We start from the raw sequence: 56530 nt of genomic DNA, 5'->3' as shown, positions 1-56530 counted from the left end.
AGTATTAATATTATACGATTCTGTATTTATACAATAGAGGGGGACTATATGAATACAAAATATGAAATTATAATTAATTATATTCGCGGTGAAATAGAGAATGGCAATTTTAAAGCTAAACTGCCATCCATAAGAGCGCTATCTATAAAATTTAATTGTAGTAATTCTACTGTTATACGAGCTTATTCAGAATTAGAGAAAGAAAATTTAATTTATGCTTTACCTAAAAGTGGATATTTTGTAGTTGATAAACCCTTATCAGATTTTTGGATTAGTGATAGTACCTTAATAAACTTTTCCTCTGGTGAACCAGAAGAAAGACTTTTACCTTATGAAGAGTTTTCAAAAAGTATGCAATGTTCCATTGACAGGTATAAACAAAGTTTATTTTCCTATAGCTCTCCTGCTGGCTTCTTACCCTTAAGAGAGACCTTGAAGGACAAATTTAAAAACAATTTCCAAAAGAACCTCCCTTTAGAAAATATATATATTTCATCTGGAGCTCAACAAGCCATTACTTTGCTTTCAATGATGCCCTTTCCAAATAACAAAAATAAAATTTTAGTGGAGCAACCTTCCTATAACATATTTCTAGGTTGGATAAAAATTAGAAATTACGATGTTATAGGTATAGAAAGAGGTATCAATGGTATTGATTTAGACGAGCTAGAAAATTTATTTAAGAATGAAGATATTAAATTCTTTTATACTATGCCTAGGTTGCAGAATCCATTAGGGCTTAATTATTCTGAAGAGCAAAAGTCCCAAATTGCTAAACTAGCAGATAAATATAATGTATATATCATTGAAGATGACTATTTAAGCGATTTGAACGAGGATCATATAAAGCCTTTATTTAATTATGACATAAGTAATAAGGTTATTTATATAAAAAGCTTTTCAAAAATATTAATGCCTGGAATAAGAATTGCTGCAATGGTATTACCTAGTGAAATAGTCTCTAGTTATGATAAATATAAAGTATATCATGAATTAATGCCTGTTTTACCAACGCAAGGAGCTCTTAACGATTTTATATTAAATAATAGCTATAGCAATTATTTAAATAGAATAAAAAAGTACTATAAAAAGAGAATGTCAGTGTTAAATTCTCAATTAGAAATCTTAAAAGAATATGATATACAGTATACCTTTCCGTCCAATGGATTATTTGGATTCATAAAATTTAATAATAATATGAAAATAGATGTTTTAATTAATTCTTTAAATTCTAAGGAAGTCCAAGTAAGGAATGGCATGTTCTTCTATATAGATAGCATAAGCAAGTGCCCTTGTATTAGATTAAGCATTACTAAAGTTAACGAAGAAAAAATATTAAAAGGATCTAATATTCTAATCAATGAGATTCAGAAAATGCTTAAAAATCAATATCCTCTTAAAAATACTATACTAGAAATATAAAAGATTGGTGTTCCAATCTTTTATTATTTTTATTCATAATCCTAATTATGTTATAATAAAAAAATAACATCTGCTTGAGGAGGTTATACCTTGAATAAAAAGATATTAATTGTTGAAGATGAAATTAGAATGAGAATTCTTATAAGGGACTATTTTATTAAAGAAGGCTTTATTATTTATGAGGCTTCTGATGGAGAAGAAGGTCTTAGAATTTTTGAAGAAACCGCCTTAGATATCCTCATACTAGATATAATGCTTCCTCGCATGGATGGATTTTCCCTGTGTAGAAAAATAAGAGAGCTATCTTCACTGCCTATAGTGCTTCTTACTGCAAAATCCGAGGAGGAAGATAAACTTTTAGGCTACGAGCTGGGAGCAGATGATTATATTACAAAACCTTTTAGTCCAAAAGTTTTAGTTGCTAAAGTAAAGGCATTATTAAAGAGAACTGAAGGCTCTAAATATAGCTCTGAACATATTATTGATATTGATGGACTGTACATTAACAGATTATCTCACGAGGTTAAAGTTAATAATGACATGATATATTTATCCCCTAAGGAATATGAATTACTATTATATTTAATTGAAAATAAAGGAATAGTTTTAAACCGGGAAAAAATATTAGATACTGTTTGGGGATATGATTTTGACGGAGACTTAAGGGCCGTAGATACTAATGTAAAAAGACTTAGAGAAAAACTAAAAGATAAATCTGAACTCATCGCAACAGTAAGGGGAATTGGCTATAGATTTGAGGTGAAATAATGAAAAAAACTATAGTAAAAAAATTATTTATAATTACATCAATATTTTTATTATCTTTAATTGTAGGAACTATGTTATTTCAGTCTCTATTCTTTCAAAATTTTTATTTAAATAGAAAAATGAAAAATTTAGAGAAGGATGTAGTATCCTTTAGACTAGCTTATTCCTTTGATATATCTAACAACTATGCCCTTTTTAACAGTATGCAGTTATTTGAACAAAAAAATAACGCTAAAATAGCTATTTATTCCGATAAGGGAGAAGTTAAGTTTCTAGCCAATCCTGATAAACAAATAGATCCTAAGATTTTAAAAACTTTAAATTCTATTTATTTACAAATCATGCAGGATTCAAATTATGCTGAAAATATTTTTAAGTCCAATGAAATTCTAACTACAGTGATAAATGATAAAGAGTTTACAACAAAAAATATAGTATGTGTAGCTCCTATTTCCATAAATTCAAAATATGATAATTTAATAATTGCTATATCCCCTTTTCAAACCATAGAAGAGGCTTCATCAGTTATAAGAGAATTCTATGTATACATATTCATTGCAGCTTTCTTTATAATTTTTATATTATCCTTTATTTACTCTAATATGCTATCAAAACCTTTAATAAAGTTAAATACCACCGCAAAAAAAATGTCTAACATGGATTTCTCTGAAAAATGCAGTGTAACCAGCGAAGATGAAATAGGAAATTTAGCTCAAACCTTAAACTTTCTTTCAGACAATCTTCATTCCGCCTTAACAGAATTAAAGATATCTAATGAAAAACTAAAAGATGATATTGAAAAAGAAAGAAAGCTTGAAAAGATGAGAAAAGAGTTTATTGCTGGAGTATCGCATGAATTGAAAACTCCTATAAGCATCATTGAAGGTTATGCAGAAGGACTTAAAGATAATATTGTAGAGGGAGAAGCTAAAGACTTTTATATAGATGTTATTATTGATGAAACTAAAAAAATGACCTCTCTGGTTTATGATATGCTAGATTTATCTCAAATGGAATCAGGAAATTACAAGCTAAACAAAGAAGTTTTAGACATTATGGAACTAATTAAATTAATAGTAAAAAAACATATAAATTTCGTAAAAGATAAAGAAATAGATATTCACATCGCTTTGCAAGAAAAATTTCTGGTGGTTGGTGATAAATTAAGATTAGAGCAGGTTATAACAAATTATTTAACCAACGCCATAAGATACACTCCTCAAAAAGGATTTATTAAAATTTACTCAATAGTAAAAAATGATAATATTTATATTTACTTCCAAAATTCTGGTAGTTTTATTCCTGAGAAGGATTTAAATAATATATGGGATAAATTTTATAAAATCGACAAGTCTAGAAACAGGGATATGGGCGGTACAGGACTAGGTCTAGCCATAGTAAAAAATATATTAACTTTGCATAATAGTGATTTTGGTGTAAGAAATGTAGAAGATGGAGTAGAATTTTATTTTAGCTTAAAAAAGTGTTCAGAGGTGTAAGCCACTGAACACTTTTAAAGCTTTTTCAATATTGCAAATAACAGTTTCCAAGGTCTTTATTCTAGCATAATACTTATTCTTAGATTCTACTATAGTCCAAGGGGCATACTCTGTGTTGGTCTTATAAAACATCTCGCTTAAGGCTCTTTCATACTGATCCCATTTTTCTCTATTTCTCCAATCCTCTTCAGTTATTTTCCACTGTTTTTCCTCAGTATTTTGTCTTTCTATAAATCTTTCTAGTTGAGTTTCTTTATCTATATGGATCCAGAATTTTATTATAACCACCCCAAAGTTGGATAATTGCTTTTCCATAGAATTTATTTCTTCATAAGCTCTTTTCCATTCATCTTCTGTACAGAAACCTTCAATTCTCTCTACTAATACTCTTCCATACCAGCTCCTATCAAAGATGGCTACATGCCCTGCTTTAGGCATTCTTTTCCAAAAACGCCAAAGGTAGTGATGATCCTTTTCTTCATTACTTGGAGCGCTAATAGGTATTACTTCATATCCCCTAGGATCCATAAGTCTCACAATGCGTTTTATATTACCACCTTTTCCGGCTGCATCCCAGCCTTCATATACAATAACTACCGGAATACGCCTTCTATATATTTCATGCTCAATGTCCCTCATTCGCCCTTGTAATCCTTTAAGTTTTCCCTTATATTCCTCTTTAGATAGGGCTTTATTTAAATCAATATTTTTCAGAACTTTATCATAGTCATCAGCATCTTTTGAATTTTCATCCTTAGGTAATACTTTTTTATTAACGCCATTAGATTTAACTCTATTTATCTCAGCTTCTAAAGCTTGAATTAGTTTGCTGAATATATTACATAGTGCACATTTTTTATGTTCTGAGGGTATAATATGCCAAGGAGCATAACTTTTATCCGTATGTTTTATCATATCTTCTACAGCTTCTACATATTTTTCATATTGAAGATTGTGTTTCCAATCTGCTTCAGTAACCCTCCAAGCCGTTGATGGATTATTCTCTAATTCTTTAAATCTTTTCCTTTGTTCCTTTTTACTAATATGTAAAAAGAATTTAATTATTATATTCCCATCATCACTTAATACCTTCTCGAAATTATTTATGTCTTCAAAATAGTTTTTCAGAACGGCTCCCTCTATATTTTCATCAACTCTATCTACCATAACTTTTTTATACCAGCTTTTATCGAAGATAGATATTCTACCTTTTTCAGGAGTTCTGCTCCAAAACCTCCATAAAAAAGGTCTGAACAATTCCTCTTCCGTGAGCCTATTAGTAGTATAAACATTAAAGCCTCTAGGATCCAAAGGTAATATTAACTCATTAATAAAGGTTCCTTTTCCCGAAGCTCCCCACCCCTCAAATACAATAATAACTGGTATATTTAACTTAATAAGTTCTCTCTGTAAACTGACTAACTTCTTACTATATAATCCCATATGTTCCTTATAAATTTCTTTATCTATATCATTACTTAAGCCTATATTCCTTAGCATATTATAACCTCCTTTCTCATATATTACTTTAAATTATATTTTTAGATTATACTACAAAGATATTATAAAAAAAAGTGTGTATAATTCTTAAATATTAATTTGTTTATATTTATGTAAAAAAGTACTTGAATTTTTAAAATAACTATTATATAATAATAATTGTCAAATGATCCATGGTAATTATGGAAAAATAATTTAATTTAATAGAGGAGGATTTAATTATGAAAAAATTTGTCTGTACAATTTGTGGATATGTATACGAAGGAGAGGCTGCACCAGCAAAATGCCCTCAATGTAATGCTCCTGCTGAGAAATTCATAGAAAAAGTTGAAGGTGAAATGGCTTGGGCAGATGAACATAGAATCGGAGTTGCTAAAGATGTTGATCCAGAAGTTATAGAAGGCTTAAAAGCTAATTTTATGGGAGAATGTACTGAAGTTGGAATGTATTTAGCTATGAGCAGACAAGCTGATAGAGAAGGATTCCCAGAAGTTGCTGAAGCATATAAGAGAATAGCTTTTGAAGAAGCAGAACACGCTGCTAAGTTTGCAGAGCTTTTAGGTGAAGTAGTAGCTGCTGATACTAAAACAAATCTTAAAATGAGAGTTGAAGCTGAACACGGTGCTTGCCAAGGTAAGAAAGATTTAGCTACTTTAGCTAAAAAATTAAATCTTGACGCTATACATGACACTGTTCATGAAATGTGTAAGGATGAAGCAAGACACGGAGCTGCTTTCAAAGGATTATTAGATAGATATTTTAAATAATAAAATAAAAAATAAAGCTTTTGTTTATCAAAAGCTTTATTTTTTATATGCTATAATTTTTTCTATATCCCTTACATGCTTTTCTTCTTCTTTGATTATATAATTTAATCCTAAATAAGCATTACTTAAAGAATCCTTCTCTTCTTTTACAAGATTCCCCTGAATACTTAATAAAAGTGCTAAACTATCTTTTTCAAAATTCAAAGCAAAATCTAAAATTTCATGGATATTATTATCGCTTATCTCTCTTGGAGTATTCTTAAAGGCTATTATCATTTTAGATATTTTGTCATAAGAATCTATTCTAATTTCTATATTCTCCTTTTTTAAGTATTCTTCTTTAAGCTTATTATAATATTCAAAATGTTTATTTTCCTCCTTACTTAATGCCTTTGCTAATATTTTAAAGCTTGATAAAGTTCCTGCTTCACATTCAGCAATTCTCTTATAAAAATCCCTTGCCATAGCTTCTATGTCCATGAATCCCTCTATAATATCTATTAAAGTATACATATTTTCCTCCTTAAAAAATTAAATATTCTTAAGTAATTAGAACTCTTTCAAAGCTAATTAGGTCCAACCTCCGTCAACTTTAATTATCTGTCCTGTAATATAGTTTGAGCAATCACTGCATAAGAAGGCAACTAAATTCCCTACTTCTTCTGCTTCCCCCACTCTATTTAATGGAATTTCCTCTTTTATTGTCTCTTTTTCTATATCTGAAATCCATTTATTCATTTCAGTATTAATAATACCTGGTGCTACCCCATTAACCCTGATATTAGATGGTCCTAGCTCCTTAGCTAAAGCCTTTGTAAAAGCATCAATAGCTCCCTTAGTAGCAGAGTAAATAACTTCGCAAGAGGCACCTTCTTCTCCCCAAACAGAGGATATATTAATTATAGACCCCGATTTTTGATTAATAAAATAAGGTACTACTGCATGAGTTGTATTAACATATCCTTTTAAATTAACATCTATCAAAGTATCTATTTCATCTTCATTCATATCCATAAACAATCCTACATGAGAAACCCCAGCATTATTTACTAATATGTCAATTTTACCAAAGGTAGTAATAGATTTAAGTATTAATTCTTTAGCATCCTTATATTTTGACATATCACCTTTTACTATAATTCCATATCCGCCAAGAGCTTTTACATCTTCTAAAGTCTCCTTTGCAGCACTTTCATTATTGTTAAAATTAATAACCACATTTGCCCCAGCTTTAGCTAACTCTATAACTATACTCCTACCAATTCCTCTTGAAGCTCCTGTAACAATAGCAACTTTTCCCTTTAAATTCAATTGTTCTTCTCCCTTCTAAACACGCTTCTTTTATTATATATATAAGCTATAATACTCGACCCTATAATCATTACATATCCTACAATACTTAATATATCAGGTATTTCACTCCATATCAATTGACCTATAATTGCAGAAAAAATGATATTTACATAGTCGTATATAGCTATCTCACTAGCAGGTGCATATTTATATCCAATAGTCAAGGCAAATTGACCAATAGAAGCAAAAATCCCTGCTGCTACAAGTATCATTATCTGTTTTAAGGTTAAGGGCTTATATACCATTAGCATAAATGGAAGAGTACTCACTATAGAAAAGAAGGAAAAGTAAAATACTATAGTGTAATATTTTTCTCTACTCCCAAGAAATCTTACTATTGTGTACGCCCCGCCTGCAAAAATAGCTGAAGCTAAGCCTATTAACGCTGGCAGTACAGAAATACTAAAACTAGGTTTTATTATAAGTAAGCCACCTATAAAGGCTGTAAACAGACCAACTATTTGAACTGATCTAATTTTTTCCTTAAGAAATATTACAGCAAATATGGTTACGAAAAAAGGACTTAATTTATTTAGCATGGCTGAATCCGATAAAACCATATGATCTATAGCATAAAAATAACATATAACTCCCAAAGTGCCTAAAAAAGCTCTCCAAAATAGATACTTTTGATTTTCTCTCTTACCAAAAAAACTGTTTTTATGATAAATTATCATAAAGAATGCAACTATGCAACTTACTAAATTTCTAAAGAAACTCTTCTCTATAGAAGGTATATTTCCTGACAGCTTTACAAAAGCTCCCATTACGGCAAAGCTTAAAGAAGAAATAAGTATAAACATAATCCCCTTTGACTTATTATCCACTACCCTACATCCTTTCTATTATAAAATTAGTGTTATTACCTGAATTAATTAATTTACAAATATACATTCTATGCTATAATCAATAATGAAAGCTATTAAATATTTATTATCCATACCATATTTATATTGATATAGTAAGTCTATACATTATTCCATTAATATTATATATGTTTAATAAGTAATTCGCTATATTTATGCAAGATAAAATTATTAAACATGCTAATTCAATGTGACGAATCATATAGGTATATTTAGTTCAGGCTCCCTTTGTAAGAGATAATTTGCAAAATCATAAATTGTCTTTATGATAATATTATTGATATGCTTTGCAAAAATTTAAAATCATAATTAAGAGGTGATGAAATGCTTAAAGAATTTAAAGAATTTGCTATGAAAGGAAATGTTCTTGACCTAGCCATTGGTGTTATAATTGGAGGTGCTTTTGGAAAAATAGTAACCTCTTTGGTTAATGACGTTATCATGCCCCTATTAGGCCTTGTTATTGGCGGCATTAATTTTACTTATTTATCTTTTACTCTAAAAGCCGCTGAGGGTGATAAAAAAGCCGTAATATTAAACTGTGGGCAATTTATTCAAAATATCATTGACTTTTTAATAATCTCTTTTTCAATTTTTATGGTGGTAAAGCTCTTAAATAAATTTAAAAGAAAACAAGAAGTAATAGAGGAAAAGAAAGAAGCTGCACCTTCAAAAGAAGAATTATTGCTTACTGAAATCAGAGACCTTTTAAAAGAAGCAAGTAAATAAGGTACATAATAAAAAGACCGTGAAGGTTTAAATGTTGCATTAAGACAATTTTTGAAAACATGATAGCAGCTTATTAGCAAAGGATGGAAAGTTATTTTTCCATCCTTTGTTTTTTAGTTATGATATGTGGTTTATATTGAAAAATCAACCAAGATATACGCATATAGATTCCCCCTCCCCAAAGAAGAATTTTTTTAAGCGTTAACCTGTACGGAAATATCCTACTGTATATTCATCAAAATCTTCGAGTAAGTTTGATCTTATAATACGCGTTAAGGTAAGCATCGAGTACTTAAGAGCAATAGTATCACAGCATAAATATATAAGCATATAAGAAATGAGTGCTGAAAATACTTGTATTTTTATAGCATTTTCATTGTAGCCAATGAGTTTTTTTATTTTAAGGTTTTGCTTAATCCATTTGAAGAATAATTCTATTTCCCATCTATGCTTATAGATCTTTATTATGTCTGAAGCTGGTAAATCAAAAATATTAGTTATAAAGGTCACTGCCTCTCCTTCTTCATTAAAAGTCATGATTTCTCTATAACTTTTAGTAGTAAGATTCTTAGAATAGCTTGTACCCATAATAACTTCAGTATCATATATATCTTTAGAAAGATCTGATGATATCATTCGTTCCTCCATGACTATGGAATGCTTAGTAGCTCTTGTAACAAATTTTATTTCTTTCTTACTAAGCTCATCGTACCATTTATAGTCGTAATAACCTCTATCAAAAACATAGATGCAGCTGTTATGCTCAAAGAGGCCATCAATACATTTTCTATCATTTACCTTACCTTTAACTATGTTAATTTTCTCTGGAAATTCACCATTGAATAAAGTGCTTATCTTTATACCCGCTCTACTATTGTCCATTTGGAAATGTGGAGCAAGCTTTAGAGCAACTAAGATTACTGATGAATCAATAATTTTGATAGGAGGAATGTCCTTCATAAGCCTAACGGCTCCGCGTCTTCTTTTAGCCTTATCTACCAAATGATAAAATATATCTTCAAAAATTCTATAATCTCTCGCAGAATTTTTCCTGGAAAACTGGGAGACACTTGGTACATTAATAAGATTTTTAAGCTTTTTATTTGAAGAAATCTCACTTTCAGCTTCTCTAAGACTTTTGCAACCACGTATATTTAAATAAATCATTGAGTTTATATGAGAGCGTGTATCAAAATGCTGGCTTCTATAATCACCATTGTATTTTTTTATAGTATGCTTAACAAAACTTCCACCGATTTCCGCTATTAATTTATGAAAAACTAGTTTATTATTTTTATTAGATAACATAATAAACCTCCTTGTGAATGGTTGCTTGTCACTTCCATTTAACCACAAGGAGGTTTTCTCTTTCATTATTAAATTTCTACCAATTAAAATGTGTCAATATAAAATTATTTCTTTAATGCAACAGTAGAACCGTGAAGGTCTTTTTATTATCCATTTTTCTATCTTATTATAGCTGTGCAATGGCTCTCACTGGAGCGCCATCAGAATTTTTATATTTTAAAGGCAAGCATATAAAATCAAAAATGTTCTTATTAATTCTATTCAGATTAGCTAAGTTCTCTATAGGAAGCATATTTTGATTAAATAGAATTTTATGGATGTTAAAGTCTTTAGAATCATATCTATCCACAGATATTGTATCCATCCCCACCGCTCTTAACTTAAAATTACTTAAATATTTAGCGGCATCCTTAGTTAAAGCAGGATAATTCATAAGATACTTAGGAGTACCCCAAAACTTACTCCATCCAGTATTTATTAATAAAAAATTTACTTCATTTAAATAGACTTCTATAGTTTTTAAATGCTCAATATCAATAACTTCACTACTTACATTTAAAATAGTAGCCTTGCCTAAAAAATACTCCAGGTTAAAATTTTCTAAACTTAATGCATCCTTAATCATATGAGAAGGAGCATCTACATGGGTAGCAGTATGAGACACCATATGGATGCTGCTAACTTTAAAACCTTCCTTTTCCACATTGGTAAGCTCACTTATATAGGGAATTTCTATCTTATCATATACAGATACATTTTCATCAATTAAATGTGTTAAATCAATTATATCCATAGTTACCCATCCTTTTTCAATACTATATTTCCAAAAACTTCAATGATTATCTTTATAATATTAAAATTTTAGAAATTATTCAAGATTAATCATAAAAAATAACTACTCAGGTATATTAGTTTCTGAATAGTTATTTCTAATACATTATAAAATTATCGCTCTTCTCTAAAATAGGCTAAGCCTAAAGCTTTTGGTGCTGCGTTCTTTTTAGACTTCCTAATAGAAGTTACCACTAATACAATTATGGTAACTAAATATGGAAGCATATCCAAGAAATATTTTGAAATAAAAGGATTCTGTATTCTAAAGCCTAATATATCTAATCCTCCAAAAAGATAAGCCCCCACTATAGCCTTATATGGATTCCATGCTGCAAATATCACTAGAGCCACGGCAATCCATCCCTTACCTGCCGTAATATTTTCTTGCCAAGCTGGTACATAAACGATGGATAAATAAGCTCCTCCTAATCCACATAAAGCTCCTCCTAATAATATATGCACATATTTATATAAGGTAACATTTATGCTGCTGGCATCTGCTGAGGCAGGATTTTCCCCTACAGCTCTTAGATTTAAGCCTTTGTTTGTATTAAAAATATATACTCCTAAAAGTATAGCTAATATATAGGAAAAGTATATAAATAAGTCATGCTGAAATAATATTCTTCCCAAGAATGGGATATCTCCAAGCAAAGGTATTTTAACTGGAGAGAAGAAGGTTTTAATACTCTCAGGAACAATTTGTCCCACTACCTTTTGCCCCATAAGGCTTGATACTCCGCCTCCAAAAATAGTTAAGGTAAGTCCTGTTACTACTTGATTAGCCTTAAGTGTCACAGTTAAAAAAGCATATATGAGAGCTCCAAAAGCACCGGCTATCATAGCAGCAAGTAAAGCTACTAATGGATTAGAAGTATTATAGGCCGCTATAAATCCAGTAACGGCTCCGAGGAGCATCATACCCTCAACTCCTAAATTTAGATTTCCCGCCTTCTCAGTAACTATTTCCCCTAATGTAGCTAACAGTAAAGGAGTACCAGCTACTACTGTTGCAGATAAAAATGCTACTATATCCATTACGCCACCTCTTCCTCAAGTTTTTTTGAAAATATTAATTTATACTTTAAAAATAATTCGCTGCCTAGCACAGAAAATAAAATTAAAGCTTGTATCACAAGGGCAGCAGAATTAGGTATTCCAAAAGCAGTCTGAATAAAATTACCGCCTTCTAATAAGGCTGCAAATAAAATAGAAACTACCAATATTACAGGAGCACTTAGATTAGCAAGCCAAGCTACTATAATTGCTGTATATCCAATGCCTCCTGTAACCTCTACAGAAAGAGTCTGACTTACGGCGGAAGCTTGAATAAATCCTGTTAATCCACACAAAGCTCCACTTATGAATATAGCAAGAAGTGAAACTTTTCTTATATTAATTCCTGCGTATCTTGCAGTATTTTCGCTTTCACCGATAACGCTTATTTCATAGCCTAATTTAGTATGATTCATAAAAATATATAATAAAACTATTACTATTAAAGCCAAAATCCATCCTATGTGAATTTTAAAAACTTCAGGTAATATTGCATTGTCAGAAAAGTTGGGTATCTTGGGAAAATTCATAGCTTTTTTATCTCTCCAAGGGCCATACTGAAGATAAGTAATAAATTTTAGGGCTATATAATTAAGCATTAAAGTTATTATGGTTTCATTAGTATTAAACGTAAGCTTTAGTATGGCTGATATCAATGCCCAAAGCCCTGCAAAAGCAACAGCAGCTAGTAGCATCATAAGCAATAAAATAGGCTTAGGTGTATTTGAAAATTTTAAAGCTATTAAAGCTGCTCCAAAAGCTCCCATGAAAATTTGTCCTTCTGCTCCTATATTCCAAAACTGCATTTTAAAAGCTACAGCTATGCCCGCTGCAGTAATAGCTAAAGGTATTGACTTTACAATAGTCTCTCTAATTCTATATGGAGAACCAAAGGCTCCTTTTCCTAAGGAAAAAATTACTTCAAGGGGGTTGTAACCCATAGCACCTAAAAATATGCCTGAGGCCACTAAAGCTATTAAAATAGAGAGGATTCTAATGGTTATATTTTCTCTTTTGCCTATTTCTGATCTTTTTATTAGCTTAACCAACTTTTATCGCCTCCATCGCTTCAATTTTATTAGCCCCAGTCATCATAAGACCTATTTTGTCCCTACTAGCTTCATTCACATTTAGCATTCCGCTAACTTCCCCAGAACAGAGTACCATTATCCTATCACATAATTCCATTAATACATCTAGATCTTCACCTACAAAAAGTATTGCTGTACCCTTTTTCTTTTCCTCATTTATCAAATCATAAATGGTATAACAGGTATTTATATCTAGTCCTCTTACCGGATAAGCCATAACCAAGAGCTTAGGCTTTGAATTTAATTCTCTTCCTAAAAGTATCTTTTGAATGTTCCCCCCAGATAAATAACGTATGGGATAATTTACTCCTGGGGTTTTTATGCTAAGCTTCTTTATAAGTTCCTTAGCTTCATTAACTACTGGTTTTCTACTAATAAAAATCCCCTTTTGGTCATTATATTTTTTAAGCAGCAAATTATCTACCATATCCATAGAAGCCACTAATCCCATGCCCAACCTATCTTCAGGTATAAAGCTCATACTTATACCTCTTTTTATAAATTCTCTTGGATTTTTTCCTTCTAAATGCTCTCCATTAAAAATAATTTCACCCTTCTTTATTTTTGCAATACCAGCTATAGCTTCACATAACTCCTTTTGTCCACAGCCTGCAATACCAGCAATACCTAATACTTCTCCTTCTTTTATATCAAAGGATATATCTTTTATTGCTTCAGCTTTTCCCTCGTTAAGCACAGTTAAATTATTAACTTCTAATATCTTATTATTCTTAGTGCTAATTATCCTTTTTATATGCAAATCCACAGAATGACCTACCATAAGCTCCGTTAACTCTTGAGGGCTTGTATCATCTTTAAGCAAAGTAGTAATAGTCTCTCCCTTTCTAAGCACAGTTATTCTATCACTTATTTCCATAACCTCATCCATTTTATGAGAGATAAATATTACCGCAGCACCTTGTTCCTTCATTTTCCTTATGATTTTAAATAATTTTTTAGTTTCTTGTGGAGTAAACACCGCTGTAGGCTCATCCAATATCAATACCTTAGCCCCTCTAAAAAGTACCTTTAGTATTTCTAAGTTTTGCTTTTCTCCTACAGACATATCTGAAACATATTTATCTAACTCTATATCCAAACCATATTTTTCGCAAATCTCTATAATAGATTTATCTAAATCCTTTTTTCTCTTAAGCGTAGACTTTGCATAACCCACCAATATATTTTCACGAGCAGTCATTGCTTCAATTAATTTAAAGTGTTGATATATAGTGCCTATTCCTCTTTTTACTGCATCTTTAGGAGAGGTAAATTTAACTTCTTTTTCCTCTATTGATATATCACCACTATCTGGAACATATATACCTGATAATATGTTTATTAAAGTGCTTTTGCCTGCTCCATTCTCCCCTAAAAGTGCATGGACCTCTCCAGAATAAATATCTAAATTTACATTATTACTAGCTAATACCTTACCAAACTTTTTGCTTATTGATTTTAGTGATATATAAGGACTTTTACTATTCATATGCTCCTCCAACCCTAGAAAAATTTTTATAAAATATTAGAAAATAGAACTGAAGATATGCTCTTCAGTTCCCTTAAGTCAGCTGAAATAAAATTATTATATATTGTTTAAAGTACAAGTTTACTTTTCTGGAATTGTTCCTTCAACACCTTCAACGAACCAATTCATATTCCACATTTCATCATCAGTCATTACCTTACCAGCTTCAACTTTTATATTGCCCTTTTGATCCTTAAGCGGACCTTGGAATATTTTGCTTTTTCCACTTTTAATCTCTTCTTTAGCTTTTTCTATAGCATCCTTAGCTTCTGAAGGAGCTACTGCTGTTAATGGAGCAAGGTCTACAATATTTGCATCCATTCCACCCCAATATTTTTCTGATTTCCACGTTCCATCCATAATTGCTTTAACTTGGCTTACATAGTAAGGTCCCCAGTTCCAAACTGCTGAAGTCATGTTCGCTTTTGGAGCTGTTTTACTCATATCTGTGTTATATCCTATAGAAAAAACTCCTCTTGATTCAGCTGCTTGTTGTGGTCCTGCAGTATCTTGATGTTGTGCAATTACATCCGCGCCGCTATCTATTAGAGCTAACGCCGCATCTTTTTCTTTGGCAGGATCATACCAAGTGTTTGTCCAGTTTACTTTCACTTTAGCTTGCGGATTTACTGATCTTACCCCAAGAGTAAAGGCATTAGCTGCTCTTATTACTTCTGGAATAGGGAATGCCCCAACGAATCCTATTACATTGCTTTTAGTTTTTAAGCCAGCTACTATACCGGATAAGTATCTCATTTGATACATTCTTCCGAAGTATTGTCCCATATTTGGTGCTAATTCATAGCCAGAACAGTGTAAAAATTTAACCTCAGGATGTTTTTTTGCTTCTGCTAACATTCCTTCCTGAAAACCAAAGCTCGTTCCAACAATCACATTAGCCCCTTGATCTATCATTTGTTGTACAACCTTTTGTACTTCCGCTTTATCCTCTTTTACGGATTCTTTGAACATAGTCTCTACTTTTAATTCTTTTTCTAGGTACTGCCTTCCTTGGTCATGAGAATATGTAAATCCACCATCACCTACTGGTCCTACATAAATAAATCCTACCTTAGTTTTACTATCTTTTTTCTCATTGTTCTTTGATGCTGTAGATGCACTAGTACAGCCTGTTAATATTAAGGCTGAAGTTAAAACTGTAGAAATTAAAGCTTTAATAACTTTGTTCATAATAATCCTCCTAACATTTAGTAAAATATAATAAATTTATTGTTAAATCTTGAATTATAAAAATATAACCTGGTTATCCTTCATCTCTTTTACAATAGCTAAAGATTCTATCCTTACTCCTTGCTTCTCTATTACCTCTCTTCCACATTGAAAGCCCTTTTCTATTACAATGCCTACTCCCACCACATTAGCTAAGGCCTGTTTAACTATATCTATGAGGCCTAAGGCTGCTCTGCCGTTAGCAAGAAAATCATCTATTATTAATACCTTGTCCTTTTCATCTATATAATTTTTGTTAACCTTAATATTATAGGTTCTTTGCTTTGTAAAAGAGTGTACCTCTGCTTCATAATTATCTATATCCATATTGCTTCCCAATGCTTTTTTAGCAAATACCACAGGAACATTATTAAAATATTGTGCTGCTATACAGGCAATACCAATGCCAGAAGCTTCAATGGTTAATATCTTAGTAACTTCCTCATTTTCAAATCTTTTTTTAAACTCTTTTCCCATTTCATTAAAAAGTCTTACATCCATTTGATGGTTCAAAAAGCTGTCTACTTTTAAAATATCATTACCTATAACTTGTCCACATTCTAATATCTTTTGTTTTAGCAACTCCATTAACTACATCTCCTTAAAATAATCTACAATACAAAAAATTCCTAGGCGTAAACACCTAGGAATATACAATTCATGCTAATGGCAAGTACAATGCCAAAAAAACATAAAGAATCGTATACTCGTAGTCAGGCAGTTTACGGCATCCTGGTAGAAACGCTTGAACCTTATCATCAAGCATATACGAGCGAACATTTTTATACTTATTTTAAAAATAATTCGTATTTTATTAATGGTATAGTAATTATTATATCTCACCTCTAAAAAAAAGCAATATATTTTTTAACAATTTTTTAAAATTTATTTTACAAAAAATATTTATGAAATAATATTTTAATATAATTTCATTTTTAAAACTTCTCACTTAAGCTTTTAAGTGATTGTCCATCAACTCTAAATGTGGTCCATTCATCCATGGGTATTGCCCCCATACTTTTATAAAATTCTATGGAAGGCTCATTCCAATCCAAGCACCACCACTCAAGTCTACCGCAATTCCTTTCTAAAGCTAGTTTTGCTAGAAAAGCAAGCATTAGTTTACCTATACCCTTGCCCCTTATTTCTGGCTTTACAAAAAGATCCTCTAAGTACAATCCTGGTTGTCCTAAAAAAGTTGAAAAATTATGAAAAAACAAAGCGAAAGCTACAGGGCTTTCATCATATTCGCCTATTATTACTTCTGCATATTTATGTTGAAATAAATTTTTTATTAAAATATCTTTTGTGGCTACCACTTCATCTTCTAATTTTTCGTACTTTGCTAGTCTCTTTATAAATTCCAAAATTAATGCTGCATCTTTTTCCTCCGCAAATCTTATGGTAAAGTTATTAAGTTTTGTACTAATTAATTCTGTCATTGTCTATCTCCTTTCCAAATAATCAAACTTTTCTTTTACATTCTTTTGAATCTTAAACACTGTTTTTGACAAAAATTTCCTGGGCAATAATTTAGAGCTATATATGCTAATCTTATTAAAAACTCCAGGAATCAATACTGTACTTTTACTATTCAAGGATTTATATAAAAATACAGCTACCTCTTTTGCTTCCATAGCGTTTTTTATATCCACTTTTCCCGCTCTATTAGAAAACTCTGTTTTAGTAGCTCCAGGACATAATATCTTTATATCCACACCCTTGTCCTTAAATTCAAACGCCAAGGCTTCAGAAAAAGATAAAACATAAGCTTTAGTTGCATAGTATACCGATATCAATGGACCAGGCTGGTAAGCACCTGTGGAAGCTACATTAATGATTTTTCCACCTCCGTTATTTATCATATACTTAGCAAAAATCTTGGTCATATAGGTAAGAGCCATAATATTGAGATTTATCATTTCTAAATCTTTACTAAAATCATAATCTAAAAAGTAATCCGTTTTACCTATGCCAGCATTATTAATTAAAATGTCAATTTTCATATCCCATGCTTCTATTTTTTCCTTAAGTTCTTCAATGATTTTTATGTCGCTTAAATCTCCAGAGAAAATCTTCACATCAATACCATAGGAACTAAGCTCCTTTTTTATTTGGAGTAAAGCCTCATTTCTTCTAGCTGTTAAAACTAGGTTATAATCATTTTTACCAAATAGCATAGCTATTTCTTTTCCAATGCCGCTGGAAGCTCCAGTAATTAGAACGTAATTTCTTTTACTCATTGTATCTATATAACTCTCCTTTATAATAAATAAGTAGGTTAGAAAACCTACTTATTTACATTAATCCTTTAGTTTTCTGTATAACAAATGGCTGCCAGTATCTTTTTCAAGTTTTATATTATCATAAACCTCTGTTTCAACTTCAGCTTTAAATCTTTTACCATCCTCTGTATGATCTTCTTTAGAAAAATCCTCTTTTACTACATCCTTATACTCAAAAGGCTTACCACTAGGTATTTTATTTATTTTATCTAAGTCTACATGACTTTTTGAACTCATAATCATTCCTCCTTTTTTATATTATGTGTAAAAGGCGAAATTTTAATGATATTTAATTTAAAACTAACTATATTTTTAAACTAATTTGGGTATCATAAAAACAATAGGTTTCTTAAATTTAGCTTTTAGCATAAAAACGCTAATTATTTAAAAAGTTCACCATTAAAATATTATCATAACTTTACTATATGTACAATTTTTACTTGCTAAAAAATTTACCTTAAAACTTCCTAGGTTGGCTAAATTACTATTTTATGCTAACAATACTCCATTGTCGTATTATTAATTTTTTGTCGAATATCGTATAATTATATTGTGTTATAAATTTAGCAATGCTCATTAAAAGTGAGGAGGATAATCATGAACACAAAAGAAAACGTTACCAAAAAGTTATCATTAATATCATTAATTCTAATGATTTTTACTTCAGTATTTGGTTTTGCCAATATGCCTAGATCCTTTTATCTTATGGGGTATGCTGCAATACCTTGGTACATCCTTTCAGGAGTAACATTTTTTATACCCTTCGCTTTTATGATGGCGGAATTCGGTTCAGCATTTAAAAATGAAAAAGGCGGTATTTATTCTTGGATGGAAAAGTCCATTGGACCCAAATATGCTTTTATAGGAACCTTCATGTGGTATGCCTCCTATGTAATTTGGATGGTTAATATATGTAATGCAATATGGATACCTTTTTCCAATGCATTTTTCGGTAAAGATACCACGGCTACTTGGACATTATTTGGACTTAACTCCACTCAAAGTTTAGGGATTTTAGGTGTTTGTTGGATTCTTTTGGTTACTTTTACTGCTTCAAAGGGTTTAGAAAAAATAGCGAAGGTAACCTCTATAGGGGGAACCGCTGTGGCCCTATTAAATATAGTTTTATTAATTGGCGCTGTGATAGTTTTAGCCCTTAATAAAGGACAAGTAGCTCAGCCAATTATATCATCGGCCTTTACTCAATCTCCAAATCCTAAATATGGAAGTCCTCTTGCTATTTTATCCTTTTTGGTATTCGCAATCTTTGCTTATGGTGGTATAGAGGTAGTAGGTGGATTAGTTGACCAAACAGAAAATCCTGAAAAGAATTTTCCTAAAGGTCTTACCATAGCAGCCATTATAATAGCTATAGGTTACTCCTTAGGTATATTCCTTTGTGGAATTTTCACTAATTGGAAAACGGTATTATCTGGTAGCGGAGTTCATATGGGAAACGTGGCCTATGTAGTAATGAATAACTTGGGCTATCAATTAGGTCACGGATTAGGATTAAGTGAAACCATATCTTTATCCATGGGTGCTTGGGTAGCCAGATTTGTAGGATTATCTATGTTCTTAGCTCTTACTGGAGCATTCTTTACCTTATCCTATGCCCCTTTAAAACAGTTGATAGAGGGTACTCCTTCAAAATTGTGGCCTGGAAAAATGTCTGTAATTAAAAATGGTATGCCACTGAACGCCATGTGGATTCAATGTATAGTGGTAATTGTATTTGTATTATTAGTAACCTTTGGAGGAGAAGGTGCATCTCAATTCTTCTCTAAGCTAGTCCTAATGACCAATGTAGCTATGACATTGCCTTATATGTTTATTTCCGGAGCTTTTGCATCCTTTAAAAAGAAAACAGACATTAAAAAGCCTTTCCAAATCTTTAAAAGCTATAAGAGTTCATTAGCTGCTACCATAATTGTAACCTTAACTGTTGGTTTTGCAAATTTCTTTACCATAATTGAACCAGCTACCAGTGGGGATATATACTCTACAATATGGATGATAGCAGGACCTATTTTCTTTACAATAGTAGCATTAATTATGCATTTAAGATTTGAAAAACAAAAAAGTTAAATAAGTCAAAATAAGCTACTTAAATACATTATAGGGAAGCAATTTTAATTACAATTCATAGATCTGTAAAAAACATTGCTTCCCTATTTCTACCCTAATATAATTTTTTAGTAAACATCAAACATAAATCATCATCTAATATGGATTTCTCACCATAGCTCATGGTTTTATCCTGATAACATAGGCCCTTACCGTCTGGTAAATAATCTCTTTTTATATATAAATTATGAGCAAATCCATATCCTTCATACAATCCTACTCCTAGTCCGGCGTAATTTGATTTCTCTCCAATTCTTCTTTCTGCTTCATCCATAAGTGCTGAAGCAATGCCCTTTCTTCTAAAGGCTATCAAGACATTTAAATCTTTAATCTCTGGAATACGATTTTTATTAAAAAAATCATAGTTTGAGCTCCATTGAATGGTAACATAGCCTGAAAACTCTCCATTGTATTCAGCTAGTATAACCTCTCTTTTTCCTTCCTTCATCTCTAAAAAATACTCTTTATATTGTTCTGAAGGCTTATTCCAGCCTTGCCTTTTAAAAGCTTCTGATATAACATCAAAATCTCTTTCTTCAATGGTTCTTAATGTTATTTGATTACCCATATTTCCTCCTAAAACTATTTAAACTATATTATCATAAACATTTTCAATCCAATTACTACTATGGCAATATCAGCAAATATATGTACTATCCAGGAATTTATAAAATTCTTCGATTTTAGATCTAACCAGTTAAACACAAAACCAATTGAAATAAGCCCTAAAAGCGCTAAGGATACTTGCCAAGAATTAAACCAAGTTTTAAATATGGCAATATGATATATTCCGAAAAGTAAAGAGGAATAAAAATAAGCCATGCGCTTAAAGCCTAAATTATACAAGTTTAAAAATATATATCCCCTAAAGAAGAATTCTTCTAAAAAAGAATTACCTAAGGTTATGTATAGTGCCACAAAAATAAAGTTTGTTGTGGTTATTTTTGACTTACTCTGTAATTCCTGTGCAATACCTTGTAAATCAATATAGCCTCCAATAATCCAATAAGTAATTATAATCACCAAAAATGATATTATTCCAAATAATATCCCTAGCCTAACCTGCTTTATATCTACCTTTTTTAGGTTCATAGCTCTTTTGATTTTTGTTTTTTTAATGAGGGTAAAATATATACAAGGTATTAAAATAAATAGTAATATCTTAACCGCGGTCTTAATAATATAATTTACCATTAATATTTGTTCAACAAAATATAATAAAACACAAGCTATTAGAGAAGTTATAATTATATATTTTTTATTCATTCTTTCACTCCTAATTAAGATTAAACTCAATATTTAAAAGGAGACCATGTTACAAAAACTCGTCCGTAGAAGGATGGTATTGATACTCATCTAAATCTACAGTAGAATCATCAATAAAACTAATATTCTCCTCTATTAAAAGATCCTTTTGAAGCATGTTAGCAGAGCTATCTTTTATGGCTACTTTCCCTTGGGAGTTTATGACTCTATGCCAAGGAAGGTTATACTTATGACTTAAGCTATGCAATATTCTAACCACCTGCCTGGCAGCTCTTGGACTTCCGCATAAAAAGGCTATTTGTCCATAAGTCATAACCTTCCCCTTTGGTATGTTTCCTATGATTTTAACTACTCTTTCAGTAAAGGGCTGCATTTTTCATTACCTCTCTTTTGTACAAATATCTTATATATATTTATTTTATATCATCCTCAGACAATATAAGCGTTGATTTCTTATCACTATTCTCAAACTTAATAATCGCTGTATAAAGCCTATACTTTTTATCATAGGATACATGAACTTCTTCAACTATTTTATCACTATATGGACCCTCCTTCGTGAGATATAGAATTACCTTATTGCATACTTCCTCTTCCCTTCTTTTTTTATCCAAACTATTTTTATAAAATACTATTACTACTATAGAAAGAATAGTTAAAAATATTATGAAGCTGCTAATTATAATTTTTCTTTTTTTCATTGCCTCACCTCATGACCTTTTTAAATTTTTGGGTCTTACTCTATGCTTTCTTTTAGGATTATATTGTTCGCAATATATCCTTTTTCATTTATGACCTCTATAAACTTGTTATAATTTTCTTTATTTTTGTTTAATATCTTCTTCAAGATAAAATCTAACTTCTGTATAAAACTATTTTTCTTCTTTATTTATAATTCTTTTTATATTATCTTTATGTCTAAAGATAATTAATATAGCAGCCATCGCAGTGGAAACTACTATAGGTAAAGGGCTTTTCATAATAATGCTTGCTATAAATATAGTTATACCCAGCACCATAGATCTAATAGAAACAATAGATGTAAATAGTTTTAAAAGAAAATACACTGCTACTCCCGTTAAAGTTGGAACAGGTATTAATAATATGAAAGCACCAAGAGTTGTATTTACCCCCTTACCTCCTCTAAATCCAAGAAAAGGAGTATAGTTATGTCCTAATATTACAGCTAATGCAAGCAAAGAAAGATAGATATCTTTAGAAATTAGCAATGTTATGTTTCTAAATATAACTATACCTAAAATTATTGGTATAATACCTTTTAAAATATCTCCTATTTGTGTAAGTATAGATGCTTTAGTTCCAGCTATTCTTTTTACATTAGTGGATCCTATATTGCCACTGCCCTTAGTTCTTATATCTATACCATATAGCTTTTTAGTAATTAAGTATCCCGTTGGGACTGATCCGCATAGAAAAGCTAATATAATACTAACTATAATAATCATTTTTATCACCCTTGCTAATTTTTTTGTATATAAATATAATAGATGTTATTATATAATAATTGCAAATTCTATTTTTAAAATTTCTTAGATAATATCCAGTTAACAGCATCTAAAATGTTATTTGCTACATAGTTAGCTGTAACATCTTGCCAAGTATGTCTATATTCATTAAGACTGCCTTCTCCTACTCCTGTTCGCACTAATATCCCTTTAGCTCCTATATTCTTAGCTAAAATCATGTCTGTACACCCCATATCTCCAACAACATAGCTCTTAGATAAATCTATATCATAATCCTTTTGAGCTTGTTTCACAAGGCCTGGTAAGGGCTTTTTACAGTCACATCCATCACCTCTTCCATGAGGGCAGCAGTAAATTCCATCAACTTTTGCTCCCCTAAGCTCTAATTCATGAATTAACTCTTTGACACAGTTTTCGTATTGCTCCATGGTTAAGTATCCTTTAGCTATATGACTTTGATTAGTAATTATGAATACCAGTAAGCTATTCTTATTTAGCAACTTAATAGCCTTAATGGAAAAATCATAAAAAGAGAAGTTAAGAATATCTCCTAAGGGTTCTCCGCCTAAGGTTCCCTGTAAATCTATGAAAATAGCTTGTCTACTCATATCTATTCCTCTCCGCAAACTGCTATATCTTTTAAAATTTTATGGATTTAAGTCTATAGTAGAAAGTCTATAGAAAATATCATTATCATTAAGGACCTTCTTAATAGCTTTTAAATCCTCTTTATTGGCATTGTGGAAGCAACAATCTGAGCCATAATCCCTTATGCCAAAACTAGATCTTTCACTTTTTAGCGACTCTATAACACTTAATTCAAACCATTTAAATCTTCCAGATTTATTCAGATAATCTTCCTTAACAAGTGTTATAACTTTTTCTGTCAGTTCACCCTTGTACCATTGTTGACCATTATCACTATTCTCCACTTCAATACATTTCATATTATTCAGTATTTCTTCAATAATAGCCTGTTCATATTTCCAGCATCCAAAAACTACATATTTGCTTCTCTTTAAGCTTCTTTCTATTAAAGCCTTATAAACTTCTTTATTTACAATATTATTTCCATGAGAATCTAGCTTATCAAAAAATATACGCACATGACCTTGCTGGGTTGCATACTGCTTTAGATTATCATCACTTTCAAGAATCTGCTCAATATTTCTAATATTATATTGATTACATAAGATAGTATCTTTAGCTGGTATATTAAGCCTATAAAGGTCTTCTATTAATTTATTTCTATCAAATTCAATGGTCTTAAAACATATTTCATTATCTTCAAGGTTTATTACTGCAAAACTTGATAGATTATCTTTATAACAACAAAGACTACCTGGATCAACTATGGTTAAAGGATAAACTTCTCTGCAAAATTGTAATTCCTGAAGATGGGAGCCTCTATAAAAAATATAATGAAACTTAGAGATATAATTAAAATCCACTTTTTCAATGCTCTTATGTCTTATAAAAAGTCTTATTAACGCACTTTCTTCGTTAACTCCCCCTCCACCATAGCCATTATCATCATGTATCATCAGTATTTTTTTACCTTGAATATTAAGTTCCTTTAATTTAGGTAATTCCTTTAATTTTTCTAGCCTTATTTCTCCTAAGATTTCCTTAGCCCAATTATATATGGATCTTCCATCACTATCTAATTCATCAAAGGATCTTTCTTCATTTAGTAAACTATTTTCATCATCACCTATAATGTTTATAAATCTTCTATCTTCCATGATAAGATCAAAAACTTCACAGGGGTTTGGTCCTCTCATAGCAAAATCTCCTAGATTCAATACCATTTCAATCCCTTCTTGATCTAGGTATCCAATAAAGCTCTTTAAAGCATGGATATTAGCATGAATATCCGAAATCACAGCTATTTTTTTACCTCTCATTAAATCACCCCATGTTACCATCATAATGTAAAATATTAAAACCTCTTATTTAAAAGCCTTCTTAAAAACTCAATATTATCTTTATAGTAATCTGGTGCCTGCCAATAAGCCCAGCTACAATTCCCTACCAAGAATTTTAATAGTTCTATATTTAATTCCTTATAAAAAGCTTCTTCTATGGGTAAATAACTTGAATAGGCTTTAATAAAATTCCTCTCAAAATCCTTGTTATCTAAAAAATATCTATAATATAGAGCTACAAGGTCATTTTTAATATTTCCAGGCATGCTCATCTCAAAATCGATTATAGCACTAATGTCATATTGTCCATTCACCTGTTTTACTAAAATATTTCTCCCATCAAAATCATTATGTATCAATGTAGGAAGGATATGCTTGTCTAAATCATTATAACTATGTCTTATTAGCTGTATAGCCTGTAGCAATAAATTTTCATCTGGTAATTTTTGTTTCAATATCTCCTCAAAGCATTGTTCCATATTTTCAACTAAATACTTAGAATAATCCTTTAAATTCTTATTTGGACTATTCCAATCTCCAAAAAAATCGAAAGTTTTATAGGAATGTATTTTTCCTAATTCTGTACCCATTTGATAAAACAGCTTTAACTGCTGATCATAGGGTATTTTATCTTTAATGCGGTCAAATACTTCTCCTTCAATAAACTCACAAATTATCCATTCATCCTCATTTTCTAAGGTACCATAACTAACAACCCTAGGAAGCTTAACTGTACTATTCTCTAATAGCTTTAAGCTATTCAGTTCTCTATCTCTCTTATTCTTTTTATAATAGAGTTTGAATATTAAAGATTGCTCATTAAGAATATCCACCTTATAAACCAAGTGCCTCTTTAAATGATGATTCCCCACTGGAGTTATCTTAATAATTCTTTTATTTAAAACTTTATTCAAAATAATATTCAGTTCTTTTTCGCTATAATTTAGCATAACCCTACTCCTATTTTAACTGTTATATAATTAATGAAAGCTTATAAAATTATTTAATTTCTAGCTTAGAACAAATTTCCTTTAACCAGCTTGAAAATTCTTCTTTTTCTTCATACTGCGGAAAATGCGCTGACTTTTCAAATACTATAAAATCTTTCACTGGTGCAGCTATAGATTCTAGATAGCTTTTAGCAGTACCAATTGATGTGAGGTAGTCATATCTACCAGAAATAAAGTAGCAGGGTATGTCTAGAGTTTTAACTTCTTTTGTCAACTGAGTATTTTTAACTTCATTCCAAAGCTTCTTATCCGCCATAGATAATCCTTTAATATATTTAATGCCATCTAGAAAATTATACTCTGCATTAAACAGCACTCCCTTTAACATATCCATACCTTCATTAATAAGCCTAGCAGCTCCACCATATTTTCTTACATACTCCCTTGGAAAAGACTCCTCTTTGCTTTCAACTATACTCCTATAATCTTCTATCTTGTTTATGTCTTTATCATTGCCTTTTAACTTAGCCTGTGAAAGGCAATATTCCAAAGCTTCAAGCTCTCCTTTCCAGAAATCACCTACTTGTCCAATACCTATATACGCATAATATCTCTCTGGAGCCAGAGCAGCCGCCTTTACCCCTATTATAGTACCAAAAGAATGTCCCGCCAGTATAACCTTTTCAACTTTGAGCTCATTAGGAACATAATCTGTTATTTCAATTAAATCAGTTACGAGGGTGTCTATGGAAAGCTCTGGATAACTCTGAAAAAAGCTAAAGGACTTCCCCATACCCCTTTGATCATAGTTTATTACAGTAAAATTCTCCTCAAGTAAGCTTTGATACTTTCTAGCATAGGGTGTCTCTGGGCAACCTGGACCTCCATGTATAAATATAATCACTGGGTTCTTTCTATCCTTGCCACGAATCAAAATCTGTTGCTTAGAGCCATTTATTTTAATAGTTTTATATTCTGATATACTATTTAATCCATTTATTTTAGGAGTCCAAGTAGGATGAATGGCCCACAATAGTATAATACCAATTAATCCAATACATGCTATCTTAAACTTATTATATTTCTTATTCATTATATAAATCCTCTTTTTATTAAATTGAAATTTCTAATACCTTTAGTCCATTTTCTACCTCTCCGGTATCCTTAAATCCTATAGAAAACCAAAAGGGTTCACCATTTATTTTGTCCGCAGTGAGCCAAACATCTTTTACTTCACAATTAAGTCTATTCCAAAGCAAGGCAGGTATTATCTTTCAATACAATTACCTTATCATTATAAGGAACAAGCGTTTCAAAAATATCCTTCTTTGATTTTTCAAAGCCATTGCTCCATTTATACATAAGAAAAAGCATTTTTAAAGTTGGTACATAATTAGATTTTTCCATCTTTAAGTTCTGACAAATCCAACGCTTTGCAATACGATATTTTCTTTTAAATGGTGGTGTATCCAATAAAATAATTGTATCTGCTTTTTCAAATCCATTGTTAAAGCATTGACGATAAACACCTTCAATAATCCATTTATCAGAGCATGTAATTTTGTTAAATTCAAAATCTCTTTCTTTGGCATCTCTTTTTACGTCACCACTGGGTAATCTCAAATGAACTACATTATCTAATTCATACCACGGAATATTTAATTGTTTTGATAGTTTCCTTGCCATTGTGGTCTTTCCACTCGCCACGGACCCTATGATATATATTTTATTGCGTAACATATTATCCATTTTGACATCTCACACTTTCTAAAATAAATACTACAGTTCAAAAATATTATATCTTATTTAATTCGATATGCTAAATATATATTGTTCAGCACCAAATCTCTCAACTGACTGTTCTAATTTCATACCAATCTTTTTTAATAGCTTACAAGATGCTTTATTTGCAGATTGTGTTTCAGCTACTATTCTTGTTAACTTTAATTCTTCAAAAGCATAATTTATAATTCTTTTAATGATTTCTTCCCCATAACCATCCCCCCACCATTTTGGCATAAATTGATAAGATACTTCTGTATTTATGCCGTCATGGTGTCTATCAAGAGAAACTAAACCTATGAACTCATCATTTACATGGTATCGTACCACCCAATAAAACGAATTCTTATCATATGTTATGATTTGAGAAAAAATGTGATCATAAGCTTTCTTATCTACAACTCCACCAAGAAATTCTCTTACATCTTTATTAAAATATAGTTTTTTTATATCTTCATAATCCTCTTTTTTTATATCACTTATTTTACACCTACTAGTTTTTAACATAAAATACCCCTTAACTCTTTTCCTTTATAACTATGCAAATCTTATAAAAAGCAAAGTCCTAACATCTTTTTATCAACCTCATCAAAATACCCAATATCTGTTTTTAAATTCTAAATCCTTCTAAGACTTTCTCCAAAAAATATAAATTAGCTTAAATTGAGATTATACTCATTTCGTATATAACTTATGCTCCGTCCGTTCTGATAATAAATGCGTATTCGCACTCATTTTCTCCCCAAGAAGCAATAATCCTAAAACCTCTAATATCAATTTTATTTTCCTCATGCTTTGAACTCAAAAAAGACGCTGGATGCTTCTTAATTTCAAAAGAGTATTTACCTTTCTTTAGCTCAACCGGAATATTTGCTATCCCCATGTTAGAATACATCCGATTCCCATTTTTATCAATTAAAATATCTAACACTGCGAGTTTCGTTGGAGGGTGATTATTAAAACTGATCATAGCATTTTTTCCAATCTCAATATGTGGAATATCAGCGTCAGAATCTTTTTTCAAGATGGCTTTAAAAGTGTCTTCTCTGTCATATATAGCACCATCCCATTGGTTTTTTGCAACAATGTATTTCATTTCTCTATCTCCAATAGTTATTGTTATTTTAGGTGGTTCTTTAGGTGATTTTCCTGAGGTGCATACAATGAACAAAAGGATGATTAGTATTATAAAGATGATAGCAACTTTTATTTTTTTCATAATAAGCAGTTCCTTTCATTTTTATTATAAAGATTAGCTGATAAATATTTGATTAAGCCACCAAAGTGCTGCTTTATTGGTGTCACATTTTAGGCAATAAACATCACCATTGGAACACTAGATTCTTACCATAGGTTCAAAAAACTAAAACTTCATATGGCGCTCTCGTATTAATATCTATTCTTTTGATATTATAATTATTAAACAATATATTTGCATCCCATAATTAGCGTATTATCTGTATATATAGATAAATAAATATTTAGATTACTTCTTTCATACTTTCTTTGCATAGCTCTGGTAGGTTAGCTTCTACTAGAACCTTTGACAGTATAGGCACTACTGCATTCCCACACCTTGCTTTTTGCTGTGTTGTTGGGTATGTCTTCCCAGTGTAATCAAGATTTATAATGTAACTCTTAGGAAAACCCATCCCATTGAATAATTCTCTAGCTGTAAGCATTCTTAATCCTATATCTGCTATCTTATAATCTTTTCCTCTAACTACTACTAATCCAAATCTATCTTTAGTGGTAATTGTATGGATAGGACCATTTAAGCTCTGTCCGGTATCGCAACCATAGTATTTAGTTAAAAAGGCAAATACGTTATCTTTCATGGGTAACTGTATGTCCTGCAACTTAACTGCAACTACCCCAAATCTATTTTGTGTAGGTATTGTTGCTATTGGTTCTCTTAAACTACTGCATCTAGTTTCTTTTCCCTGGTGTGTGTAGTAGTGACTTAAGAAGTACGCTGTATCATTAACTATATAAGGTTCATCTTCAATGACATACTTCTGGATACCTCTTGCTATTCTAACAAGGCTATTATCTGCTAATGGCTTTTTCCTATTAAAAATACTAGGTATTGGTATGCTCCAATCAATTATGCTACTAGCTGGCGCATATGGCAGCTTCCCTTCTCCATGAGTAGATTCTGGCCATTTAATTACTTTACCATCATTCCTCATTATCATTACTAATCTTCTACGTGTAGTAGGTGCTCCATAGTCACAAGCTGATAATTCCTTATATTTAACTACATATCCAAGTTCATTTAGCCTGCGTATAAACCTTCTAAAGTATCTACCTTTTCTTTTAGGATCTGGAACAAGTTGTTGTTCTTTTATAGGAAAATGCTCACCTTTAGCTGCTATAGTTCCATCTTTCTTAAGTACTCTTCTAGTTTTTTTATCTCTTTTAGCTATTAGTGGACACCATTCTTGGAACTCTTCTACATTTTCCAGCATCATTACTCTTGGAGAAACTTGACCTCCACATTTATTAACTATCCATGCAAGCCCTCTTACCTTCTTTTCAACAGGTTTACCGCCTTTAGCTTTGCTGTGATGTTTGCAATCTGGAGAAAACCAAACTAATCCTACTGAATGCCCTTGTATAGCCTGTCTAATATCTATTTCCCACACAGATTCACAATAGTGCTTAATTGTTGGATGATTAGTTTTATGCATCCTAATAGCTTCTATATCATGATTAATTGCTATATCTACACTCCTGCCAATAGCCATTTCTATTCCTGTACTAGCACCATCCCCGCCAGCAAAGTTATCTACAACTATTTTATTAAACATACTTGTTTGCTGGTTCATACAATCACCTCATTTATGGTAAAATTTCTCACTGATAATAGATTTGAATTACGACGTAAAAATACCGTAAAATCCTTTTCTGAATAATACGGTATTTTAATAAAATATTCGGTTTTTATTGCTGATTCGTCTATTTTGAACATTGCGAAGTAAAATAACTTCTAATTATGCTTATTAGTGGAAACTGTATCAATTAAACTCAAAAACAAATTCACATGGTTTTTCACCTCGACTGTTAATCGGAGACGAAATAATTTTCTTTGTTTTCAATTTAACATCTAACATTAATTGTAAATGGCGGCGAAATGACCCAGCACAACATAAACAGTATGATAAAGGCATGTCACGGTCATCAGAATTGCTTTTTGATAGAGCAAGGTCTGAAACTTTCACATCTTTACAAACGGTGGCTGAACAAACGCACGAATACTTATCATTGTTTTTGTAAACCATTACCGCATTCAAAGTACCGTCATTATTTAAGGCGATACTTTCGGAAGCAAAAATCTTACTATTGAGATGGAGTATTTTTTCGTTTAAAGATTTGCCAGTCAATTCTTTACCGATTTTTTCACATTTTTTTAGATATTCTTTGCCGCCCAAACAGGCACAAGAATCCAAACTTTCATACATCATATCAGCATCAAGTAAAGTTTCCATCCGTGTAATGACTTCTACTAAATCTTCGTTTCCAATAATTTTCTTTATAAGTTTTTTGTCAATATTATTTTGCTCTAATCGCTTTTTAATTCCATAAACTCTTGCCACTTTAATTTGCCCCCTCCATTATATAAATAATCTGCAGTTTGACTTATTTTACAATTCCGATATAGCTTAAGGATAATTATAGCACATATTACATATAATCTCATTATAATCATACATAGACTTATACCTTAATTTATTTTATAAATACCGTATTATTCAGTTTTCAAAGAACATTATTCGCATTTTCAATCTCAAATGTTATGTCGCATTTTCTTCATAATGTAAATTAACTTCACTTAACTTTTCCTTTATACTCATCTTTATTATCCCAATCTAACTTTTGACTGCATTTCCTGCAATTTCCCACGTCACAAAGAAACATTTTGCAACTTGAACAAAAGTATGCAATCCCAAATTCTTTATCATACTTCCAAAGAACACTTTTCGCCATTCTTTCTTACCCCTTGTTACCCCTAATATTTGAAATGTGTCTAATAGTTTTTAGTGAAAAATTCAATTCTATTATTTGTGTCAAATATATGGTAAAATTAAACATGCGTGATGTTTAATTCAAATATCTCTGGAGCCGTGAAAATCGTATATTGAACGCTACAATTAACTAGTTAAATGCAATTACTATAATTGGGAGGATGATTATTAGATGACGGAAATATCGAATCAACAAATTATAATTGACATAGAGCCGCTAAGAGCAGCGGACCGTAACCGTTGGAACATTTTGGCTCGAAGTTACAAAACCTTTTACAATACTGAGCTCTCCGACTCCGAATACGATGAAGTTTGGAACCACTTGCTGAACTCCGATGAAATCTTCGGTTTTGGTGCATATCTTCAAGGAAACTTGATTGGTATCACTCACTACCTGTTCCATCGCACTATCTGGATGGAAAAAGTCTGTTACATACAAGACCTCTTTGTCGATGAAGTTGCCCGTGGGCGTGGGGTAGCTCGCGCACTCATTGAGCAAGTAGCTCAAGCTGCACGCGAGCATAATGCTTCTAAACTCTATTGGCAAACTCACCAAGACAATACCAACGCTCGTGTTCTCTATGACAAGATTGCACATCACAAAGGTTTCATTCGCTATGACTATTCGCTTGAATAAAGTAAGCATGACCGTCATATCATCACATCCGGCTTCCAAGGAAGCCGGATTAGGCATATACCCCAACGTAAATACAACCCCTACATGCTCCCACTCTTTCCCTTGTGTTCTAAAACTATATATTGTTCCATATTTATTTTTGATTGCGACTATTCTCATAGTTATTTTTCATATAAAAATTTATTTCTTTCTTAGCTTTTTCAGCATCTTTCTCGGAAACATCATCACCAAACTTTAAAAAATCACCCTGTTCATTAAATATCATTTCAACCATAGTTCCATCGTTAATAACTTCTTCAGTTATATTAAATTTAAATATATGCATATCGCAATTACTTTCTAAATCTAAATCATAGCAAAGTTTTTTCAAAGTAGATATTATCTGCTCTTCACCATTCCAGCAATCAATTCTTATGCCATCTGCTTCTCCTATATATTCCGTTATCAATGGTCTCCAATAATCAATACTTGCAATTAATCCTGTACTAAAATAAATTCCATAATTCATTGTTCTCCACTCCATAAATGCTGTAGTAGCTCCTAAGCCTCTACTTATTAAAGTCATTTAATAATATAACTAAAAATTATATTTATTTTACGGATGAATACTTTAGAGCATTTTCTTTAAAAAATATTGCACTATTCCATTTGGATAATTATCTAGTTCTACGAAAACTGTATAGCCGCATGCTTTATAAAACTCTGGAGACTGATAGCTAAAGGTACAAGTATGAGAGAATACACAACCATTATCTTTTGCTATTTTCTCTGCTTGATTTATAAGTGCCTTCCCTAGCCCTTTTCCTCTATATGACTCCTCTATCCACATTACATCAATATACATACAAAAATTAAATGTATCACATAATATGGCTCCAATAGGTATATTATTTTCTTTTAAATATATATTTATATCAATATTGGGCTTTCTAAGCAAGCCATATGTTTTTCTAACATTATGCTGAAAAAGCCCTTTGTAAACTGCATTTGTATCTTCTTCAGTATGAGTGGTGGTCATGCTGACACCTTCCGGTAATTATTTATTTAAAGCAAAGCTTCCTGTGTCAATTCTCGTATTATCATTCTCTCACCCCATCATAATACAATCAGTTATTTAATGTTGTTTTTTATAAAATCTATACTTTTTTGTATTGATGATATAGCTTGTTCATTGTTTAATATGTTATTTCTTTTCTTATTATCAAAATCTAGCTCTATTGTCAGTATCCCCTCATAATTATCTTTCTTTAATTGAACAATAAAGTCTTTTAAAGGTAAAGTTCCTTCACCTAAAATTTTATGTTCAATACCCTTATCAAAATCACTTAAATGAATATTTTTGATAAAATCTTTAAACGTATTAAATGTCTCAATGATAGGAAAACCGCCAAAAGCACAATGGGTTGTATCAAAGGTTAAGCCTATATTGTTATTGCTTATAAACTTAAATAATTCATCGAATCTTCTCAAAAAACTTCCCTGATCACTATAAGGTAAATTTTCTGTTGTTACACGAATATCTTTAGTTTCGCAGTAATCAATCATATTCTGCTTATGAAGTTCATCCAATGTCTTAATTCTATCATCAAAATATTCTCCATTAACCATGTGGGAAACTATCACTTTTGAATCAAAGATTTTAGAAAGTTCAATGCTTTTATCAATCCAATAAACTTCACTCTCTTTTCTTGGAAAAGCAATAAACTCTAATGGGGTATGTATACTTAATATATTAAGATCTCTTTTTATAATTTCTTTTTCAAGTTCAGAAGTGTTAACGTCAATGAATTTCTGATTAAGAAATAACTCAATGTTATTACAGGATGTACTTGCGATAATGTCTAAAATCTCCCTATAGTCTTTGGTGTAATATAGTCCTGTTGAAACTGAAATTTCCATGTAATTATTTCTCCTTTTAATAACTTATAATTAAATCATTATATTTTATAACATACTATCATTATTAATTAAGGAATATTATACCATATCCTGCTACAATTGACTATAAGTTAGTATAAGTAATAAGTAGTATATGAAAATAGATTAAGATCAAAAATAGAGGAAATTAGCAAGGAGCCAGTTAGTTAAGGAGTGAATATAATAAATAGTATGATAGCACTATTATCTTACACATAAATTCTCATATTAGCGTCGTTAAATATAATCCAGTAATATTAAAGAAAGGAGGTTAGAAATGGATTTTAATAATTTTATTTCAGTAGACTACCTAAAGACCTTTATGGGAACCGTAGTTGTTACCATGTTGATGGTTCAATTTTTCAAAGAGCTTCCATGGATAAAAAAGATTCCCACCAAATATTTTACTTTTATAGTAGCTTTTTTTAATATTTTAATATGCAGCTTACTAACCAATAGTTTTACTATAACAGGTGTATATCTAATGTTTATTAATGCTATGCTTGTAACCTTTACCTCCACCGGTGGTTATGACTTTGCCATAAGTAAAATAAGGCCAAAGGCTCCAACGGAAATAAACTCTAATGTAGTTACAGAGTTTAAAGAGTAATTAAAAAGGTAGCTCTTAGGATAACCCTAGGCTCTACCTTTTTCTTTTCTTACAAGCATAAAATATACTATTTTAATATATGAAAAAGTAAAATTTAAGATTGACTTGCAGATAATTGAAATATTATTAAATTAAAAATATAATTTATAGGTCTTTTTATTTGCCACTTTGTTTATGAAAATTGCGAATCATCATACCTTCACTCTTAAACATGCCTAATAACTTATAAAAAGGCATTAGTTCCTCATCACAAAGCAAATCAATCATGTATAAATCCTTTAAGGTATTTAGCATTAGCTTGACTAATCGAGAGCCAATACCTCTGTGCTGACAATTAGGCAGCACCTCTAAAAAAGGAATATATGCACTTAAAACATTATCAGATATAGCAGTTATAAAGCCTATTACTTCACCAGTAGAATCTTCTATAGCCAGCCAAAGATAATCACTATTTCTTAACAAATCCATATGCTTTTTCGTACTGGGAGGGTTTGGCCATCCCACGAAAAATCCTTGCAAATTTTCTTCATTTATATTATCTAAAGAATTAACATATTTAATCATTGGCGCCTCCTTATATTTAAGTAATTTTTATATCAACGAGATCTCCTCATTGCAAACAAAAGTAACTATTAACTGAAATAGCTCAAAATCCACTAAATCCTTGTTTTCATCTATATATCCAACAAAATCAATATACTTATTAAACCCTTTTGTACTCTTGTCTTTTAATAGTAATGGGGTAGTGAATACCACTTGAGAAAAATCATGAGAATTTAATAATTCTTTAGTATAGAAAAGAGGAATTACTAATGCATTATCTAAGGTTTCATAGGTTATATAAACTGCTTTTTTACCCTGAGGCATTCCTTCTTTTACGGAGTCCATAATGGGTTCATGTTCTTTCTTACATTCAATAATATCCTCTATGAATATTTTTTCTGTAAATTCTCCCCAAATTTCAGAATCACTCTTAACAACTTCGTTGAATCTTCCAAAAGGCAGTTGAAGATTTATTCGAGGTAAAAAATATTTTGTATAATCCTTATATACAAATTTTAGACTCTCTATTTCTCTATTTAATATTGAATTATACTTAGCCCTAGGTGGGAATATTAGATTCATAATGATCACGGGCTGATTCTTTAAATGTTCTGGGAGAATTACACTTTCTCTGAATTTATGAAAAAAAGCTTTTTCTCGCCTCTCCTTTTCGAGTTCATATTTTTCCCGAGATTTCTCAGAATCGTTGGCATCAGCTAATTCTAAAGATTTTAAGGTGGCTAATGATGATGCTAATGCATTTTTCAGCTCTTCATTTTTAAAAAGATTATTTATTTCTTTTCCTAATGATGGTTGGATTTCCCACATGTGCTCTTGAATACCTTCTAGCAACTCATTAATAGGAATGTCTTTATCTACAACTTTCTCATCCATATCTTCTAAGATAATTTTACTTCTTACCTCTTCCTCAAAGTTTTCAGGTTCATATCTAAAGGAAGTACCACAGGAATGTACTTTTAACCCGTTAATTTCAATATGATACTTAGCATTTTGTAAAGGATCTTTTGCATTTGAGTTTCCTCTTATATCTCTTTCCCATCTTTCTCCTATTGACCCTTTATAATGTTCTCCAAAGCTTCTAGCAAAATCTCTTGGTACTAAAACCTCTAGCATGTATTTAGTTTCTAATACATATACTGCTGAAACATAAAGTTTATTTTCTAAAAAAAGCTTATTAATATCTCTATACTTTACATTTTTAAATCTATGTTCCCCTACATTCATTTTTCTTTTTCTCCCTTTTATATTGCAATCCTCTCTCCTATATTTTGATTATAAGTTATATTTTTACACATAGCTATATAAAAATTGCCTTTTGTAAAGCAAAAGACAAAAAAGTATGAATTATTAAAGATTTATTTTAAAATAATTCATCTAATAATATATAGTATCTTACTTTTTCAAGATTTACTTCCTCTATACCATAGGTTGATAAAAATATTTCTTCTAGTTTTTCATCATTGAAATTATGCTTAAGGGTTCTCAAAGCCAATGCAATATCTTGATATCTGTCTGCTACTCCAGCTCTACCCATATCTATAAATCCACTTATTTCTTTATTAAAAATCATGATATTAGGCAAACAATAATCTCCGTGAGTAAAAACTAGATCCTCATCTTTGGGTTTAGTTTTAATTAAAATATCATATAGCTCTTCGACCTTTTTTCCTCTATAGCTCTCTTCAAAATCCTCTTCATCTACCTCTCCATTTACTATCCTTTCATGGGCTATTGCTAATTTATTATCTAAGGTACTAATATAAGGACAATCTTTTATATCTAAAGAATGAACGGTCTTAAGCCCTTGAGCCGTAAGTTTAGCAATGTATTCTGGTGGTAACCCAAGTTCTTCATCAGCTCCGTTCCTCCCACCTATCTCAGAGATAAATAAAATTTCTTTTGTATCATCTTTTGAATAATAAAGGACTTTAGGCACTGGAAGTCTATTTTCTAGCCAATTATAAATATCTCTTTCATAGCTAAGACTTTCACTACTATTATGATGCATAATTTTCAAATAACCATTTCCGCCTAAACTAGTATTTCTAATTCTATATACTTTAGAATCGGACATCCCCATAGTATCCTTTTCCCATATTCCTTCATTAATAATTGCCCTTAATTCACTGGGCAAATCATTAAGAATTTCTTTTTTATTAAATTCCATCAGTGTTCACCTCAATTTTTCTTATATCAGTGTTTTAGTCCTTCCATTCACTAGAAAGCATTGCATAGTGATAAGAATCCTTCCAAATAGGAGCCCCCTCAGCTGTTCTTTTAAAAAAAGCATTTTGAACCATACTAAGGAATAAATTCATTTTCCATATAGTCAATAACTTTTCTCGTATAACTTGCTGAAGGATGACTTTATAACATCATGATCTAGAATAATAGAATTTATATGCCTTGATATCTCCTTAGCAAGAGTTGATTTCCCTGAACCTTGCGCTCCAGACATTTGTAAAAGAAACATGTATATCTCACCTTTAAACCTTTCTCTATAAATTCGTTTCTTACATGATTAAAAATCTTTCTTGATAAATTTAATATAATCTACTATTAATTCTTTACTGCCTATCTTTGAAAGCTTACTCCAATTCTTTATTATTGATACTACAGTACATATTTCAAAATAAGAATTAATACCTTTTTTCATAATACTTTCCTCTCACATTTTGTTGCTTAAGATCTTTTAGCTTAATTACCTGTTAGTTTCATTAACTCGTTCAAGCCATTCATTCATGAGAGAGTTAAATAAGACCTCTTGCTCTATCTGTAAATTATGTCCTGCTCTATCCAATACAGCAAAGGTTGCTCTTGAAAAGTTTTCTAGAATACTCCATGCATCCTTATATCCAACACAAGAGTCTTGTCTTCCTAATAACATAAGAGCAGGTTTGTCAAATTTTTCGTTTAACTTATCTACATCAAAGGAGAAGCCATAACCAGTTTCTTTAAAGCCTTCTAGAAATCTATTATCTGCTATTTTAACCCCAGACATTATTTCATTTTTATATCTTTCATAAATTGCTTCACTTTGAACCACTGCCATAGAATTGAAATCTTCTGCTTCCTCCGACGTCAGTTTAGAAAATAACTTATTATCTTTTGATAAAACAATATGCTGAGGAACATTTCGTTTTTTATTATCTGCAATTGTGACTGGGCAGATTAATGCAATACCATCTACCCTATGTGTCATTTTGTATATTACCCCCCTTGATAAATAACCTCCATAGGACTCCCCTACAATTAGAAAGTTTTCCTTTGGTATGATTTTACCAATAAAGTCAATTATGATATCAAGCATAGTTTCAGCATTATTAATCCATTCAGCACTCTCAGATTTGCCCATGCCTGGTAAGTCAATATATATTCTTTTATAATTATCTTTTTCACTAAAAAGAGGCTCCATGCATCCCAGCATTAATCTGTGGTCTACAGAATAACCATGTAACATAATAATAGGCTTTCCATCGCCTATTATTTCATAATTTATAGATATATTTTTTACCTTACACTCCATTGTTTTTCTCCTTCCGCCAAATATACATTTTTCCAAATAACAGTATAAATATTTCCTATTGCTTCTGTTCTAATTTTTTATCAAGCTCATTTAATTTAAGATTGATTTCTTTAAGCTGCAAACTTAACATATCAATTTTGCCTTCTGTTCTCTTAATGTCTTTTGGTATTTCAAAGGCAACTCTATAAATTAAATACCCTATTCCTAATATGATTAATGTTATCTCTACCATATAAAAATCCTCTCCCTCTATATGAATTGTTCCACTTTAAAATACACCATAAATAATTTATATATGCTTTTTTACTTATTCTTATATTCTTGCTTTGTCATCAAGTATGAAGGATGATATAAACCTGTGGGCGGATAAAACTCATCATGAGTATAGGTAAATCCAAGCTTTTTAAGCAATTGAGCAGAGCTTACATTTTTAGGATTGTGTCCAGCAAAAAGTGCATTTGCCCCAAGATTGTTAAAAGCATATTCTATAACTGCCAGACAGGCCTCTTGTGCAAAACCTTTTCCCCAATGCTTATCCTTCAAATGTATTCCTAATTCAAAAATATTTTTTTCAGGATCATAAGGCCTCAAACCACAGCATCCTATATTTTCATTGGTTTCTATTAAAAAAATTGGCCAATACTGAACCTTAGCCTTATTATAAGTCTCCATTTCCTTTTTTAGTCTTTGGTGTATCTCATCTTCTGACATTTTGCCAGATGATACAATAAACTTTGTTACTTCCGCATTACCCCAAAGCTCTGAAGCGTCCAATAAGTCTTTTTCACTCCATATTGAAAAGCCTAATCTTTTTGTTTTTAAAAAGAAGTTTCTCATGATCTATTCTCCTATAAAATAATAATTTACTTTCTAAGCATTAAAGTTAGAATAACCTTCTTATAGGGAAACAAGTTCAACTATTAACTTATACATGCCCCATAATGGCTTAAAGATGCCATTTTGGAACATGTATAAGTTAAGTTTCACCTTTGTTTCCCTATACATGACAGCATAAAAATACCGCAGAATTCATTTCTGAATAATACGGTATAGGTATATAAATTGTTTACTTTTTCGCTCTAATACTATGATATTCTTCGCTTGACCCCTCTAGAACAGTGGATATACTCTCTACTGTAATCCAATCATCCATATTATTTTGACGAGAGAATTTTAGAGGCTCAATTGCTTCAGCATCTTTTATTTCTATTAAGCAAAGAACTTTCTTGCCAGCCCAACGTTTTATTTGAGCTTCTGTTAAGTTTAATTTATCTTGATTTTTAGCAACAACCTCTTTTGATTCGTCCTCTGTCATTTTTTCAGAATTAAATACACTTTTAACTACAGCCTTTGCTTTAATTAATCCATCACCATTATTTTCGATAAAATAAAGACTTTCACCTTCAAATACTCTACCATGAGGTAATTTTCTTCCAGCTGCTCCTCTAATAATCATTGTTTTTGTTCCATTTAAAATTTTATTTAAAACCTTTGCCTTTGCATCGCAATACACTAAGTGTTCCATTATACTCCTCCTCTAACAAATTTATTATTTTAATAATACATCCTACAGTAACTGTAGAGTCAAGTGCTTTTTTTTACTGGTCTAATTAGTTCAGTAATATAATTTTCTTCACTTAAAGTGCTTGATATATCAACAATATAATTTTCAACATAAGGTCCATATGGTAAATAATTATTTTCATTCATCCAATCAAACATTTTTAAACAAGTATTTGGAATTCTTTCATAACTTCCATAATGTATTGCAGTCAAAGCCAAAAAACCACCGAATTTTTTTACAATACCTTTTCTTTCTTCTTGTTCTGCTACCCTTACGCATACTTCAAAATCCATGTTTTCATAGTTTGGATTTTCATATGCTTCATAATATACTGCCATCATAGTTCCTACCATATGCAATTGATTTGCTTCTATTATTTTACATAACTCTGCATATCTAAGATAGAAGTTTTCTTTTGTACAAGGAGATTTATATCTTATGTACGCCACATATGTATGAGGAAATTCTTTTAACTGAATATTGTCATCACCTGATATTCTCTCTTCATTTTGAAGTGTATACAATTGTAATCTTTCTTTCGCTAAAGTAAGTTCTAATATTTTTCGATCAATAACATCACACTGAGCTTTAGCCAATAATTGAATACATTCTATACTCTCTCTTGATATTAATTTTTTTATCTGTTTTAGAGTAAATCCAGCAGTTTTATAATTCTTAACTACTAAAATTACTGGTATTTGCTCTGGTGAATAATATCTGTAATTACTTTGACTATCAACTACACTGGGCTTAATTAAATCAATTTCATCATAATAATGCAGTGTCCTTATAGCTATATTGCATATTTTGGAGACTTCCCCTATCTGATAGTAATTATTTTCTATTTCCCTTTTCACAAAAATGCTACTCTCCTTTAAAATAAATCTATTTTATCTGATAATTATGGCTTACATTTCAATCTGTAGCATTGCTATTTTTATATAACATAGTGAGCATTTTCCGTTTCTTATACCCTGTTATTTTCTTTTCAAAGAACAGTATTTTTTTATTATATATATTACCCCCTATTTTCTATTACACAGGCCACAAACTTTCCAAATTCACTAAAGCCTAATTTCTTATAACAATTAATAGCTTGTAAATTATCAACCTTTACATTTAGTCCTATAAAATCAACCTTTTCTTTAAGGCTATTTGCTAATGCTGCTATAACTTTTTCGGCATGTCCACTTCTTCTATAATTGGGATGAGTTGTTACATGAGCTATAGCAGCAACTCCATAATCTTCAGAGTAAGCATGTATACCTGCAAAGCTTACTAACTTTTCGTCAACATATATTCCAAAATTTTCATTGAGTTTCACTAACTCATCATCTAACCAGGCTTCTGGATAACTTATTGAAATAAGTTCTTTAATAGCTTTAATATTCTTAAAGCTAAGTCTTTCAATATGATCATCATACTTTTTATTTATCAATGAATAATCACACAATCCCATGTTCATATATTCCTCTAGCTCTGAAATACTACTTTGTGTAAAAACTTCTTCTAATGTTTCTCTATTAATATGGCTATAGAAGGTGGCCGGAAGTAATTTCTTTATTCTCTTTATCAATTCTATGCTATACTCTGTGTGATCAAAGCTAGCTGCAAGCAAAACCGGAATATCATAATTAATATTTAACATAGCTATCTCTTTTATTTCATTATTATCAAACAATCCATAGCACACTACATTTTCCCAGTATCTCGGAGATAAATTACTAAATTGATATATATAATTATATCTGCTTTTGCTTTTTAAAAACTCATAGACTATGCTAGCATCATGTATAATTTTTATTTTCATTGCTTTATATCCTCTCTACCTCAGTTAATCTAACTTTTCACCTATAAACAAACCATGAAGACTATATCCCAGTAATGATTCATTTTCACAAGTCCTAAGATGATATTCTAACCAATGCTTGTACTCTTCTTCATTTAGATTTAATATTCTTTCTCCAATTAAATACCCAATACCATCTGTTCCTAAGTTATATATTTTATTTACATTATAATCTTTCATTAAATTCTCAATTTCTTCTGGAGATGAGAAGTAAAAACAGCCTTCTTTACCTTCAGTATAATAACCTTTATCCATTATAGCTTCTATATTATAAATGTCCTTTATATCTTTAGTCCTTCTAAAGTTGGATACATAAGAGGCATATTTATTGATATATGCTACAGCTAGTATTCCATTTTTCTTTAATACTTTTGTGCATTGATCTATAGCTCTTCTTCGTTCAACATCTTCCTTTAAATGATAAATTGGTCCCATACATAGCACCACATCAAAGCTATTTTTACTAAACATAGATAAATCTCTTACATCACCTAAGTATATATTAACTTTTGCACTTGTTTTTTTCTTTTTTTCCGTCATAATATCAACAAACCTTGGAACTACATCACCAGCGGTTACATCATGACCTTTGTTTGCTAAGTAAAATGAATATATTCCTGTTCCTGCACTAACATCTAATATCTCAGAACTTGGTGATATAATCTTTTCTATATAACTAATTGTTGTCAAATACTCAATGTTATGTAGCTTACTCTTTTGTAATCTTATATCTTCATCGTAATTATTATAATAGTCAAGCAACTCCTTAATTTTCACCATCTCCTAATACAGAGGTTAGCTATAACAAGCAATACCTTCAATTTGTACCAAACAAGAATCATCAATAAAGCCTGATGTAATTGTAGTTCTTACAGGATAGTTATCTATGGTAAAATATTTTGTCCAAATACTATGTATTTTGTGAAAATCTTTTATATCTTTAAGTATTATTGTGAGCTTAACTACATTTTCAAGGCCTAAACTTATTTCTTCTAGTGACTTTTGAAGATTTTTCAAAGTATTTTCCAACTGTTCTTCTACTGTAGCTCCGTTACCACCAAAATGACCTATATAAACGGTATTATCATTTATTACAAAAGTAGACAACTCATATTTATCATAGGGTGGAATAACAATTCTTCTTATCATTTAAATCAACCTCCAATTTCTTTCACTCGTTTATCTCTATAATAAACTTTCTTACTTTTATTTCTATACTGTCTATGATGAAAATTTAAAATACTGTTTACAATTGAACTACCATTACTTCTTCATCCCACATTATTTCGCCCGTTTTCTTAAATCCTACACTTTCATATAATTTTTCTGCAACTATATTTTCAGGCTCAATACTGGTATAAAACTTAATATTGCCATATTTTTCTCTAATTACATCGAACAATTTTAATACTGCACTTTTTCCATAGCCTTTCCCTTGAGAATTCTCACTAATCATTAATCTGCACATTTCCATTCTGTTCGTATCTGGATCTAGACCATACATTAAGAAACCAACCATTACTTCTCCATGATAAATACATAATGGATAAAGTTCTTCTTCAAATTTTGCCTGCAATATTGAGTACCAATTTGAAGCAACATAGTTCTGTTGTTTCTCGGAGACCTTTAAGTTCACGCATTGCTCCCAATTATCTTTATTCACATCTTTAAAAATAAGCTCCATCTATATTTCCTCCAAAAAATTTATTCTATAAATATCATTATAAGTTATATTTTTACACTTTACTACAAATCTTAAATAATTAAATGCAAAAACCTTAGGGGTACTAAGTAAGCTAGTCCCCCTGTCTGTATTATTTAAAAGTATATATAGATAAAATAGCTACACTCTTTATTCTAAGCAGGATTTAACAAATTCAATTGGATATTGAGAACGCTTAGAAGTTTCCTCTATGGTCATTCCACTTGCCAAAAAACGTTTTACAACAGATCTCATACTTTCTCCCACTTCAATGATATGTCCATCTAGGTCATAAAAGCGGATAACCTGCTGCCCCCAAGAGTATTCTTTTACAGGATGAACATATTCAATATCTGGTATCGCTTTTAGACACTCCATGAAAATATCAAAATTTTCTTCTTCAAAGTAAAGTTCAAAGCTATTGGGTTTTTGTATTATCTCCTCTGCTTTTTTATCAATAAAGCCTTGCCAAGATGATTTACTTTGCAGCGCAAAGTCTCCTTCAAAAGTTATATTCTCTCCAAAATCTAATATTACTTTTTGACCAAGCACCTCTTCATAAAACTTTCTTGATTTTTCAATACTTTCAACTATTATAACTGGGCAAGAAAATTTCATATTTATATCCTCCTTATAACGTGCACCATTTTTTACATTGTTCAATCCTTTTTCCATTGTCGCCCTGATTTTCATCATAGGCAAACTCCTTCAGTAAAGTACAGGGGAAGTCATTACACAATCCACAGTGTTCCTTATTTTTGCTCTCACAGCAGACTTTCACCCTGCAGCTATCTCCCCAGAAAGGCTTGTCTATGTTAACACAACCCTTACAATTCATTTTCTCCTTATACTCACACTCACTGCATAAAATTCCACATCTTGATTCTACCATTTGATATACCTCCATATTGTTTTTGATTGATTATATCAAATGAAACAGGACATCATTATGTCATGATTATAAATATTTTTTCATGAGGTTTTTTGCTTGTATTTTTACCTCTGATCGTAGCTCCGCAGGTTCAATGATCTCTGCCTTATCTCCGAAACTTAAAATCCAACTAAGCAAAGTTCCTTTATTAGTAAAGCCAAACTTAAAAAGAAGTTTATCCTCCTCTGTATAAGAAAAACATTCTATTCCATATTCCTCGATTAGTCTATACTTAACGCTCTTGTCAAAGATGGCAATTAGCATAATCTCGTCTTTAAAATAATTATCAAATTCCCTTTGTTCCTGCGGAATATCCCGCAATTTAAAATGCTCTCCTGTGACAGAGAGATTCCAAAGACGATTTAGCTTAAACATGCGGAAATCATTTTTCTCGCAGCAATACCCAAACACATACCATGAGGACCATTTGAATACTATAAGATATGGTTCAATTAGCTTTCGGGATTCTCCTTTGCTGTAATAATAATCAAAGGAAATCAGGCGTCTTTCTAATATGGCCTTTCTTATTTCTTCAATTTTTACCGATAGTGTACTTTTATAGTGTGAGGAAAGATCTATTAAAATATTGCTTTCAGTGGAATAAATACTTTTTTTATCAGAGGAAAACTTATCAATGAGCTGTCTATACTTTGATGTCTCTGAAATACTATCAAGGCTCTTAAGACCTGTAAATATGGCTTGAATCTCCTCATCGGTAAAAATAGTTTTGTCTATTTTATACCCTTCCGCAACTGTTATACCGCCCTTAGCTCCCTGCAATGTGACAATGGGAATGCCTGCTTTGCAAATATCTTCAATGTCCCTATTGATTGTCCTCCTTGAAACCTCAAACCTTTCTGCAAGATAAGGGGCGGTTACTTTTTCATTCTGCAATAATATGGTTAAAATTCCAATCAATCTGTCAATTTTAATTATAGTCACCCCCGGTTAAGCTGCATTTACTTGTTCAATTTATATTGATTATTTTTAATAAACTCTCTTATAACAGGTCTATCAGGCATATGAATGCTATCAGTAAAATTTTTATATCAAAAAATCTAACCTCTTTACTTTCCAATCCATCTGCTCTAATATCTTCTGTGATGAAATATACTTTATTCTTTTATTGATGCCAAGGAATAACTGTTAAGCCCTCCCATTTACTAGTCCAACTTGCTACTTTGCTTTTATAAATTTCCTCTGTTATCTGTGCCTTGTTTGCTCTTACAATCTTCCCGAATAAATCATTTAACCCAAAGGGAGCATACACTTTAAATTCATTGTTTTTTTCTTTTCTTACTCCAATGGCAGTAGCCGTTGTGGGCCATGTGTTTATGGCATCTTCTAATGAGCTATAGGGTTTTATTTCATAACCAAAATGTGATTTATACCATAGATGAACTCTAGCTTGATTCTTTATATCAATATGAATTTTTAAATCTGAATAAAGATTATTTATTTTTAAAATAACCTCATTCTCAGCTTCTAAATCTAGATTATTATCATCAAAATATACAAAATCAATATCCTTTATTCCATAGTCTAATGGATTATTAGACAGATAATTCCAAACTGTTTGTGTAATACAGCCGGCACCTATATAATAATTGTCCAAATCTAATGTTTTTGCTCTTTCTATGGCTTCACTTAGAGTTTCGCTTAACATAATAATTTTTTCTAATATCTCTATTTGTCTGTGAACATCAAATTATAGCCCTTCAGCAATTGGTGTTTCATTGAAAGCCTCCCCCTAATTCCATCAGTTCCATTAATATGATACCTCAATACACTCTTCCAGCTAAGGTTTTATATAGGCATATCCTTCACTTTGTTTATTTATAAGCTCTAAAACTCCAACTGGCACTATATTTATGAAATCAAACAAATCATCTTTTTTTATATGGTAAGCCATTAATGCATTGTTACAGGCAACAAAACTAACTCCCTTGTTATTTAACTTTTTCATAGAATCAATATTTTCATCTAACTCTTCATTGACACTATAAAGCTTTACTGCTTCTGAATTAGCTAAAACTTCTATATTATATTTTTCAATATCTATAGCTTGCAATAAATTAGCTACGTTTTTTAATAATAGCTTCCATTTACTAATTTCATCTATATGAAATATAACTTTTTGTACTGTCATAACAAATTCCTCCTATGTTTTAAAAATTTCTATATCTATGAATTATTTTCTTCTACAGATTTCATCTAACCTTTCTATAATAAAATATCATTCAACCTATAAGTAGTTTACTATTTTACTTAATCAAAGTAAAATAGTAAACTACATCTTTATGCAACCTACTTAATTCTAAAAAGTAAAAACTAATTCTAAAAATTGCTCTCCCCTGACCTTGCCATATATTTTACTTATTTCATTATAATTTATAGTTTTCATAAAATGACCTCACTAGGATAATTTTTCAGATTTAAGAAATATATAATAGCTTCTTAAGTAAAATATAAGATTTAATTAACTTAATCCTAAGCTCTTACCCTTATAATTAATCAGAGTACAAAAGTATAAGGGAGGGCACTATTTTGAAAAGCAAAATCATAATTAAATCAATTATATTTTTTATTATCTTAGGTACAATATTTTATTGTTTTAACAAGTTTAATTTATATGAGCATATAAAAGAGATCTTTTCTTCACCTGAGAACTTTAAGGGTTTCGTTATAAGACAAGGAGCTCTAGCTCCTATAGTATTTTTCTTAATTCAAATAGGTCAAGTGATTATATCTCCTATACCTGGAAACCTCACTGCTCTAGCAGGCGGTGCACTATTTGGGGGAATATCAGCTTCATTATTAAGCAGCTCAGGGATAATACTTGGGTCATTGATAGCATTTTATCTAGCAAGGACCTTTGGTAAACCTTTAGCAGTAAAATTTGTAGGGCAGTCGATTTTTAATAAATATAGCAAAGTATTTTCTGGAAAATCTTGCTTAAGCTTATTTATTCTATTTCTTTTACCCTTCTTTCCTGATGATGCATTATGTTTCTTAGCTGGGTTGTCAAATATAAATTTTAGATTGTTTTTAATTCTAACTATCTTTGGAAGATTACCAAACATAGTATTTGCTTCTTTAATTGGATCAGGCATGATTTCTTTTTCTCTTATAACCTGGATAATAATAGGTGTTCTATCTGCAATATTATTATTTTTGATGTTCCGTTACAAAAGTAAGATTGAGAACTGGTTATATAATAGATTGGGTTTTGAATAGTCTCTTTAAAATATGGTTCTTTATACTATTGCTATAACTTTCACTTACTTTATAATAGGTGGAAGTTATGCTTACTTGTATATTCTAATACCCATAATCTTTAAACTAAATTCTTGTTATAATTCAGATGATCTATATTAATCCATTTAATTTAGCGAAGGGATCAAATTTACTATCATCATTCCAACAATACTCAATATTATTGCTTATTTTTACAGCTTTTTCTTTTCCAATCAAATGTTCAATAAAACCTAATGTCATATCTATTCCTGCCGAAACTCCCGAGGATGTGAAAATATTTCCATCTACTACCCATCTTGACTCTTTTACCCACAATACATTTTTTCCTTGCTCCATAACCCATTTAAATGCTTTTTTATTTGTAGTAGCCTTTTTTCCATTTAATATTTCTGTTTTAGCTAATAAAGCTGCACCTGTGCAAACACTCATAATATATTTAGATTCCTTTGCCATACTTTTTATTAGATCGACTAAATTTTTATCCTTTACTTTTTCTCTTGTGCCTAGTCCACCTGGTACGAATAAAATATTTTCTACCTCATTATCATTAGTGTAAGTATTAGACTCTACTCTTACATTTTGAGTACTTGATATGATTCCACCCTCTAGAGATATAAAATTTAAGTTAAAAAAATCTGGTAGACAACCGAATACTTCTACAGGTCCAAAAACATCTAATGTCTCAAATTTATCAAATAATACTATATTAACTCTGTAAATCATTCTTATAACTACTCTCCATTCTTATGTATTTCCAGTAAATATTCTTAACTTTAAGCTTTAAAAATTTAATTTAAATTCATCCACTGGATCCCATGTAGACCACGCTGCTTCCAATAGATTGCCTTCATTGTCTTTAAAATAAAAATATTTTGCTTTACCCTCACCTAAAATATTGATATCTTCAACTTCTACTCCTTTTTCTTTCAATTTTTCATGAGTATATTCGATATCAGGACAGTTCATAGCCATTACCGGAAACTTTTGTCCATTCCTAATTATTTCAAGAGGCTTATAATCCTTTGTTTCAATTAATACTACTGCAATAGCGTTTTTATGAGGATAGTGTAAAACTCCTATAAATGATCCTCTATCTTCAAACTTATCAACTAGTTTTAATCCTAGATTTTTTATGTACCAATTAATAGACTCATCTATCTTTGTAGTCGGCAGGTATGAATAACCTACTCTAGTAAATAAAATTTCATTCTTCATATAGATTCCTCCCTTTACATTTTTATGCTTAAATAAAAAGATCACCAATTCGATAAATATAGGATTTAAATAGCAGTATACTATCTAAGCTTTCATCGCTTCGTCAATTGCTTTTATAGACTTTTTATCAAGTATTGCACCTGTATTAGCCTTATATATATAATCTACTATGTTATCATTGGGGTTAATCTTATTAATTTCTATTAATATATACAGAATATCCATTAGCAAAAGCTTTCTTTGACTATCCTTTCTTTTTAATACATCTATATTCATTAAAAAGTTTGCTATTTTAATATGCAATTCTGATTTAAAAATTACTAGGTTTTTTAGCCCCTGTATGGCTTGCCGTGCGGTAATAAACTTTTCGTCATCGCAACAGGAGAGATATTGGTCTATAGTACTTAGCCATAGATTATCTTCATCCCATTTTGAATTTTCTGCCAATATCATAGTTCCTATACTTCTTTGGTAAGAATTATCACTTGCTAACTTTTCAACAAGTACATTCCAATAAGGATAAATATATTCGTTTTTCTTTGACACCTCTTTCAAAAGTAAAAAAGTAGTATAGCGTATATCATCATTTTTACTGTTTAGCCATTCTAAGAGTAACCCAACATCGTCTTCTGTAATTAGATTAGCTAATACTTCTATATCTTCCCTATTTTCAAGCAAAAGTTCTATTGATATCATTATAAATCACCTCACACTAATTCCTAGACTATTAAATAAATTTATCTGTATCAGCAACAATATTAATAACTATGATTACATTGTAATCCATATTTTTCTATAATACCATATGAAAATCTGTAAGAGGATAATAAAAATTCTTGTCGAATATACATAATGTTCACTGTCAAAAAACTAAATTTTAAATAATATATTTTTTAATACTAACTATTAATTATAAAACGTCTTTAGAAGGAGATAGATTCAAATGAGTAATCATGAAAATTATGTAGATTTTATATCCGCAGTAGAAGAGATTTTGCCTAAAACGGAGCAAGACCTATACTTTTTATTTTGTAACGACGAGCTATTAATAATATTACAGCAAGAAAAGGCTATAATACCTAAGAAAAAAGATTTAGAGGGGATGAATTTATATAATCTTCAATATCTTGGTCTTTTAAACGGTCAAAACTGTTTCTGCGGCGAATTATATAAAGATGAAATATTACCTAAAAATATGCGTCTTATTAAACTTAGACCTTTAATGAGCTTAATAGAAGAGGATATGTTTTGGCTCGTAGGAAGAGCTATTCAAATTGTAAATTGGAACAAAGATCATAAATATTGCGGCAGATGTGGTACTTTAACGGAAAATCTAGAAGACGAAAGAGCTAAAAAATGTCCAAAATGCGGTTTTATAAATTATCCTAGGATTTCTCCAGCAATAATTGTAGCTGTTGTAAAGGAGGATAAATTGCTGCTTGCTCATAACAATCAAGCGCCTGAGGGAATGTATAGCGTACTTGCAGGATTTGTTGAGCCTGGAGAGACCTTTGAGGAATGTGTTGTTAGAGAAGTATTTGAAGAAACAGGAATCAAGGTCAAAAATATAAGATACTTTGGAAGTCAACCTTGGCCTTTTCCTAATTCAATGATGATAGGCTTTACAGCTGAGTATGCAGAAGGAGAAATACAGGTGGACGGAAAAGAAATTGGACATGCTGACTGGTATTTATCAAATGCTCTACCTTTGACAAGAAGAAGTATAAGTATATCCACTAAATTAATTGATTGGTTTAAAGAAAATTATTAATCTCCTCTATTTTCCAGTATATTAGCTTTAAACTTGCACATACTATAATCATAGAGAGGTGATAAGCCATGGACAAAGATTTTAACAATTGTGATTTAGGATTATACCGAAAATAATTTTAAAGTCTCCATATATTCACTAATCTTGTTGGGAGTGTCGCAAAACTACTTTAAAAAGTAGTTTGCTCCACTCCTTTTTTGTATTCAGATAAAAATCGATTATAAAAACAGGGCCATTACTCCAAGTTTTCATGAATTCTTGATTTTTTGACGCACTTAAATAAGCCTAACACTTTTTTGAGAAATTTTGTCTTACTCTTAGGCTATTTTTGCTTCATGAAGATGTTTTTTGCACCTATCATTTTGTATTTTTGAATGCAATTTATTTATATTGAAACCAAAACAAAGAAGAAGGAACTCATTCTTAACACTATTTTTGCCACGTGTTAAGAAACGATTGAATTGGTAGTCATTTTTTAGTACTCCAAAAGCTCCTTCTACTTGAATTGAACGGTTTATCCTTAACATAATACCCTCTGAGGATGTTATGTTTTCAAGGGATATCTGACGCTTTGCTACAAATGTTTTAGATACCTGCATTTTCCTATTTCCTCGTGCTTTTGTACATTTTGCTTTAAACTGGCAGTTACTGCAATCTTCACATTCATAAACAGTTGTCTCTGAACTATAGCCAGTAGCTGAAGTTCTATGGGCTATACCTATCTTTTTCAAATGCTTCCCATTATGGCAGGTATACTCATCTTTTTCTTCGTTATAGGTCATATTTTCACGCTTGCTAATATCCTTCTTAAAGCTTTTCTTCTTCCACTTTTCATAGGTCTGAGGTTTTATGTAGTATTTTTGCCCTTGATTTTCTAGGTAAATATAATTCTCTTCACTTTCATAACCAGAATCAGCAATTATATTTTTATATTTAACTCCTAAGTTTGATTTCATATCATCTAGAAATGGTATTAGTGTAGTAATATCAGCTCTATCCTGAAATATACCAACACCAGTTACATATTCACTTTCTACTCCTATTTGAACATTGTAACCTGGTTTTAGCTGTGAGTTGCGCATATGATCATCTTTCATGTGCATAAAAGTTGCATCATGGTCAGTCTTCGAATAACTATTTCTTCCATTGAATATCCCATTATGCATGTTGTATTTCTCTTGACGCTCATAGTAACATTCTAGCTCCTCTTTGAATTTCTGAAGCTTTGATTTGCGCTTACCAATACCATGAACTAGCTCTATATTTTCTTCATTTATCTTTTGATTAATAAAGTCAAGTACTTTCTTAATATCCTGAGCAGTGTTATCCTTTGCGACAGCAAAGTTTGTCATAAAGCTTAAGTTAACAGCTTCAATGCAAGACTGTATCTTCTCAAACATCTTGCTTTCATTTTTATTAACAACTTTTTTCCATACAAAAGTGTAGCGATTAGCATTTGCTTCAATTTTCGTTCCATCTACAAAAAGATTCTCAAAATTGATTTCTCCTATACTATGAAGATATTGAACTAGCTGATAAAACAAGTCTTCCACTGCTTCTGATAAATATTCTTTTCTAAACCTAGCAATTGTAGCGTGATCCGGTGCTTTCGCGCCTTGAAGTAACCACATGAAGTTAATATCCCTTCTGCATGCTGTTTCAATCTTTCTACTCGAATATATGTTGTTTGAATAAGCATATGTTAATACCTTAAATAGGATTTTAGGTTCCACTGCCGGTTTTCTTCCAACGGAAGAGTACGCCTTGTATAATTTTTCGTAATTTAATCCCTCCAATATTTGGCTAAGCAGGCGGACTGAATCATCCTCAGGTATCAACATTTCAAAATCAAATGGAAGAACCAGTTGATAATATCCATTTGATGAAGTATAATTTTTATGTTGATAATTTGGTTTTTGCATACTATAATTATACAACATTTGCGGGGCTTTCGAGCCCCGCATTTTCTATATCTGAAATAAAACAGGGCTGCTACACAGCTAACTATTTAGTTAGTTGTGCAACAGCCCCTTTTATTAATTTAAGTCCTTGGTATATTTCTCTTATACAATCATATTCATTTACTTCTAAAATTCTATATTTATTTTATTACATTACTTTTTCTTATTCCTTTATAGAAACTTATAATAATATTTGTTGGAAACAGACGCTGCTCAAATAGAATAATGGCTGATAAAACTGCCTCAATTAATCCTATACAAAAAAACAAAACATGCAGAAATACAACACCATTAAGTATTATGCATTGTACCACAATCCAAATGACTAAAGCCCAACTAAAAATGCTGCTTATATAGCCTTGAAATCTTAACTTAAAATGAAGCATTAAAGCACTAAAAACATTTCCGAGACCAATAATAACAAATAAGATAATGCCAGGTATAAGATAATTGCTAAAAGGCGAGTTTTTTAAAGGCTCCACCGGCATTCCAAGCGGCTTATAAGGATTACTAATAGCAGCCAACCCGCCAGCCATAGCGCCTATTCCTACAAATACATGTAAAATAAATAATAAACGATATACTACCTTCATTACTATTCCCCTCATCCCATATTATAACATTATTTTTATCAAGCCTAAGCAGTAAATTACTGACCTTCTGATTATAATCTACTTTTTTGTAAATTTATGAATTCAATACTACTTCTCTACCCTCTCACCCATAGAATATCTTAGTAACCTTTCCTCAAGGGTTCCAGTATGTAACTCAAATAAATGATTATCGAAATCATAAAAGTATAATGAGCGCCCTTCTCCTTCTACTCTATGGCGAGGAGGCTTAAAATCCAGGCCTAACTCTTCTATTCTCTTTAGGTACTTTTCGAAATCCTCCTCTCTTATTTTAAAAGCTACATGATTATATGTACGTTCATTTAGTTCTTTACCTTCCATTATGGCAATCCAATGCTCTCCAATTATAAAAAATTTTTCACGTGACAAAGAAAAGGTTTTATTTTCACTTGAATATACCTCCTCTGCATCAAAAATATATTTTAAAAATTTCGTTGACCTTTCTAAATCCTTCACAATAAAAGTTATATGGCTAATTTCTTCTATCATATTCCTACTCCTGATTCTTCATTTACAACTACTTTAGTTATATCCTTATTCTATGCTTTTTAAATAAAAAAGTATACCCGCTCTATCAATGTTTGAAAATTGTAGTGGATTAAGCTCCATCATTGAATTCAGTCGTTCAATATTAACCCATCTAATATCTTTTGTATCATCGCCTAAATCTACTAACTTCCCCTCTGCTTCACATCTAAAATATACTCCTATTGAATCTACTGGTCCCTTAACAGTCTGATATATAGCAAAGGGTTGGATACATTCAACTTGAAAATCTAGATTTATATTTTTAGTATTAACTGCTATTTCCTCTCCATTAATTTAAACGATATCTAGTCCGGTCTCTTCCTTTACTTCACGTTTTAAAGCATCTAGAAGGGATTCAAACTCTTCAATTCTCCCACCTGGAAGTTCGATACACTGAGGTTCATTAGGTTTATTTCTTGTTTGAATTATTATTTCCCTTTCTCCATTACGCTTTCTTTATATGATAGCTCTTGAATTAACATAGAACATATTAAGGTCTTATCAAGAGTAAATTTTGAAAAAACTTTAAAAAACTTAATCTTTACATACTATATATGTGTAGTATGTGATATTAACAAAGTCCATCAATAATTTTGTTGGACTTTGATTCGTAATATATTAAATCTACTCCCTAAATTTATAATATGTAAAAATTATTCTTTTAATAGCGACTATAAACTCAACTACAAACTGAAATTTATATATTTCGGCTTATCTTCAAACTGAGCACAATAAAAATCAAAACTAATCAAAAAACTTCCCCTTATAAAAATTCTCATTGTCAAGTTTCTTTGCCGTCAGCCTGAACATGACGCAGCCATCTGGGCATACAATGTCCTTGCTATATTTGCCATTGCCGCCAATGTTCTCTAAATCTCCGCCACTTCTGACCGACTCCATGATTGGGAACATAATCATCATGACCTTGGAACAGATACCCTGTCCATCCGCATTTATGGGACAGCCATAGGTGCAGGTATACTTATCCCCGACTTCCTCGCCGTTTCGGCAGTACCGCTCTGTATGGTCACTGCGAAGAAACCCAGTTACCTCAATTTCAAATTCATACTCCTCATCATACCATTTTTTCATGATTAACCTCCAAATTCTAATTTATGAAGCACAATTTAGTGAAATTGTAACTTAATTTATATATTTAATTGTACCATAATTTTCAATGATTTATAATTGTTTATATATCTCAGCATAATTAACTTTGAGTTGTTCTTTAAGTTCTTTATTTTCTTCTTCAAGTCTTTTGATTTTTCTTTTTAAACTGGCTATAATAGCATCTTTATTATTATCATTCATTTCTCTTTTAACTTGTGCTGGAGTAGGTACTTTTGATTATAGTTAAGTTAACTGTCTTTTCAGTTCTCTTTGCTTTAGTTAGTTTTATATTAACTACCTTATTACTCTCATAAGGATTTCTAAGCCATCCTACAAAATCTGATAGTATATTTATATTAACATTTCTATAATCAACATCTATTTCTTTGAGATATTCAAAATATAGTTTTAAAGAGTAACAGTAAGTCTTTTGAGTATTAAAACTCTTTTCACTATTATCTATATACTTTAGATATCTTGCTACTGACATTATAGGTACCCCATTATAATCAACAGTTTAAATTTTCTTTATGTGCCAAGCGAAACGTCCCCATGCAACATATAAAAACTATTGACATAATTATCAAATTCATGATAAAATAAAATTTTTGCTAAAGTTCTTAGTATATGTTATACTTAAATAGATAAATTTAAACATGGAGGTTGATAAGGTTGTTTAATATTGGAGATAAGGTTGTTTACCCAATGCAAGGCGCTGGAATTATTGAATCTATACAAGAAAAAGAAATGTTAGGGGAAAAACAGCAATATTACATAATTAAGATTTTAATTAGTAAAATGGAAATAATGATACCATTTAATAGAATACAAAGCTCGAATTTGCGTCCTATTAATGATGAAGCTACTTTAGAAAGTACATTGCAGTTCTTTAGTAATGAAGCCACAGACTCGCAAGAAATAATACCTGCTAAACAAAGATATCAAATAAAT

At 30.8% G+C, this 56530-nt stretch carries 72 protein-coding genes, 1 pseudogene and 1 riboswitch (1 of these 74 cut by a window edge); of the genes and pseudogenes, 11 read left to right on the top strand and 62 right to left on the bottom strand.

Annotated features, from left to right (window positions below; all coding sequences use genetic code 11):
• Window positions 1–48: 48 nt before the first annotated feature.
• The 3 genes from BN2665_RS13170 (at window position 49) to BN2665_RS13160 (ending at window position 3689) form a co-directional block, all read left to right on the top strand.
• Entirely contained in the window at window positions 49–1422 is a 1374-nt protein-coding gene (locus BN2665_RS13170; RefSeq protein WP_055667569.1) for an aminotransferase-like domain-containing protein, read from the top strand.
• Between the two features lie 90 nt (window positions 1423–1512).
• Complete coding sequence (locus tag BN2665_RS13165) at window positions 1513–2190, top strand: response regulator transcription factor (protein ID WP_055667568.1); 678 nt, start codon at window positions 1513–1515, stop codon at window positions 2188–2190.
• On the top strand, window positions 2190–3689 hold the full coding sequence (locus BN2665_RS13160; protein ID WP_055667567.1) for a sensor histidine kinase: 1500 nt from the start codon (window positions 2190–2192) through the stop codon (window positions 3687–3689). Before BN2665_RS13165 ends, BN2665_RS13160 begins: the two co-directional genes overlap by 1 nt.
• Here the strand turns inward: BN2665_RS13160 and pap are convergent.
• Complete coding sequence (gene pap / locus BN2665_RS13155) at window positions 3678–5189, bottom strand: polyphosphate:AMP phosphotransferase (protein ID WP_055667566.1); 1512 nt, start codon at window positions 5187–5189, stop codon at window positions 3678–3680. The genes BN2665_RS13160 and pap overlap by 12 nt on opposite strands.
• 221 nt (window positions 5190–5410) lie before the next feature.
• Between pap and BN2665_RS13150 the strand changes: the two genes are divergently transcribed.
• Window positions 5411–5956 (top strand): NADH peroxidase, encoded by a 546-nt coding sequence (locus BN2665_RS13150; protein ID WP_055667565.1) that lies wholly within the window; start codon window positions 5411–5413, stop codon window positions 5954–5956.
• A 36-nt stretch (window positions 5957–5992) separates the two neighbouring features.
• Here BN2665_RS13150 and BN2665_RS13145 read toward each other — a convergent pair whose 3' ends face one another.
• From BN2665_RS13145 to BN2665_RS13135, 3 genes are read right to left on the bottom strand one after another with little or no spacing between them, the layout of a single operon-like run.
• A complete protein-coding gene (locus BN2665_RS13145) occupies window positions 5993–6469 on the bottom strand; it encodes a ferritin family protein (protein ID WP_055667564.1) in 477 nt (158 codons plus the stop codon).
• 57 nt (window positions 6470–6526) lie between these two features.
• Window positions 6527–7267, bottom strand: a complete 741-nt coding sequence (ymfI, locus tag BN2665_RS13140; RefSeq protein WP_055667563.1) for an elongation factor P 5-aminopentanone reductase — start codon at window positions 7265–7267, stop codon at window positions 6527–6529.
• On the bottom strand, window positions 7264–8136 hold the full coding sequence (locus BN2665_RS13135; protein WP_242865949.1) for a DMT family transporter: 873 nt from the start codon (window positions 8134–8136) through the stop codon (window positions 7264–7266). Before BN2665_RS13135 ends, ymfI begins: the two co-directional genes overlap by 4 nt.
• 363 nt (window positions 8137–8499) lie before the next feature.
• Here BN2665_RS13135 and mscL point away from each other — a divergent pair, with 363 nt between their 5' ends.
• Window positions 8500–8904: a large-conductance mechanosensitive channel protein MscL gene (gene mscL / locus BN2665_RS13130; protein ID WP_055667562.1), complete on the top strand. Its 405-nt coding sequence runs from the start codon at window positions 8500–8502 to the stop codon at window positions 8902–8904.
• A gap of 201 nt (window positions 8905–9105) precedes the next feature.
• Here mscL and BN2665_RS13125 read toward each other — a convergent pair whose 3' ends face one another.
• The 10 genes from BN2665_RS13125 to BN2665_RS13080 form a co-directional block, all read right to left on the bottom strand.
• On the bottom strand, window positions 9106–10212 hold the full coding sequence (locus BN2665_RS13125) for an IS4 family transposase (protein WP_055667561.1): 1107 nt from the start codon (window positions 10210–10212) through the stop codon (window positions 9106–9108).
• A gap of 166 nt (window positions 10213–10378) precedes the next feature.
• A complete protein-coding gene (locus BN2665_RS13120; RefSeq protein ID WP_055667560.1) occupies window positions 10379–11005 on the bottom strand; it encodes a cyclase family protein in 627 nt (208 codons plus the stop codon).
• A 152-nt stretch (window positions 11006–11157) separates the two neighbouring features.
• Window positions 11158–12084, bottom strand: coding sequence for an ABC transporter permease (locus BN2665_RS13115; protein WP_055667559.1), 927 nt, complete (start codon window positions 12082–12084; stop codon window positions 11158–11160).
• Window positions 12084–13151, bottom strand: coding sequence for an ABC transporter permease (locus BN2665_RS13110; RefSeq protein WP_055667558.1), 1068 nt, complete (start codon window positions 13149–13151; stop codon window positions 12084–12086). Before BN2665_RS13110 ends, BN2665_RS13115 begins: the two co-directional genes overlap by 1 nt.
• Window positions 13144–14682 (bottom strand): ABC transporter ATP-binding protein, encoded by a 1539-nt coding sequence (locus tag BN2665_RS13105; protein WP_055667557.1) that lies wholly within the window; start codon window positions 14680–14682, stop codon window positions 13144–13146. The genes BN2665_RS13110 and BN2665_RS13105 overlap by 8 nt, the downstream gene beginning before the upstream one ends.
• Window positions 14683–14802: 120 nt before the next feature.
• The gene (locus tag BN2665_RS13100; protein WP_055667556.1) at window positions 14803–15912 is read right to left on the bottom strand and encodes a BMP family ABC transporter substrate-binding protein; all 1110 of its coding nucleotides are present in this window, start codon (window positions 15910–15912) and stop codon (window positions 14803–14805) included.
• 54 nt (window positions 15913–15966) lie between these two features.
• The gene (locus tag BN2665_RS13095; protein WP_055667555.1) at window positions 15967–16539 is read right to left on the bottom strand and encodes a xanthine phosphoribosyltransferase; all 573 of its coding nucleotides are present in this window, start codon (window positions 16537–16539) and stop codon (window positions 15967–15969) included.
• 102 nt (window positions 16540–16641) lie between these two features.
• Window positions 16642–16743, bottom strand: a riboswitch (purine riboswitch).
• Window positions 16744–16886: 143 nt separating this feature from the next.
• Entirely contained in the window at window positions 16887–17393 is a 507-nt protein-coding gene (locus BN2665_RS13090; RefSeq protein ID WP_055667554.1) for a GNAT family N-acetyltransferase, read from the bottom strand.
• A 3-nt stretch (window positions 17394–17396) separates the two neighbouring features.
• Window positions 17397–18194 (bottom strand): SDR family NAD(P)-dependent oxidoreductase, encoded by a 798-nt coding sequence (locus BN2665_RS13085; RefSeq protein WP_055667553.1) that lies wholly within the window; start codon window positions 18192–18194, stop codon window positions 17397–17399.
• A 60-nt stretch (window positions 18195–18254) separates the two neighbouring features.
• A complete protein-coding gene (locus BN2665_RS13080; RefSeq protein WP_055667552.1) occupies window positions 18255–18473 on the bottom strand; it encodes a hypothetical protein in 219 nt (72 codons plus the stop codon).
• Window positions 18474–18833: 360 nt separating this feature from the next.
• Between BN2665_RS13080 and yjeM the strand changes: the two genes are divergently transcribed.
• A complete protein-coding gene (gene yjeM / locus BN2665_RS13075) occupies window positions 18834–20324 on the top strand; it encodes a glutamate/gamma-aminobutyrate family transporter YjeM (RefSeq protein WP_055667551.1) in 1491 nt (496 codons plus the stop codon).
• Between the two features lie 94 nt (window positions 20325–20418).
• Here yjeM and BN2665_RS13070 read toward each other — a convergent pair whose 3' ends face one another.
• From BN2665_RS13070 to BN2665_RS27345, 16 genes are all read right to left on the bottom strand, one after another.
• On the bottom strand, window positions 20419–20931 hold the full coding sequence (locus BN2665_RS13070) for a GNAT family N-acetyltransferase (protein WP_055667550.1): 513 nt from the start codon (window positions 20929–20931) through the stop codon (window positions 20419–20421).
• A 23-nt stretch (window positions 20932–20954) separates the two neighbouring features.
• Window positions 20955–21629 (bottom strand): CPBP family intramembrane glutamic endopeptidase, encoded by a 675-nt coding sequence (locus BN2665_RS13065; protein WP_055667549.1) that lies wholly within the window; start codon window positions 21627–21629, stop codon window positions 20955–20957.
• A gap of 49 nt (window positions 21630–21678) precedes the next feature.
• Window positions 21679–22002, bottom strand: a complete 324-nt coding sequence (locus BN2665_RS13060) for an MGMT family protein (RefSeq protein ID WP_055667548.1) — start codon at window positions 22000–22002, stop codon at window positions 21679–21681.
• 40 nt (window positions 22003–22042) lie between these two features.
• Entirely contained in the window at window positions 22043–22330 is a 288-nt protein-coding gene (locus BN2665_RS13055; protein WP_055667547.1) for a hypothetical protein, read from the bottom strand.
• A gap of 171 nt (window positions 22331–22501) precedes the next feature.
• Complete coding sequence (gene plsY / locus BN2665_RS13050) at window positions 22502–23095, bottom strand: glycerol-3-phosphate 1-O-acyltransferase PlsY (RefSeq protein WP_055667546.1); 594 nt, start codon at window positions 23093–23095, stop codon at window positions 22502–22504.
• A 74-nt stretch (window positions 23096–23169) separates the two neighbouring features.
• A complete protein-coding gene (locus BN2665_RS13045; RefSeq protein ID WP_055667545.1) occupies window positions 23170–23724 on the bottom strand; it encodes a D-glycero-alpha-D-manno-heptose-1,7-bisphosphate 7-phosphatase in 555 nt (184 codons plus the stop codon).
• A 39-nt stretch (window positions 23725–23763) separates the two neighbouring features.
• Window positions 23764–25023: a metallophosphoesterase family protein gene (locus tag BN2665_RS13040; protein ID WP_055667544.1), complete on the bottom strand. Its 1260-nt coding sequence runs from the start codon at window positions 25021–25023 to the stop codon at window positions 23764–23766.
• Between the two features lie 35 nt (window positions 25024–25058).
• A complete protein-coding gene (locus BN2665_RS13035) occupies window positions 25059–25994 on the bottom strand; it encodes an aminoglycoside phosphotransferase family protein (protein ID WP_055667543.1) in 936 nt (311 codons plus the stop codon).
• Between the two features lie 49 nt (window positions 25995–26043).
• A complete protein-coding gene (locus tag BN2665_RS13030; RefSeq protein ID WP_055667542.1) occupies window positions 26044–27087 on the bottom strand; it encodes an alpha/beta fold hydrolase in 1044 nt (347 codons plus the stop codon).
• Between the two features lie 19 nt (window positions 27088–27106).
• Window positions 27107–27253, bottom strand: coding sequence for a hypothetical protein (locus tag BN2665_RS27035; RefSeq protein ID WP_154674944.1), 147 nt, complete (start codon window positions 27251–27253; stop codon window positions 27107–27109).
• Complete coding sequence (locus BN2665_RS13025) at window positions 27240–27743, bottom strand: P-loop NTPase family protein (RefSeq protein WP_055667541.1); 504 nt, start codon at window positions 27741–27743, stop codon at window positions 27240–27242. Before BN2665_RS13025 ends, BN2665_RS27035 begins: the two co-directional genes overlap by 14 nt.
• 57 nt (window positions 27744–27800) lie before the next feature.
• On the bottom strand, window positions 27801–28283 hold the full coding sequence (locus BN2665_RS13020) for a GNAT family N-acetyltransferase (protein WP_055667540.1): 483 nt from the start codon (window positions 28281–28283) through the stop codon (window positions 27801–27803).
• Window positions 28284–28467: 184 nt separating this feature from the next.
• The gene (locus BN2665_RS13015) at window positions 28468–28995 is read right to left on the bottom strand and encodes a hypothetical protein (RefSeq protein ID WP_055667539.1); all 528 of its coding nucleotides are present in this window, start codon (window positions 28993–28995) and stop codon (window positions 28468–28470) included.
• A 262-nt stretch (window positions 28996–29257) separates the two neighbouring features.
• On the bottom strand, window positions 29258–30607 hold the full coding sequence (locus BN2665_RS13010; protein WP_055667538.1) for a DNA cytosine methyltransferase: 1350 nt from the start codon (window positions 30605–30607) through the stop codon (window positions 29258–29260).
• A gap of 189 nt (window positions 30608–30796) precedes the next feature.
• Window positions 30797–31375 (bottom strand): hypothetical protein, encoded by a 579-nt coding sequence (locus tag BN2665_RS13005; RefSeq protein ID WP_055667537.1) that lies wholly within the window; start codon window positions 31373–31375, stop codon window positions 30797–30799.
• A gap of 232 nt (window positions 31376–31607) precedes the next feature.
• Window positions 31608–31766 (bottom strand): hypothetical protein, encoded by a 159-nt coding sequence (locus BN2665_RS27345; protein ID WP_195892696.1) that lies wholly within the window; start codon window positions 31764–31766, stop codon window positions 31608–31610.
• 210 nt (window positions 31767–31976) lie between these two features.
• Between BN2665_RS27345 and BN2665_RS13000 the strand changes: the two genes are divergently transcribed.
• The gene (locus BN2665_RS13000) at window positions 31977–32441 is read left to right on the top strand and encodes a GNAT family N-acetyltransferase (RefSeq protein WP_055667536.1); all 465 of its coding nucleotides are present in this window, start codon (window positions 31977–31979) and stop codon (window positions 32439–32441) included.
• 133 nt (window positions 32442–32574) lie between these two features.
• On the opposite strand, the gene BN2665_RS12995 is transcribed toward BN2665_RS13000, so the two are convergent.
• The 3 genes from BN2665_RS12995 to BN2665_RS12985 all read right to left on the bottom strand — a co-directional run bounded on the left by BN2665_RS12995 (window position 32575) and on the right by BN2665_RS12985 (window position 34340).
• Entirely contained in the window at window positions 32575–32949 is a 375-nt protein-coding gene (locus BN2665_RS12995; RefSeq protein ID WP_055667535.1) for a hypothetical protein, read from the bottom strand.
• A 102-nt stretch (window positions 32950–33051) separates the two neighbouring features.
• Window positions 33052–33459, bottom strand: coding sequence for a GNAT family N-acetyltransferase (locus BN2665_RS12990; RefSeq protein ID WP_055667534.1), 408 nt, complete (start codon window positions 33457–33459; stop codon window positions 33052–33054).
• Window positions 33460–33551: 92 nt separating this feature from the next.
• Window positions 33552–34340 carry a sugar phosphate isomerase/epimerase family protein gene (locus tag BN2665_RS12985; RefSeq protein ID WP_055667533.1) on the bottom strand — a complete coding sequence of 263 codons (789 nt, stop codon included), beginning with the start codon at window positions 34338–34340 and terminating at the stop codon, window positions 33552–33554.
• A 295-nt stretch (window positions 34341–34635) separates the two neighbouring features.
• Here BN2665_RS12985 and BN2665_RS12980 point away from each other — a divergent pair, with 295 nt between their 5' ends.
• Entirely contained in the window at window positions 34636–34968 is a 333-nt protein-coding gene (locus BN2665_RS12980; protein ID WP_055667532.1) for a hypothetical protein, read from the top strand.
• Window positions 34969–35124: 156 nt separating this feature from the next.
• On the opposite strand, the gene BN2665_RS12975 is transcribed toward BN2665_RS12980, so the two are convergent.
• The 19 genes from BN2665_RS12975 to BN2665_RS12900 form a co-directional block, all read right to left on the bottom strand.
• Complete coding sequence (locus BN2665_RS12975; protein WP_207643692.1) at window positions 35125–35532, bottom strand: GNAT family N-acetyltransferase; 408 nt, start codon at window positions 35530–35532, stop codon at window positions 35125–35127.
• A gap of 27 nt (window positions 35533–35559) precedes the next feature.
• Window positions 35560–36756 carry a hypothetical protein gene (locus tag BN2665_RS12970; RefSeq protein WP_055667531.1) on the bottom strand — a complete coding sequence of 399 codons (1197 nt, stop codon included), beginning with the start codon at window positions 36754–36756 and terminating at the stop codon, window positions 35560–35562.
• A 136-nt stretch (window positions 36757–36892) separates the two neighbouring features.
• The gene (locus tag BN2665_RS12965) at window positions 36893–37699 is read right to left on the bottom strand and encodes an APH(3') family aminoglycoside O-phosphotransferase (RefSeq protein ID WP_055667530.1); all 807 of its coding nucleotides are present in this window, start codon (window positions 37697–37699) and stop codon (window positions 36893–36895) included.
• A 162-nt stretch (window positions 37700–37861) separates the two neighbouring features.
• A complete protein-coding gene (locus BN2665_RS27030) occupies window positions 37862–38005 on the bottom strand; it encodes a zeta toxin family protein (RefSeq protein ID WP_154674942.1) in 144 nt (47 codons plus the stop codon).
• A gap of 48 nt (window positions 38006–38053) precedes the next feature.
• On the bottom strand, window positions 38054–38188 hold the full coding sequence (locus BN2665_RS27750; protein ID WP_278335897.1) for a hypothetical protein: 135 nt from the start codon (window positions 38186–38188) through the stop codon (window positions 38054–38056).
• Between the two features lie 45 nt (window positions 38189–38233).
• Entirely contained in the window at window positions 38234–39058 is an 825-nt protein-coding gene (locus BN2665_RS12960; RefSeq protein WP_055667529.1) for an alpha/beta fold hydrolase, read from the bottom strand.
• 55 nt (window positions 39059–39113) lie between these two features.
• On the bottom strand, window positions 39114–39290 hold the full coding sequence (locus BN2665_RS27025) for a hypothetical protein (RefSeq protein ID WP_154674941.1): 177 nt from the start codon (window positions 39288–39290) through the stop codon (window positions 39114–39116).
• A gap of 71 nt (window positions 39291–39361) precedes the next feature.
• Window positions 39362–39895 carry a GNAT family N-acetyltransferase gene (locus tag BN2665_RS12955; protein ID WP_055667528.1) on the bottom strand — a complete coding sequence of 178 codons (534 nt, stop codon included), beginning with the start codon at window positions 39893–39895 and terminating at the stop codon, window positions 39362–39364.
• A gap of 229 nt (window positions 39896–40124) precedes the next feature.
• Entirely contained in the window at window positions 40125–40583 is a 459-nt protein-coding gene (locus BN2665_RS12950) for a hypothetical protein (protein WP_055667527.1), read from the bottom strand.
• Window positions 40584–40642: 59 nt separating this feature from the next.
• Window positions 40643–41479 (bottom strand): MerR family transcriptional regulator, encoded by an 837-nt coding sequence (locus BN2665_RS12945; RefSeq protein ID WP_055667526.1) that lies wholly within the window; start codon window positions 41477–41479, stop codon window positions 40643–40645.
• 161 nt (window positions 41480–41640) lie between these two features.
• Window positions 41641–42432: a GNAT family N-acetyltransferase gene (locus BN2665_RS12940; RefSeq protein ID WP_055667525.1), complete on the bottom strand. Its 792-nt coding sequence runs from the start codon at window positions 42430–42432 to the stop codon at window positions 41641–41643.
• Between the two features lie 24 nt (window positions 42433–42456).
• Window positions 42457–43248 (bottom strand): class I SAM-dependent methyltransferase, encoded by a 792-nt coding sequence (locus BN2665_RS12935; RefSeq protein ID WP_055667524.1) that lies wholly within the window; start codon window positions 43246–43248, stop codon window positions 42457–42459.
• 18 nt (window positions 43249–43266) lie between these two features.
• The gene (locus BN2665_RS12930; RefSeq protein ID WP_055667523.1) at window positions 43267–43620 is read right to left on the bottom strand and encodes a RidA family protein; all 354 of its coding nucleotides are present in this window, start codon (window positions 43618–43620) and stop codon (window positions 43267–43269) included.
• A gap of 97 nt (window positions 43621–43717) precedes the next feature.
• On the bottom strand, window positions 43718–44155 hold the full coding sequence (locus tag BN2665_RS12925; protein WP_055667522.1) for a GNAT family N-acetyltransferase: 438 nt from the start codon (window positions 44153–44155) through the stop codon (window positions 43718–43720).
• 168 nt (window positions 44156–44323) lie between these two features.
• Window positions 44324–44791, bottom strand: a complete 468-nt coding sequence (locus BN2665_RS12920) for a VOC family protein (protein ID WP_055667521.1) — start codon at window positions 44789–44791, stop codon at window positions 44324–44326.
• A gap of 13 nt (window positions 44792–44804) precedes the next feature.
• The gene (locus BN2665_RS12915; RefSeq protein ID WP_055667520.1) at window positions 44805–45065 is read right to left on the bottom strand and encodes a DUF3795 domain-containing protein; all 261 of its coding nucleotides are present in this window, start codon (window positions 45063–45065) and stop codon (window positions 44805–44807) included.
• Between the two features lie 66 nt (window positions 45066–45131).
• Entirely contained in the window at window positions 45132–46046 is a 915-nt protein-coding gene (locus BN2665_RS12910; RefSeq protein WP_341452630.1) for a helix-turn-helix transcriptional regulator, read from the bottom strand.
• A gap of 181 nt (window positions 46047–46227) precedes the next feature.
• On the bottom strand, window positions 46228–46770 hold the full coding sequence (locus BN2665_RS12905; protein WP_074042310.1) for a nucleotidyltransferase family protein: 543 nt from the start codon (window positions 46768–46770) through the stop codon (window positions 46228–46230).
• 132 nt (window positions 46771–46902) lie between these two features.
• Window positions 46903–47253: a DsrE family protein gene (locus BN2665_RS12900; protein ID WP_055667518.1), complete on the bottom strand. Its 351-nt coding sequence runs from the start codon at window positions 47251–47253 to the stop codon at window positions 46903–46905.
• A gap of 398 nt (window positions 47254–47651) precedes the next feature.
• On the opposite strand from BN2665_RS12900, the gene BN2665_RS12895 reads away from it, so the two are divergent.
• Window positions 47652–48341: a TVP38/TMEM64 family protein gene (locus tag BN2665_RS12895; protein ID WP_055667517.1), complete on the top strand. Its 690-nt coding sequence runs from the start codon at window positions 47652–47654 to the stop codon at window positions 48339–48341.
• 132 nt (window positions 48342–48473) lie between these two features.
• On the opposite strand, the gene BN2665_RS12890 is transcribed toward BN2665_RS12895, so the two are convergent.
• The 3 genes from BN2665_RS12890 to BN2665_RS12880 form a co-directional block, all read right to left on the bottom strand.
• Window positions 48474–49085: a DJ-1/PfpI family protein gene (locus BN2665_RS12890; protein ID WP_055667516.1), complete on the bottom strand. Its 612-nt coding sequence runs from the start codon at window positions 49083–49085 to the stop codon at window positions 48474–48476.
• A 57-nt stretch (window positions 49086–49142) separates the two neighbouring features.
• Window positions 49143–49577, bottom strand: a complete 435-nt coding sequence (locus BN2665_RS12885) for a VOC family protein (protein WP_055667515.1) — start codon at window positions 49575–49577, stop codon at window positions 49143–49145.
• Between the two features lie 84 nt (window positions 49578–49661).
• Window positions 49662–50273: a hypothetical protein gene (locus BN2665_RS12880; protein ID WP_055667514.1), complete on the bottom strand. Its 612-nt coding sequence runs from the start codon at window positions 50271–50273 to the stop codon at window positions 49662–49664.
• A 247-nt stretch (window positions 50274–50520) separates the two neighbouring features.
• Between BN2665_RS12880 and nudC the strand changes: the two genes are divergently transcribed.
• Window positions 50521–51348: an NAD(+) diphosphatase gene (nudC, locus tag BN2665_RS12875; protein WP_055667513.1), complete on the top strand. Its 828-nt coding sequence runs from the start codon at window positions 50521–50523 to the stop codon at window positions 51346–51348.
• A 317-nt stretch (window positions 51349–51665) separates the two neighbouring features.
• On the opposite strand, the gene BN2665_RS12870 is transcribed toward nudC, so the two are convergent.
• The 7 genes and pseudogenes from BN2665_RS12870 to BN2665_RS12845 all read right to left on the bottom strand — a co-directional run bounded on the left by BN2665_RS12870 (window position 51666) and on the right by BN2665_RS12845 (window position 56069).
• Entirely contained in the window at window positions 51666–53270 is a 1605-nt protein-coding gene (locus tag BN2665_RS12870) for an IS1182 family transposase (RefSeq protein ID WP_055665788.1), read from the bottom strand.
• A gap of 179 nt (window positions 53271–53449) precedes the next feature.
• On the bottom strand, window positions 53450–53902 hold the full coding sequence (locus tag BN2665_RS12865) for a hypothetical protein (protein WP_055667512.1): 453 nt from the start codon (window positions 53900–53902) through the stop codon (window positions 53450–53452).
• Window positions 53903–54010: 108 nt separating this feature from the next.
• On the bottom strand, window positions 54011–54430 hold the full coding sequence (gene fosX / locus BN2665_RS12860) for a FosX/FosE/FosI family fosfomycin resistance hydrolase (protein ID WP_055667511.1): 420 nt from the start codon (window positions 54428–54430) through the stop codon (window positions 54011–54013).
• 333 nt (window positions 54431–54763) lie between these two features.
• A pseudogene (locus tag BN2665_RS27470) lies at window positions 54764–54904 on the bottom strand (NUDIX hydrolase); the annotation flags it as partial.
• Window positions 54905–55213: 309 nt separating this feature from the next.
• A complete protein-coding gene (locus BN2665_RS12855) occupies window positions 55214–55561 on the bottom strand; it encodes a TIGR04076 family protein (protein WP_041173129.1) in 348 nt (115 codons plus the stop codon).
• Window positions 55562–55651: 90 nt separating this feature from the next.
• Window positions 55652–55780 (bottom strand): hypothetical protein, encoded by a 129-nt coding sequence (locus BN2665_RS27745; RefSeq protein WP_278335896.1) that lies wholly within the window; start codon window positions 55778–55780, stop codon window positions 55652–55654.
• 7 nt (window positions 55781–55787) lie between these two features.
• Window positions 55788–56069 (bottom strand): site-specific integrase, encoded by a 282-nt coding sequence (locus BN2665_RS12845; protein WP_055667510.1) that lies wholly within the window; start codon window positions 56067–56069, stop codon window positions 55788–55790.
• Between the two features lie 182 nt (window positions 56070–56251).
• Between BN2665_RS12845 and BN2665_RS12840 the strand changes: the two genes are divergently transcribed.
• A protein-coding gene (locus BN2665_RS12840; RefSeq protein WP_074042308.1) for a CarD family transcriptional regulator crosses the window boundary here: on the top strand, window positions 56252–56530 show its 5' portion. It continues 204 nt past the right edge of the window; 279 of the gene's 483 nt are visible here — the first part of the coding sequence; the start codon lies at window positions 56252–56254; the stop codon falls past the right edge of the window.

Source organism: Desnuesiella massiliensis, assembly GCF_001403615.1.
GTDB lineage: Bacteria > Bacillota > Clostridia > Clostridiales > Clostridiaceae > Desnuesiella > Desnuesiella massiliensis.
This window is presented reverse-complemented; position numbering and strand designations above follow the sequence as displayed.

What these genes read in the sequence shown, in the direction of transcription:
- BN2665_RS12905 (WP_074042310.1), bottom strand. Translation starts at nt 46,770, where the DNA reads ATGTTAAGCGAAACTCTAAGTGAAGCCATAGAAAGAGCAAAAACATTA.
- BN2665_RS13020 (WP_055667540.1), bottom strand. Translation starts at nt 28,283, where the DNA reads ATGTTAAAAACTAGTAGGTGTAAAATAAGTGATATAAAAAAAGAGGAT.
- BN2665_RS12975 (WP_207643692.1), bottom strand. Translation starts at nt 35,532, where the DNA reads ATGATTAAATATGTTAATTCTTTAGATAATATAAATGAAGAAAATTTG.
- BN2665_RS12940 (WP_055667525.1), bottom strand. Translation starts at nt 42,432, where the DNA reads ATGAAAATAAAAATTATACATGATGCTAGCATAGTCTATGAGTTTTTA.
- BN2665_RS27345 (WP_195892696.1), bottom strand. Translation starts at nt 31,766, where the DNA reads ATGGCGAAAAGTGTTCTTTGGAAGTATGATAAAGAATTTGGGATTGCA.
- BN2665_RS12970 (WP_055667531.1), bottom strand. Translation starts at nt 36,756, where the DNA reads ATGAATGTAGGGGAACATAGATTTAAAAATGTAAAGTATAGAGATATT.
- BN2665_RS13120 (WP_055667560.1), bottom strand. Translation starts at nt 11,005, where the DNA reads ATGGATATAATTGATTTAACACATTTAATTGATGAAAATGTATCTGTA.
- BN2665_RS13160 (WP_055667567.1), top strand. Translation starts at nt 2,190, where the DNA reads ATGAAAAAAACTATAGTAAAAAAATTATTTATAATTACATCAATATTT.
- BN2665_RS12900 (WP_055667518.1), bottom strand. Translation starts at nt 47,253, where the DNA reads ATGACAGTACAAAAAGTTATATTTCATATAGATGAAATTAGTAAATGG.
- mscL (WP_055667562.1), top strand. Translation starts at nt 8,500, where the DNA reads ATGCTTAAAGAATTTAAAGAATTTGCTATGAAAGGAAATGTTCTTGAC.
- BN2665_RS13040 (WP_055667544.1), bottom strand. Translation starts at nt 25,023, where the DNA reads ATGAGAGGTAAAAAAATAGCTGTGATTTCGGATATTCATGCTAATATC.
- BN2665_RS27030 (WP_154674942.1), bottom strand. Translation starts at nt 38,005, where the DNA reads ATGTTTCTTTTACAAATGTCTGGAGCGCAAGGTTCAGGGAAATCAACT.
- BN2665_RS12880 (WP_055667514.1), bottom strand. Translation starts at nt 50,273, where the DNA reads ATGATATCAATAGAACTTTTGCTTGAAAATAGGGAAGATATAGAAGTA.
- BN2665_RS12995 (WP_055667535.1), bottom strand. Translation starts at nt 32,949, where the DNA reads ATGAATTATGGAATTTATTTTAGTACAGGATTAATTGCAAGTATTGAT.
- BN2665_RS13015 (WP_055667539.1), bottom strand. Translation starts at nt 28,995, where the DNA reads ATGAAAAAAATAAAAGTTGCTATCATCTTTATAATACTAATCATCCTT.
- BN2665_RS13055 (WP_055667547.1), bottom strand. Translation starts at nt 22,330, where the DNA reads ATGAAAAAAAGAAAAATTATAATTAGCAGCTTCATAATATTTTTAACT.
- BN2665_RS13030 (WP_055667542.1), bottom strand. Translation starts at nt 27,087, where the DNA reads ATGAATAAGAAATATAATAAGTTTAAGATAGCATGTATTGGATTAATT.
- BN2665_RS13060 (WP_055667548.1), bottom strand. Translation starts at nt 22,002, where the DNA reads ATGCAGCCCTTTACTGAAAGAGTAGTTAAAATCATAGGAAACATACCA.
- BN2665_RS13000 (WP_055667536.1), top strand. Translation starts at nt 31,977, where the DNA reads ATGACGGAAATATCGAATCAACAAATTATAATTGACATAGAGCCGCTA.
- BN2665_RS12950 (WP_055667527.1), bottom strand. Translation starts at nt 40,583, where the DNA reads ATGGAACACTTAGTGTATTGCGATGCAAAGGCAAAGGTTTTAAATAAA.
- BN2665_RS12925 (WP_055667522.1), bottom strand. Translation starts at nt 44,155, where the DNA reads ATGGAGCTTATTTTTAAAGATGTGAATAAAGATAATTGGGAGCAATGC.
- BN2665_RS12885 (WP_055667515.1), bottom strand. Translation starts at nt 49,577, where the DNA reads ATGAAGAATGAAATTTTATTTACTAGAGTAGGTTATTCATACCTGCCG.
- BN2665_RS12870 (WP_055665788.1), bottom strand. Translation starts at nt 53,270, where the DNA reads ATGCAAAAACCAAATTATCAACATAAAAATTATACTTCATCAAATGGA.
- yjeM (WP_055667551.1), top strand. Translation starts at nt 18,834, where the DNA reads ATGAACACAAAAGAAAACGTTACCAAAAAGTTATCATTAATATCATTA.
- BN2665_RS13035 (WP_055667543.1), bottom strand. Translation starts at nt 25,994, where the DNA reads ATGCTAAATTATAGCGAAAAAGAACTGAATATTATTTTGAATAAAGTT.
- BN2665_RS13100 (WP_055667556.1), bottom strand. Translation starts at nt 15,912, where the DNA reads ATGAACAAAGTTATTAAAGCTTTAATTTCTACAGTTTTAACTTCAGCC.
- BN2665_RS12890 (WP_055667516.1), bottom strand. Translation starts at nt 49,085, where the DNA reads ATGATTTACAGAGTTAATATAGTATTATTTGATAAATTTGAGACATTA.
- BN2665_RS12930 (WP_055667523.1), bottom strand. Translation starts at nt 43,620, where the DNA reads ATGATAAGAAGAATTGTTATTCCACCCTATGATAAATATGAGTTGTCT.
- BN2665_RS13170 (WP_055667569.1), top strand. Translation starts at nt 49, where the DNA reads ATGAATACAAAATATGAAATTATAATTAATTATATTCGCGGTGAAATA.
- BN2665_RS27025 (WP_154674941.1), bottom strand. Translation starts at nt 39,290, where the DNA reads ATGGTAGAGATAACATTAATCATATTAGGAATAGGGTATTTAATTTAT.
- BN2665_RS12855 (WP_041173129.1), bottom strand. Translation starts at nt 55,561, where the DNA reads ATGAAAAAATGGTATGATGAGGAGTATGAATTTGAAATTGAGGTAACT.
- BN2665_RS12845 (WP_055667510.1), bottom strand. Translation starts at nt 56,069, where the DNA reads ATGTCAGTAGCAAGATATCTAAAGTATATAGATAATAGTGAAAAGAGT.
- nudC (WP_055667513.1), top strand. Translation starts at nt 50,521, where the DNA reads ATGAGTAATCATGAAAATTATGTAGATTTTATATCCGCAGTAGAAGAG.
- BN2665_RS12915 (WP_055667520.1), bottom strand. Translation starts at nt 45,065, where the DNA reads ATGGTAGAATCAAGATGTGGAATTTTATGCAGTGAGTGTGAGTATAAG.
- BN2665_RS13125 (WP_055667561.1), bottom strand. Translation starts at nt 10,212, where the DNA reads ATGTTATCTAATAAAAATAATAAACTAGTTTTTCATAAATTAATAGCG.
- BN2665_RS13150 (WP_055667565.1), top strand. Translation starts at nt 5,411, where the DNA reads ATGAAAAAATTTGTCTGTACAATTTGTGGATATGTATACGAAGGAGAG.
- BN2665_RS13145 (WP_055667564.1), bottom strand. Translation starts at nt 6,469, where the DNA reads ATGTATACTTTAATAGATATTATAGAGGGATTCATGGACATAGAAGCT.
- BN2665_RS12965 (WP_055667530.1), bottom strand. Translation starts at nt 37,699, where the DNA reads ATGGAATTTAATAAAAAAGAAATTCTTAATGATTTGCCCAGTGAATTA.
- plsY (WP_055667546.1), bottom strand. Translation starts at nt 23,095, where the DNA reads ATGATTATTATAGTTAGTATTATATTAGCTTTTCTATGCGGATCAGTC.
- BN2665_RS12985 (WP_055667533.1), bottom strand. Translation starts at nt 34,340, where the DNA reads ATGGAAATTTCAGTTTCAACAGGACTATATTACACCAAAGACTATAGG.
- BN2665_RS12990 (WP_055667534.1), bottom strand. Translation starts at nt 33,459, where the DNA reads ATGACCACCACTCATACTGAAGAAGATACAAATGCAGTTTACAAAGGG.
- BN2665_RS12920 (WP_055667521.1), bottom strand. Translation starts at nt 44,791, where the DNA reads ATGAAATTTTCTTGCCCAGTTATAATAGTTGAAAGTATTGAAAAATCA.
- BN2665_RS13025 (WP_055667541.1), bottom strand. Translation starts at nt 27,743, where the DNA reads ATGGATAATATGTTACGCAATAAAATATATATCATAGGGTCCGTGGCG.
- BN2665_RS13080 (WP_055667552.1), bottom strand. Translation starts at nt 18,473, where the DNA reads ATGAGTTCAAAAAGTCATGTAGACTTAGATAAAATAAATAAAATACCT.
- BN2665_RS27750 (WP_278335897.1), bottom strand. Translation starts at nt 38,188, where the DNA reads ATGAAAAAAGGTATTAATTCTTATTTTGAAATATGTACTGTAGTATCA.
- BN2665_RS13090 (WP_055667554.1), bottom strand. Translation starts at nt 17,393, where the DNA reads ATGACAGAATTAATTAGTACAAAACTTAATAACTTTACCATAAGATTT.
- BN2665_RS13105 (WP_055667557.1), bottom strand. Translation starts at nt 14,682, where the DNA reads ATGAATAGTAAAAGTCCTTATATATCACTAAAATCAATAAGCAAAAAG.
- pap (WP_055667566.1), bottom strand. Translation starts at nt 5,189, where the DNA reads ATGCTAAGGAATATAGGCTTAAGTAATGATATAGATAAAGAAATTTAT.
- BN2665_RS13115 (WP_055667559.1), bottom strand. Translation starts at nt 12,084, where the DNA reads ATGGATATAGTAGCATTTTTATCTGCAACAGTAGTAGCTGGTACTCCT.
- BN2665_RS13045 (WP_055667545.1), bottom strand. Translation starts at nt 23,724, where the DNA reads ATGAGTAGACAAGCTATTTTCATAGATTTACAGGGAACCTTAGGCGGA.
- fosX (WP_055667511.1), bottom strand. Translation starts at nt 54,430, where the DNA reads ATGATAGAAGAAATTAGCCATATAACTTTTATTGTGAAGGATTTAGAA.
- BN2665_RS12980 (WP_055667532.1), top strand. Translation starts at nt 34,636, where the DNA reads ATGGATTTTAATAATTTTATTTCAGTAGACTACCTAAAGACCTTTATG.
- BN2665_RS13085 (WP_055667553.1), bottom strand. Translation starts at nt 18,194, where the DNA reads ATGAGTAAAAGAAATTACGTTCTAATTACTGGAGCTTCCAGCGGCATT.
- BN2665_RS13065 (WP_055667549.1), bottom strand. Translation starts at nt 21,629, where the DNA reads ATGAATAAAAAATATATAATTATAACTTCTCTAATAGCTTGTGTTTTA.
- BN2665_RS27745 (WP_278335896.1), bottom strand. Translation starts at nt 55,780, where the DNA reads ATGAATGATAATAATAAAGATGCTATTATAGCCAGTTTAAAAAGAAAA.
- BN2665_RS13095 (WP_055667555.1), bottom strand. Translation starts at nt 16,539, where the DNA reads ATGGAGTTGCTAAAACAAAAGATATTAGAATGTGGACAAGTTATAGGT.
- BN2665_RS13070 (WP_055667550.1), bottom strand. Translation starts at nt 20,931, where the DNA reads ATGGGTAATCAAATAACATTAAGAACCATTGAAGAAAGAGATTTTGAT.
- BN2665_RS12960 (WP_055667529.1), bottom strand. Translation starts at nt 39,058, where the DNA reads ATGGAGTGTAAGGTAAAAAATATATCTATAAATTATGAAATAATAGGC.
- BN2665_RS12955 (WP_055667528.1), bottom strand. Translation starts at nt 39,895, where the DNA reads ATGAGAAACTTCTTTTTAAAAACAAAAAGATTAGGCTTTTCAATATGG.
- BN2665_RS13010 (WP_055667538.1), bottom strand. Translation starts at nt 30,607, where the DNA reads ATGAACCAGCAAACAAGTATGTTTAATAAAATAGTTGTAGATAACTTT.
- BN2665_RS12865 (WP_055667512.1), bottom strand. Translation starts at nt 53,902, where the DNA reads ATGAAGGTAGTATATCGTTTATTATTTATTTTACATGTATTTGTAGGA.